This window comes from Kribbella sp. NPDC050241, assembly GCF_044459685.1.
In the GTDB taxonomy this organism is placed as follows: Bacteria; Actinomycetota; Actinomycetes; order Propionibacteriales; family Kribbellaceae; genus Kribbella.
Window position 1 is genome coordinate 672,934 of the sequence record NZ_JBITJE010000003.1, and the last position, 54,478, is coordinate 727,411.

At 68.7% G+C, this 54,478-nt stretch carries 60 protein-coding genes and 1 pseudogene (2 of these 61 running past the window's edge); 20 read left to right on the forward strand and 41 right to left on the reverse strand.

The window, feature by feature from the left end; all coding sequences use genetic code 11:
- Together lysS and ACIBG5_RS17905 are read right to left on the reverse strand one after the other, a co-directional pair.
- Positions 1-866, reverse strand: the 5' portion of a protein-coding gene (lysS, locus tag ACIBG5_RS17900; RefSeq protein WP_396392607.1) for a lysine--tRNA ligase. It extends 655 nt beyond the left edge of the window; the window shows 866 of its 1,521 coding nt (coding positions 1-866); its start codon is at positions 864-866; its stop codon lies off the left edge, out of view.
- Positions 867-875: 9 nt separating this feature from the next.
- Positions 876-2,087, reverse strand: a complete 1,212-nt coding sequence (locus ACIBG5_RS17905; protein ID WP_396392608.1) for an MFS transporter — start codon at positions 2,085-2,087, stop codon at positions 876-878.
- A 58-nt stretch (positions 2,088-2,145) separates the two neighbouring features.
- On the opposite strand from ACIBG5_RS17905, the gene ACIBG5_RS17910 reads away from it, so the two are divergent.
- From ACIBG5_RS17910 to ACIBG5_RS17925, 4 genes are all read left to right on the forward strand, one after another.
- A complete protein-coding gene (locus ACIBG5_RS17910; RefSeq protein ID WP_396392610.1) occupies positions 2,146-2,712 on the forward strand; it encodes an ArsR/SmtB family transcription factor in 567 nt (188 codons plus the stop codon).
- Positions 2,713-2,784: 72 nt separating this feature from the next.
- Positions 2,785-3,231 carry an NfeD family protein gene (locus ACIBG5_RS17915; protein ID WP_396392611.1) on the forward strand — a complete coding sequence of 149 codons (447 nt, stop codon included), beginning with the start codon at positions 2,785-2,787 and terminating at the stop codon, positions 3,229-3,231.
- Positions 3,219-4,106, forward strand: coding sequence for an SPFH domain-containing protein (locus ACIBG5_RS17920; RefSeq protein WP_396392612.1), 888 nt, complete (start codon positions 3,219-3,221; stop codon positions 4,104-4,106). The genes ACIBG5_RS17915 and ACIBG5_RS17920 overlap by 13 nt, the downstream gene beginning before the upstream one ends.
- 46 nt (positions 4,107-4,152) lie before the next feature.
- Positions 4,153-4,806 (forward strand): DedA family protein, encoded by a 654-nt coding sequence (locus ACIBG5_RS17925; protein ID WP_396392613.1) that lies wholly within the window; start codon positions 4,153-4,155, stop codon positions 4,804-4,806.
- Here the strand turns inward: ACIBG5_RS17925 and ACIBG5_RS17930 are convergent.
- The gene (locus ACIBG5_RS17930; RefSeq protein WP_396393001.1) at positions 4,792-6,084 is read right to left on the reverse strand and encodes a hypothetical protein; all 1,293 of its coding nucleotides are present in this window, start codon (positions 6,082-6,084) and stop codon (positions 4,792-4,794) included. The two genes, ACIBG5_RS17925 and ACIBG5_RS17930, sit on opposite strands and share 15 nt — an antisense overlap.
- 110 nt (positions 6,085-6,194) lie before the next feature.
- Positions 6,195-6,338 (reverse strand): hypothetical protein, encoded by a 144-nt coding sequence (locus ACIBG5_RS17935; RefSeq protein ID WP_396392614.1) that lies wholly within the window; start codon positions 6,336-6,338, stop codon positions 6,195-6,197.
- A gap of 192 nt (positions 6,339-6,530) precedes the next feature.
- Here ACIBG5_RS17935 and ACIBG5_RS17940 point away from each other — a divergent pair, with 192 nt between their 5' ends.
- The gene (locus ACIBG5_RS17940; protein ID WP_396392615.1) at positions 6,531-7,091 is read left to right on the forward strand and encodes a carboxymuconolactone decarboxylase family protein; all 561 of its coding nucleotides are present in this window, start codon (positions 6,531-6,533) and stop codon (positions 7,089-7,091) included.
- Here ACIBG5_RS17940 and ACIBG5_RS17945 read toward each other — a convergent pair.
- The 7 genes from ACIBG5_RS17945 to ACIBG5_RS17975 all read right to left on the reverse strand — a co-directional run bounded on the left by ACIBG5_RS17945 (position 7,079) and on the right by ACIBG5_RS17975 (position 14,055).
- On the reverse strand, positions 7,079-8,527 hold the full coding sequence (locus ACIBG5_RS17945) for a multicopper oxidase family protein (protein WP_396392616.1): 1,449 nt from the start codon (positions 8,525-8,527) through the stop codon (positions 7,079-7,081). The two genes, ACIBG5_RS17940 and ACIBG5_RS17945, sit on opposite strands and share 13 nt — an antisense overlap.
- On the reverse strand, positions 8,528-8,962 hold the full coding sequence (locus tag ACIBG5_RS17950; RefSeq protein WP_396392617.1) for a hypothetical protein: 435 nt from the start codon (positions 8,960-8,962) through the stop codon (positions 8,528-8,530).
- Between the two features lie 86 nt (positions 8,963-9,048).
- Positions 9,049-9,813, reverse strand: a complete 765-nt coding sequence (locus ACIBG5_RS17955; protein ID WP_396392618.1) for a type III pantothenate kinase — start codon at positions 9,811-9,813, stop codon at positions 9,049-9,051.
- The gene (gene nadC / locus ACIBG5_RS17960) at positions 9,813-10,667 is read right to left on the reverse strand and encodes a carboxylating nicotinate-nucleotide diphosphorylase (RefSeq protein ID WP_360449839.1); all 855 of its coding nucleotides are present in this window, start codon (positions 10,665-10,667) and stop codon (positions 9,813-9,815) included. The genes ACIBG5_RS17955 and nadC overlap by 1 nt, the downstream gene beginning before the upstream one ends.
- Complete coding sequence (locus ACIBG5_RS17965) at positions 10,660-12,327, reverse strand: L-aspartate oxidase (protein ID WP_396392619.1); 1,668 nt, start codon at positions 12,325-12,327, stop codon at positions 10,660-10,662. Before ACIBG5_RS17965 ends, nadC begins: the two co-directional genes overlap by 8 nt.
- Positions 12,328-12,349: 22 nt before the next feature.
- Positions 12,350-13,177 (reverse strand): pantoate--beta-alanine ligase, encoded by an 828-nt coding sequence (gene panC, locus ACIBG5_RS17970; RefSeq protein ID WP_360449845.1) that lies wholly within the window; start codon positions 13,175-13,177, stop codon positions 12,350-12,352.
- Entirely contained in the window at positions 13,174-14,055 is an 882-nt protein-coding gene (locus ACIBG5_RS17975) for a Rossmann-like and DUF2520 domain-containing protein (RefSeq protein WP_396392620.1), read from the reverse strand. Before ACIBG5_RS17975 ends, panC begins: the two co-directional genes overlap by 4 nt.
- Positions 14,056-14,134: 79 nt before the next feature.
- Here ACIBG5_RS17975 and ACIBG5_RS17980 point away from each other — a divergent pair, with 79 nt between their 5' ends.
- Entirely contained in the window at positions 14,135-14,692 is a 558-nt protein-coding gene (locus ACIBG5_RS17980) for a 2'-5' RNA ligase family protein (RefSeq protein ID WP_396392621.1), read from the forward strand.
- The gene (locus tag ACIBG5_RS17985; protein ID WP_396392622.1) at positions 14,689-15,576 is read left to right on the forward strand and encodes an SAM-dependent methyltransferase; all 888 of its coding nucleotides are present in this window, start codon (positions 14,689-14,691) and stop codon (positions 15,574-15,576) included. Before ACIBG5_RS17980 ends, ACIBG5_RS17985 begins: the two co-directional genes overlap by 4 nt.
- A gap of 11 nt (positions 15,577-15,587) precedes the next feature.
- Here the strand turns inward: ACIBG5_RS17985 and ACIBG5_RS17990 are convergent.
- Both ACIBG5_RS17990 and ACIBG5_RS17995 read right to left on the reverse strand, forming a co-directional pair.
- Positions 15,588-16,883 (reverse strand): annotated as a pseudogene (locus tag ACIBG5_RS17990) (PH domain-containing protein); the annotation flags it as partial.
- Positions 16,871-17,359: a PH domain-containing protein gene (locus tag ACIBG5_RS17995; protein WP_396392623.1), complete on the reverse strand. Its 489-nt coding sequence runs from the start codon at positions 17,357-17,359 to the stop codon at positions 16,871-16,873. The pseudogene ACIBG5_RS17990 and the gene ACIBG5_RS17995, both read right to left, overlap by 13 nt.
- Positions 17,360-17,385: 26 nt before the next feature.
- Between ACIBG5_RS17995 and ACIBG5_RS18000 the strand changes: the two genes are divergently transcribed.
- Positions 17,386-18,591: an NADH-quinone oxidoreductase subunit D gene (locus ACIBG5_RS18000; protein WP_396392624.1), complete on the forward strand. Its 1,206-nt coding sequence runs from the start codon at positions 17,386-17,388 to the stop codon at positions 18,589-18,591.
- On the opposite strand, the gene ACIBG5_RS18005 is transcribed toward ACIBG5_RS18000, so the two are convergent.
- On the reverse strand, positions 18,592-19,308 hold the full coding sequence (locus tag ACIBG5_RS18005; protein ID WP_396392625.1) for an NADPH-dependent F420 reductase: 717 nt from the start codon (positions 19,306-19,308) through the stop codon (positions 18,592-18,594).
- Between the two features lie 61 nt (positions 19,309-19,369).
- Here ACIBG5_RS18005 and ACIBG5_RS18010 point away from each other — a divergent pair, with 61 nt between their 5' ends.
- The gene (locus ACIBG5_RS18010) at positions 19,370-19,804 is read left to right on the forward strand and encodes an Rrf2 family transcriptional regulator (RefSeq protein WP_396392626.1); all 435 of its coding nucleotides are present in this window, start codon (positions 19,370-19,372) and stop codon (positions 19,802-19,804) included.
- On the opposite strand, the gene ACIBG5_RS18015 is transcribed toward ACIBG5_RS18010, so the two are convergent.
- From ACIBG5_RS18015 to dacB, 15 genes are all read right to left on the reverse strand, one after another.
- The gene (locus tag ACIBG5_RS18015) at positions 19,789-20,571 is read right to left on the reverse strand and encodes an inositol monophosphatase family protein (RefSeq protein ID WP_396392628.1); all 783 of its coding nucleotides are present in this window, start codon (positions 20,569-20,571) and stop codon (positions 19,789-19,791) included. The two genes, ACIBG5_RS18010 and ACIBG5_RS18015, sit on opposite strands and share 16 nt — an antisense overlap.
- Positions 20,572-20,631: 60 nt before the next feature.
- Positions 20,632-21,027 carry a hypothetical protein gene (locus ACIBG5_RS18020; RefSeq protein ID WP_396392629.1) on the reverse strand — a complete coding sequence of 132 codons (396 nt, stop codon included), beginning with the start codon at positions 21,025-21,027 and terminating at the stop codon, positions 20,632-20,634.
- A gap of 43 nt (positions 21,028-21,070) precedes the next feature.
- Positions 21,071-21,427, reverse strand: coding sequence for a hypothetical protein (locus tag ACIBG5_RS18025; RefSeq protein WP_396392630.1), 357 nt, complete (start codon positions 21,425-21,427; stop codon positions 21,071-21,073).
- A gap of 95 nt (positions 21,428-21,522) precedes the next feature.
- The gene (locus ACIBG5_RS18030; RefSeq protein ID WP_131512554.1) at positions 21,523-22,038 is read right to left on the reverse strand and encodes a DUF3180 domain-containing protein; all 516 of its coding nucleotides are present in this window, start codon (positions 22,036-22,038) and stop codon (positions 21,523-21,525) included.
- Positions 22,038-22,595 carry a 2-amino-4-hydroxy-6-hydroxymethyldihydropteridine diphosphokinase gene (gene folK / locus ACIBG5_RS18035; RefSeq protein ID WP_396392631.1) on the reverse strand — a complete coding sequence of 186 codons (558 nt, stop codon included), beginning with the start codon at positions 22,593-22,595 and terminating at the stop codon, positions 22,038-22,040. The genes ACIBG5_RS18030 and folK overlap by 1 nt, the downstream gene beginning before the upstream one ends.
- Positions 22,592-22,984: a dihydroneopterin aldolase gene (folB, locus tag ACIBG5_RS18040; protein ID WP_360449872.1), complete on the reverse strand. Its 393-nt coding sequence runs from the start codon at positions 22,982-22,984 to the stop codon at positions 22,592-22,594. The genes folK and folB overlap by 4 nt, the downstream gene beginning before the upstream one ends.
- Positions 22,981-23,466 carry a nuclear transport factor 2 family protein gene (locus tag ACIBG5_RS18045; RefSeq protein WP_360449875.1) on the reverse strand — a complete coding sequence of 162 codons (486 nt, stop codon included), beginning with the start codon at positions 23,464-23,466 and terminating at the stop codon, positions 22,981-22,983. The genes folB and ACIBG5_RS18045 overlap by 4 nt, the downstream gene beginning before the upstream one ends.
- Entirely contained in the window at positions 23,463-24,260 is a 798-nt protein-coding gene (gene folP / locus ACIBG5_RS18050; protein ID WP_396393002.1) for a dihydropteroate synthase, read from the reverse strand. The genes ACIBG5_RS18045 and folP overlap by 4 nt, the downstream gene beginning before the upstream one ends.
- 117 nt (positions 24,261-24,377) lie before the next feature.
- Positions 24,378-25,502 (reverse strand): S1 family peptidase, encoded by a 1,125-nt coding sequence (locus tag ACIBG5_RS18055; protein ID WP_396392632.1) that lies wholly within the window; start codon positions 25,500-25,502, stop codon positions 24,378-24,380.
- Between the two features lie 334 nt (positions 25,503-25,836).
- Entirely contained in the window at positions 25,837-26,409 is a 573-nt protein-coding gene (folE, locus tag ACIBG5_RS18060; protein ID WP_131359978.1) for a GTP cyclohydrolase I FolE, read from the reverse strand.
- A 226-nt stretch (positions 26,410-26,635) separates the two neighbouring features.
- Complete coding sequence (gene ftsH / locus ACIBG5_RS18065) at positions 26,636-28,672, reverse strand: ATP-dependent zinc metalloprotease FtsH (RefSeq protein ID WP_396392634.1); 2,037 nt, start codon at positions 28,670-28,672, stop codon at positions 26,636-26,638.
- A 172-nt stretch (positions 28,673-28,844) separates the two neighbouring features.
- Positions 28,845-29,396 (reverse strand): hypoxanthine phosphoribosyltransferase, encoded by a 552-nt coding sequence (gene hpt / locus ACIBG5_RS18070; RefSeq protein ID WP_360449883.1) that lies wholly within the window; start codon positions 29,394-29,396, stop codon positions 28,845-28,847.
- Between the two features lie 4 nt (positions 29,397-29,400).
- Complete coding sequence (gene tilS / locus ACIBG5_RS18075) at positions 29,401-30,342, reverse strand: tRNA lysidine(34) synthetase TilS (RefSeq protein WP_396393003.1); 942 nt, start codon at positions 30,340-30,342, stop codon at positions 29,401-29,403.
- A gap of 94 nt (positions 30,343-30,436) precedes the next feature.
- Positions 30,437-31,531, reverse strand: a complete 1,095-nt coding sequence (locus ACIBG5_RS18080; RefSeq protein ID WP_360449888.1) for a zinc-dependent metalloprotease — start codon at positions 31,529-31,531, stop codon at positions 30,437-30,439.
- A gap of 62 nt (positions 31,532-31,593) precedes the next feature.
- On the reverse strand, positions 31,594-32,955 hold the full coding sequence (dacB, locus tag ACIBG5_RS18085; RefSeq protein WP_396392636.1) for a D-alanyl-D-alanine carboxypeptidase/D-alanyl-D-alanine-endopeptidase: 1,362 nt from the start codon (positions 32,953-32,955) through the stop codon (positions 31,594-31,596).
- Between the two features lie 50 nt (positions 32,956-33,005).
- Between dacB and ACIBG5_RS18090 the strand changes: the two genes are divergently transcribed.
- A complete protein-coding gene (locus ACIBG5_RS18090; protein WP_360449893.1) occupies positions 33,006-33,494 on the forward strand; it encodes an inorganic diphosphatase in 489 nt (162 codons plus the stop codon).
- Between the two features lie 35 nt (positions 33,495-33,529).
- Here ACIBG5_RS18090 and ACIBG5_RS18095 read toward each other — a convergent pair whose 3' ends face one another.
- The gene (locus ACIBG5_RS18095) at positions 33,530-33,961 is read right to left on the reverse strand and encodes a MarR family winged helix-turn-helix transcriptional regulator (protein WP_396392638.1); all 432 of its coding nucleotides are present in this window, start codon (positions 33,959-33,961) and stop codon (positions 33,530-33,532) included.
- Between the two features lie 88 nt (positions 33,962-34,049).
- Here ACIBG5_RS18095 and ACIBG5_RS18100 point away from each other — a divergent pair, with 88 nt between their 5' ends.
- Together ACIBG5_RS18100 and ACIBG5_RS18105 are read left to right on the forward strand one after the other, a co-directional pair.
- Positions 34,050-35,015 carry a zinc-binding alcohol dehydrogenase family protein gene (locus ACIBG5_RS18100; protein ID WP_396392639.1) on the forward strand — a complete coding sequence of 322 codons (966 nt, stop codon included), beginning with the start codon at positions 34,050-34,052 and terminating at the stop codon, positions 35,013-35,015.
- Between the two features lie 87 nt (positions 35,016-35,102).
- The gene (locus ACIBG5_RS18105; RefSeq protein WP_396392640.1) at positions 35,103-35,375 is read left to right on the forward strand and encodes a hypothetical protein; all 273 of its coding nucleotides are present in this window, start codon (positions 35,103-35,105) and stop codon (positions 35,373-35,375) included.
- A 42-nt stretch (positions 35,376-35,417) separates the two neighbouring features.
- On the opposite strand, the gene ACIBG5_RS18110 is transcribed toward ACIBG5_RS18105, so the two are convergent.
- The 4 genes from ACIBG5_RS18110 to ACIBG5_RS18125 all read right to left on the reverse strand — a co-directional run bounded on the left by ACIBG5_RS18110 (position 35,418) and on the right by ACIBG5_RS18125 (position 40,549).
- Positions 35,418-36,824, reverse strand: coding sequence for an NlpC/P60 family protein (locus tag ACIBG5_RS18110; RefSeq protein WP_396392641.1), 1,407 nt, complete (start codon positions 36,822-36,824; stop codon positions 35,418-35,420).
- Positions 36,825-37,292: 468 nt separating this feature from the next.
- Positions 37,293-38,066: an endonuclease/exonuclease/phosphatase family protein gene (locus tag ACIBG5_RS18115; protein WP_396393004.1), complete on the reverse strand. Its 774-nt coding sequence runs from the start codon at positions 38,064-38,066 to the stop codon at positions 37,293-37,295.
- A 103-nt stretch (positions 38,067-38,169) separates the two neighbouring features.
- Positions 38,170-39,255: a WD40/YVTN/BNR-like repeat-containing protein gene (locus ACIBG5_RS18120; RefSeq protein ID WP_396392642.1), complete on the reverse strand. Its 1,086-nt coding sequence runs from the start codon at positions 39,253-39,255 to the stop codon at positions 38,170-38,172.
- 22 nt (positions 39,256-39,277) lie between these two features.
- A complete protein-coding gene (locus ACIBG5_RS18125) occupies positions 39,278-40,549 on the reverse strand; it encodes an RICIN domain-containing protein (protein WP_396392643.1) in 1,272 nt (423 codons plus the stop codon).
- A 164-nt stretch (positions 40,550-40,713) separates the two neighbouring features.
- Here ACIBG5_RS18125 and ACIBG5_RS18130 point away from each other — a divergent pair, with 164 nt between their 5' ends.
- Positions 40,714-41,598, forward strand: a complete 885-nt coding sequence (locus ACIBG5_RS18130; RefSeq protein ID WP_396392645.1) for a bile acid:sodium symporter family protein — start codon at positions 40,714-40,716, stop codon at positions 41,596-41,598.
- Here the strand turns inward: ACIBG5_RS18130 and ACIBG5_RS18135 are convergent.
- Positions 41,574-42,419, reverse strand: coding sequence for a helix-turn-helix transcriptional regulator (locus ACIBG5_RS18135; protein WP_396392646.1), 846 nt, complete (start codon positions 42,417-42,419; stop codon positions 41,574-41,576). The two genes, ACIBG5_RS18130 and ACIBG5_RS18135, sit on opposite strands and share 25 nt — an antisense overlap.
- A gap of 99 nt (positions 42,420-42,518) precedes the next feature.
- Between ACIBG5_RS18135 and ACIBG5_RS18140 the strand changes: the two genes are divergently transcribed.
- A complete protein-coding gene (locus ACIBG5_RS18140) occupies positions 42,519-43,262 on the forward strand; it encodes an SDR family oxidoreductase (protein ID WP_396392647.1) in 744 nt (247 codons plus the stop codon).
- Here the strand turns inward: ACIBG5_RS18140 and ACIBG5_RS18145 are convergent.
- Genes ACIBG5_RS18145 through ACIBG5_RS18155 form a run of 3 tightly spaced genes read right to left on the reverse strand, consistent with a single transcriptional unit; the run spans position 43,251 to position 45,827 of the window.
- On the reverse strand, positions 43,251-43,550 hold the full coding sequence (locus ACIBG5_RS18145; RefSeq protein ID WP_396392648.1) for an MTH1187 family thiamine-binding protein: 300 nt from the start codon (positions 43,548-43,550) through the stop codon (positions 43,251-43,253). The two genes, ACIBG5_RS18140 and ACIBG5_RS18145, sit on opposite strands and share 12 nt — an antisense overlap.
- 37 nt (positions 43,551-43,587) lie before the next feature.
- A complete protein-coding gene (locus ACIBG5_RS18150) occupies positions 43,588-45,168 on the reverse strand; it encodes an MDR family MFS transporter (RefSeq protein WP_396392650.1) in 1,581 nt (526 codons plus the stop codon).
- Positions 45,165-45,827 carry a TetR family transcriptional regulator gene (locus tag ACIBG5_RS18155; RefSeq protein ID WP_396392651.1) on the reverse strand — a complete coding sequence of 221 codons (663 nt, stop codon included), beginning with the start codon at positions 45,825-45,827 and terminating at the stop codon, positions 45,165-45,167. Before ACIBG5_RS18155 ends, ACIBG5_RS18150 begins: the two co-directional genes overlap by 4 nt.
- A 165-nt stretch (positions 45,828-45,992) precedes the next feature.
- On the opposite strand from ACIBG5_RS18155, the gene ACIBG5_RS18160 reads away from it, so the two are divergent.
- A complete protein-coding gene (locus ACIBG5_RS18160) occupies positions 45,993-46,538 on the forward strand; it encodes a hypothetical protein (protein ID WP_396392652.1) in 546 nt (181 codons plus the stop codon).
- Here ACIBG5_RS18160 and ACIBG5_RS18165 read toward each other — a convergent pair.
- Positions 46,528-46,989 (reverse strand): methyltransferase family protein, encoded by a 462-nt coding sequence (locus ACIBG5_RS18165; protein ID WP_396392653.1) that lies wholly within the window; start codon positions 46,987-46,989, stop codon positions 46,528-46,530. The genes ACIBG5_RS18160 and ACIBG5_RS18165 overlap by 11 nt on opposite strands.
- Complete coding sequence (locus ACIBG5_RS18170; RefSeq protein WP_396392654.1) at positions 46,982-47,452, reverse strand: MarR family winged helix-turn-helix transcriptional regulator; 471 nt, start codon at positions 47,450-47,452, stop codon at positions 46,982-46,984. Before ACIBG5_RS18170 ends, ACIBG5_RS18165 begins: the two co-directional genes overlap by 8 nt.
- A gap of 38 nt (positions 47,453-47,490) precedes the next feature.
- On the opposite strand from ACIBG5_RS18170, the gene ACIBG5_RS18175 reads away from it, so the two are divergent.
- The 4 genes from ACIBG5_RS18175 to ACIBG5_RS18190 all read left to right on the forward strand — a co-directional run bounded on the left by ACIBG5_RS18175 (position 47,491) and on the right by ACIBG5_RS18190 (position 52,375).
- On the forward strand, positions 47,491-48,735 hold the full coding sequence (locus ACIBG5_RS18175; protein ID WP_396392655.1) for a glycosyltransferase: 1,245 nt from the start codon (positions 47,491-47,493) through the stop codon (positions 48,733-48,735).
- Between the two features lie 66 nt (positions 48,736-48,801).
- The gene (locus ACIBG5_RS18180; RefSeq protein WP_396392656.1) at positions 48,802-51,291 is read left to right on the forward strand and encodes a GH116 family glycosyl-hydrolase; all 2,490 of its coding nucleotides are present in this window, start codon (positions 48,802-48,804) and stop codon (positions 51,289-51,291) included.
- Positions 51,292-51,321: 30 nt separating this feature from the next.
- Positions 51,322-51,873, forward strand: coding sequence for a TetR/AcrR family transcriptional regulator (locus ACIBG5_RS18185; RefSeq protein WP_396392657.1), 552 nt, complete (start codon positions 51,322-51,324; stop codon positions 51,871-51,873).
- Positions 51,874-51,883: 10 nt separating this feature from the next.
- On the forward strand, positions 51,884-52,375 hold the full coding sequence (locus ACIBG5_RS18190; protein WP_396392658.1) for a DUF2867 domain-containing protein: 492 nt from the start codon (positions 51,884-51,886) through the stop codon (positions 52,373-52,375).
- Here ACIBG5_RS18190 and ACIBG5_RS18195 read toward each other — a convergent pair whose 3' ends face one another.
- On the reverse strand, positions 52,376-52,930 hold the full coding sequence (locus ACIBG5_RS18195; RefSeq protein ID WP_396392659.1) for a TetR/AcrR family transcriptional regulator: 555 nt from the start codon (positions 52,928-52,930) through the stop codon (positions 52,376-52,378). It abuts the gene before it with no gap.
- Positions 52,931-53,048: 118 nt separating this feature from the next.
- On the opposite strand from ACIBG5_RS18195, the gene ACIBG5_RS18200 reads away from it, so the two are divergent.
- Positions 53,049-54,478, forward strand: the 5' portion of a protein-coding gene (locus ACIBG5_RS18200) for a bifunctional FO biosynthesis protein CofGH (protein WP_396393005.1). Its footprint extends 1,054 nt past the window's final position; 1,430 of the gene's 2,484 nt are visible here — the first part of the coding sequence; it begins with the start codon at positions 53,049-53,051; its stop codon lies beyond the right edge, outside the window.

Here is a 54,478-nt window from a genome sequence, read left to right on the forward strand (position 1 = left end):
CCGTACGCCTCATACGCCTCGATCATCGAGAATTCCGCCGCATGGGTGGAGTCGAGTCCCTCGTTGCGGAACGTCCGGCCGATCTCGAAGACCCGGTCGACGCCGCCGATCATCGCCCGCTTGAGATCCAGCTCGAGCGCGATCCGCAGCTTCATCTCCTGGTCGAACGCGTTCAGGTGGGTCGAGAACGGCCGCGCCGCGGCGCCGCCGTTGGTCAGCTGCAGCACCGGCGTCTCGACCTCGATGAAGTCGTGCGCGTCGAAGGTCGCCCGCAGTGACTTCAGTACGGCGGCCTTGTTCCGGACCATCTCGCGCGCCTCCGGGCGGACGATCAGGTCGACGTAGCGCAGCCGGACGCGGGCCTCCTCGTTCAGCGGCTTGTGCTCGTTCGGGAGCGGGCGCAGCGTCTTGGCGGCCATCTGCCAGCCGGTCGCCTGCACGGACAGCTCACCGCGACGGCTGGTGATCACCTCGCCCTGGACGGACAGCAGGTCGCCGATGTCGACGAGTTGCTTGAACCGGGCCAGCCCCTCGTCGCCGAGGTCGGCCACCGACAGCATCACCTGGAGCTCGGTCCCGTCGCCCTCGCGCAGCCGCACGAAGCACAGCTTGCCGGTGTTGCGGAGGAAGATGACCCGGCCGGCCACCGAGACCTGCTCGCCGGTCCGGGTGTCCGGCTCCAGCTCCTGTCCGTCGTACTTCGCCCGCAGGTCCTTCAGCAGGTGCGTCCGCGGCACCGAGATCGGGTACGGCTGCACTCCCTCCGCCAGCAGGCGGTCACGCTTCTCCCGGCGAACCCGCATCTGCTCGGGCAGGTCGTCCTGCCCGCTGTCGGGGTTCACCGGGTTCACGTGTGCGTCTGTCATGCCTAAAGGCTAGTGACTGACCGCCTCCACAACCGAATCCTTTGTTCGCACCAGCAGTACGGCGGCGATCGCAGCGGTCACCACGCCGGTGATCCCGCAGGCCACGAAGGTCATCCGGGTCCCGAGCGCCGCGCCGAGGAGACCACCCAGCGGAAGCGCGATCAGGCTGCAGCCCCGGACCGTGCCGCCCAGCGCCGCGACGACCCGCCCGCGGACGTGTTCGGCCGTCCGGGTGACGATGAGGGTGCTGCAGGCGGCGTTGAGCATGCCGCTGCCGGCTCCGACCGCCAGGCAGCCGATGGCCAGCGTGACCACGTCGTGCGACAGGCCCATGAGCACGCACGAACCGCCGATGGCGGCCATCCCGGCCAGCAAGGCCCGGGAGCGGGACGCAGCTGTCACCAAGCGGCCACTGCCCCAGGCCCCGAGGATCGCTCCGGCTCCCTGGGCGGCCATCAGCCAGCCATAGCCCGACGCGCCGAGTCCGACCTCGTCGGTGACCAGGAACACCTCGACGACGTTGACCGCCTCACCCGTGAGCACGAAGACCCACAGACACGTCACCAGGATCCGGAGCAGCGAGTCGCCGAACAGACTGCGCAGACCGGCCATCAGCGCGCCGGGCTCCCGGACAGCGCCCGGCTCGGGGCGGCGGCGGGTGGTGACCAGCCGGGCGACCAGGCCCAGGACGAGGAAGGTCAGGGCGTCGATCAGGAGGGCGCCGCGGTCGCCGGACCAGCCCACGAGCACGCCACCGGCGGCGGAGCCGGTCAGGGTGGCGACGCCGATCAGCGCCTGGCTGGTGCCGGTGGTCTTGCCGACCAGCTCGTCGCCGACGATGCGCGGGATGAGTGCACCCCAGGCAGGTCCGGCCACAGCTTGACCGACCTGCAACACGCAGACCAGCGCCAGAGTCTCGGCCAGGCCATGACTGAAGGCCAGACCGACACCGGCGGCCGCCTGAAGCAGCGACGCCCAGACCAGGACTGTGCGGGAGTCGTGGCCGTCCACGATCCGGCCGGCGAACGGGATCATCGCGACGGTCGGCACGGCGAACGCCAGCAGCAGGGCCGTGATCGCGCCGGGTCCGCCGTCGTGGGACACGCGCAGCATCAGCGCGACCAGTGCCACCGAGTCACCCGCGTAGGACAGCGCGCGGGCGGGCAGCACCAGCCGGATGTCGGGGAAGGACCAGATCGAAGTCTGAAGTGATTGCTTCATAGTTGTGAAGTTACTGCTTCATATTCCGGATCGTCAAGGGATTGGTTACGCTGACCTCGTGGCCAAGAAGAAACGCGTGGTGATCACCGATCCGCGGGCGATCCGCGCCCTGGCGCACCCGGCCCGGCAGCGGGTCATCGACGAGCTCTACAACGGCAGGGTGCTGACCGCGACCGAGTGTGCGGAGCTGGCTGGGCTGACCCCGTCGGCGATGAGCTACCACCTACGGGCCCTGGAACGCTGGGGCATCATCGAGCGCGCCGAGGAGTCCGGCGACGGGCGGGAACGGCCCTGGCGGGCGCTGGCCGGCAGCCTGATGATCTCGTCGCAGGCGTCCAACGCGGGCCGGCTGGCCAGCCAGACGATCATGCGGACGACGGCGGACCGGGTGCTCGAGCAGTTCCAGGAGATGGCCGACGACGACCCCTGGGACGACGTGAGTTCGCTGAGCCGGTCCCGGCTGTGGCTCACCCATGAGGAGGCCAGGCAGTTCGGGAAGGAGCTCGTCGACCTGGTCGACCGCTACAAGAAGGGCCGGAGCCTGACCAGCCATCCGGCCGGTACCCGGATGATCAGCACCCTGCTGGCCGTCGTACCGACCGGGAAGCCGCCACAAGATAGCTGAACCATTAGCTGCCTTCGCGCGTATCCAGGGGTACCTTCGAAAGAGAGGTCCTCTCCGCCGGCGGGTGGTCATATGGAGTCCTGGCTTTTGTGGTTGATCATCGCCGCTGTCCTCGGCACCGCCGAGTTGATGACGGCAACCCTCGATCTGCTGCTGCTCGCCGTCGCCGCGCTGGCCGCGGCCGGAGTCGCCGGTCTCGGCCTCGGGACCGGCCTGCAACTCCTCGCGTTCGCCGTCACGGCCGGCGCGATGATCACGCTGGTCCGGCCGGTCGCGCGACGGCACCTGAGATCGCACCCGCAGCTGCGGACCGGTGTCGCGGCGCTGATCGGGCGCGAGGCCGTGGTGCTGACCCCGTGCGGCCGCGATCCCGGCCGGGTCAAGATCGGCGGCGAGGAGTGGAGTGCCCGGTCGTACGACCCGGACCTGCTGATCCCCGCGGGGACCCGGGTCGATGTCTTCGCCATCGAGGGGGCCACCGCCCTCGTCCATCCTCAGGAGGATCCATGGCCGAACTGATCATCGGGCTGGTCGTCGCCATGCTCGCCGTCGTCCTGGTACTTCGGACCGTCCGGATCGTGCCGCAGGCGCGAGCCACGAACGTCGAGCGGCTCGGGCGCTACCTGCGCACTCTCGAGCCCGGGCTGAACATCGTCATCCCCTTCATCGACCGGCCCCGACAGCTGATCGACCTGCGCGAGCAGGTGATCTCGTTCGAGCCGCGCTCGGTGATCACCGAGGACAACCTGGTCGTCGACATCGACACGGTGCTGTACGTCCAGGTCACCGATCCCCGGGCGGCGGCGTACGAGATCGCCAACTTCGAGCAGGCGATCGAGCAGCTCACCGTCACCACACTGCGCAACGTGATCGGCAGCCTGGACCTGGAGAAGGTGCTGACCTCCCGCGAGCACATCAACTCCCAGCTCCGCGGCGTACTGGACGAGGCGTCGGGCAAGTGGGGCATCCGGGTGAACCGGGTCGAGCTGAAGGCGATCGACCCGCCGCCGTCGATCAAGGAGTCGATGGAGAAGCAGATGCGGGCGGACCGGGAGAAGCGGGCCGCGATCCTGACAGCCGAGGGCCAGCGGCAGTCCCGGATCCTGACCGCCGAGGGCGACCGGCAGGCCGCGATCCTGCGGGCCGAGGGTCAGGCGAAGGCGATCGACACGGTGTTCGAGGCGATCCACCGCAACGACCCGGACCCGAAGCTGCTGGCGTACCAGTACCTGCAGATGCTGCCCGAACTGGCCAAGGGCCCGGGCAACACGTTCTGGGTGATCCCGTCCGAGGTCACCTCCGCGCTACAGAACGTCACCAAGGCGTTCAACGGCTATCTCCCCGAAATTCCTCCCGACACCAACGGCCACAGCCCTGAGAATCCCCTGAAATAGTTGCCTCGTCCCGTAATCGGTTGACCCCGGATGTCACTATGGGTGTATGGGGGAACCGTTGCACGCGCTCGCGATCATGGTCCCGACCGGCGGGGTGGCGATCGTCGCGTACCTGGTGGTCGGCCTTGTCATCGGCGTCGAGAGCATGGGGGTTCCGTTACCCGGTGAGACGACGCTGATCGCGGCCGCGCTGCTGGCGTCGCAGGGCAACCTGCACCTCGAGTTCGTCATCGCCGCGGCGGCCACCGGCGCCATCGTCGGCGACTCGGTCGGGTACTACATCGGCCGGAAGGCGGGCCGGAGCCTGTTCGAGCGGCTCGGCCGCCGGTTCCACCACTTCTCCGAGGACCGCATCGTCAAGGCCGAGAAGTACTTCCACCGGTACGGCGTCTGGACGGTCTTCTTCGGCCGGTTCGTGGCTTTGCTGCGCATCTTCGCCGGCCCGATGGCGGGCATGCTGCGGATGCCGTACCCCAAGTTCCTGGCTGCCAACGCGGCCGGCGGGATCGCCTGGGCGACCACGATCGGCATCGTCGCGTACAACATCGGCGACAACGCGGACAAGATCTTCGGCCAGTTGTCGGTCTGGGCCCTGGTCGTGCTCGCACTCGCCGCGGTCGCGGCGTACACCTACTACCGGATCCGCCGCCGGCATCGGGAGACCGCCGCGGTGCGGGAGCCGGAGTCAGCGGACGTATAGCGCGAGGTGCTGCGTGATCGTCCCGCTCATCGACCGGCCGTACATCGTCGCGGCCGGCAGCACGAACCGGTAGACGAAGTTCCCCGCCGAGCCCGCCCGGAACGTCCATGACGTACGGCCGTTGCGGATCGGCGTCGCCTTGACGCCGACCCAGCGGCGCAGCACGCGGTTCCACACCTGCAGCGTCGCGGTCGAGCTCATGGCCGGCTTGATGATCGCGAACGCGGTGACGTTCGACCCGCGCTTCTTGACCGTCAGCCCGCCGGCGAACCCGGACGAGACGACCCGGACCACGTTGCGGACGTACGTCGGCCGGCTGGTCGACGTACTCGTGAGCAGACCGGGCTTGGTGTAGTTCGGGACCGTGACGGCGTACGGGCGGCTGCCACCGGTCGGAACCCCGATGTCGTAGTGCCCGCCGGCTGTCGTCCTACCGCGAGCCACCGGAGTCCAGTGGCCACCGGGAATCACCTGGGTGAGTACGACGATCGGCACCCCGGCCGGCGTGGCCCGCCGCTGGGTGCACGGCGTCTCCGGCTCGCACGCCACCTGTTGCAGGATGACCCGGCCGCGGGCGCGGATCGGCAGGCTGAACTGGGCCAGCCCTGGCATCGCCGCGCTGATCGAGCTGGTCAGGCCGAGCACCTGCCCACCGAGCCGGGTGCTCCACTCGTTCTGCGTCCGGACCTGGAACACGTACGGCGGTTTGATGCTGTTGATGACGTGGCGCGTCGACGTCGTCGCCGGGCCGACCGGTCGCAACTGCTCGCCGGGCTCGCCGACCATCGGCACGTACGTCTGGGTGCGCGGTCCCTTCACGTCGAGCGGGTCGTTCGGGGTGAAGTCCTGCGGCACCACGGGCACCGTCCACTGCATCAGCGCGCCCGATCGGCCCGCCGGTGCCGCCGTCGCCGCGCTGGGACCGACCGGCCCGTCGGTGTCGAAGACGGGCGAGCGCGCGAGTTTGCTGGTCACACCGCCCTGCGAAGTCCCGATGGCGACCGCCACCCGGTAGTTCCCGTCCGGTGGGAAGGCCGAGGTCGGGATGTCCCAGCTGTTCGCGTCGCCGGCGCCGACGTACTTCACGTACGACGGACTCTCGCTGAGCACACCCTCGATGGTGATCCGGTTCGGGGCGTTGTCGTCCTTCCAGCTGACCTGGACCGCGGTCCGGCCGTCACCGGACCAGCCGACCGCCACGTCGGTGGGAACCGGATCCGAGGAGCAGGCGGTCAGCACGGCTGTGCCACACACCACCGCCAGCGCCGCGGCGAGCATCCGCCGCACTCCGACCACCTCGTCTCAGCTGCCTCACAACCGACCGCTGAACCATACCCAGATCAGCCCACCGAGTCCGTAGGGTCGTTGCCGGATCGGTATGCCGGCGGTCAGGGCGTGGCAGTGCCGTGGCCGGCGAGTGCGTGCTTGCGGAAGGCCCGGCGGGACAGCATCGGGACGAAGGACCGGACCGGCCACGGGGTGTGACTGACGATCTCGGCCACCACCTCCGGGTCGCCCTCGTACTGCATCATCCCCAGCACCAGCGGGAGGTCCGGCTTCCGGAGTCCTTGACACCTTCCTCGCCGAGCTGCAGCCACTCCTCCTCGTGGCCTCACGCCGTTGCCACTGAGGCATTGCTGCGGCAAGTCGGGCAATAGCCGCGACCTCGTTGCCGGATCGGTACGCCGGACCTACCGTGAAGGAGCGACAAGGGGGGAACGAGCATGGCGTTCATCGACACACCGTCCAACCGCGACTTCTTCGAGAGCAACCGGGCTCCGGCGGGTCACATACCGAACTTCGTCACCACGTTCGCGGCCCGGCCGGCCGTGTACGACGCGTGGAAACAGCTCAACGGCGCGATCAAGGAATCCATGGACCTGCGCCGCTACGAGTTGGCGACGCTGGCCGCCGCGACCGCGCTGAAGTCGAGCTACTGCAGCCTCGCGCACGGTCAGGTGCTGGCCGACAAGTTCTACACGTCCGAGGAGGTCGCGGCGCTGGTCGACGAGCCGCCCGCCGACCCGGTCGACCGTGCCGTGATGGCCTTCGCGCGCAAGGTCGCGCTGTCCGCGGACAGCATCACCCAGGCGGACGTGGACGAACTGAAGGCCGTCGGACTGACCGACACCGACGTTCTCGACGTCGTCCTCGCCGCGGCTGCCCGAGCCTTCTTCTCCAAGACCCTCGCAGCGACCGGCACCCCGCCCGACGCCGCCTTCAACACCCTTCCCGAGACCCTCCGCAAGGCCCTGACCGTCGGAGGGCCGATTCACTCGGGCTGATTGCCCGGGGAACCGCCGAGGTGGAAGTTGCTGGTGACGCCGGCGTACATGAGGTGGGTCACCAGGCCCTGCGCGGCGTGCGGCAGGTTGTGGCAGTGGTCCATCCAGATGCCCGGGTTGTCGGCGACGAACGCGACCTCGTAGGTCTCGTCGTCCTCGACGTTCAGTGAGTCCGTCCACCACGGGCTGCCGGTCGCGGCCGTGCCGTTGCGACTGAGTACGACGACGTGGTGGCCGTGCAGGTGCATCGGGTGGACCTGCCCGGACGTGTTCTTGATCGTCATCCGGACCACGTCGCCCTCGGTCACCACGAACATCGGCACATCCGGGAACTGCTGCCCGTTGATCGTCCACCACAGCCCCGGCTTCCCGTCGAAGAACCCGGGCCGCCGGCCGATGTTGTAGTGGAAATTCCGGTCGGCCTTCGCCGGATCGAACCCGAGCCTCTTCGGCGAGCCGTAACTCAACAGGTCGACCCGGTCACGCGGCTCGGTGCCGGTCGGCGCGTTGCCGTCGCCGATCACCAGCGTGGTCGGACCACCACCCAGGCCGATCCGCACGGCTGATCCCTGCGCCATCGTCACTTGCAGATCGATCCGGCCACCCGCGGTGACGAGCACAGTCTTGTTGCTCACTTCGGTCGGCGCGTTCACGTCGGTCCCGTCGACCGCCATCACCCGGTACGGCGCTCCGTCGACCCAGGCAGCCATCGGCCCGTTGTCGGTGTTGATGAGACGCACCCGGACCGTCGATCCCGGTGCCGCCACGCGGCGCTCGCCGTACCCGCCGTTGACGGTCCGGATCTTGTCGTACGTATGCACGGCGGCGATCACATCGGTCGTGCTCGGTTGCACGATCAGTACGCCGTACAGGCCCTTCTTCACCTGCTCGTGGGAGACCTGGTGCGAGTGGTACCAGTACGTGCCGGCGTCCTTCGCGACGAAGCGATAGACGAACGACTGGCCGGGGGCGACCGCGTCCTGGGTGACGCCGGCGACGCCGTCCTCGGCGGCCGGTACGTCGACTCCGTGCCAGTGCAGGGTGATCCCCTCGGGCACGGACTCGTTGTGCAGGGTCACCTGGATCAGATCGCCTTGTTTTGCGACGATCTGCGGTCCGGGAGACGTGTGGTTCAACGTGTACCCGTCCACCGGGCCGCGCCCGGGGATCTCGAACTTCTCCTTCCGGGCGGTCAGATCCACCGCCACGTCAGGCGCCCCGTCGGCCGGACCTTTGAGCGTGCTGACGTCCTGCCCGTGATGGGCGTGGACCACGGGGCCGCCGCCATAGTCGGCGTACCCCATGGTCATCGGGGAGAGGTCGTTCGGGACCAGGCTCCGCTGCCAGAAGAAGGCCAGCGGTGCCAGCACGGCCAGGGTCGCGGCGACAGCGACCAGCAGCCGGCGCCGCTCGGCCAGCTTTGTTGCCAAAGGCATCTAGACGGCGGTTGTCGGCTCGGCGGCCGGCGCCGGTGCGGGGGCGGCTCGCCGGGCCGCAATACCGGCGACGGCGAGCAGCGCGAACGCGTTCAGAGCATGCAGTGTCCCGATCACGGGCGCCACGCCGAACGACAGGAACGCGAGCACGATCTGCAGCGCGACCAGGCCGACCACGTAGAGCGCCCACCTGACTCCACCCTGGACCTTGGCGAAGAACGACACGATCAGCAGCAACAGCGCGATGATCGGGATGAACAGCATCCCGAACTGGCCGTGCAGCATGTGCCCGGCGTTGCCCTCGTAGTTCTTGTCGATGACCAAGCCGTCGTCCATGTCCTTGATCGCTGTGAACCAGCCGAGTGCGACGAACATCGCCTGCAGCACCACACCGATCGCAACGAGACCGGCGAGTACCCGATAAACGGACCTCATAGCTCTCCCCCAACCCCGGATTTCCCCTGAGCACATGGTGATCCCGGTCACCACAAGGGCACAAGGGCTCTGGCCCGATCGGGCAACTATTGGTTGTTGCGGGCAAACGCGTGCTGCAGGCCGTGCAGGGTGAGCAACGGTTCGTGACGAACCTGGGTGATCAGTTCGCCGGCGAGTAGGGGGGCGAGGGCACCGGTCAGCACCACCGGGGTCGACGAATCAAGCGACTGCTCGGCACGGATCCGTCCCACCAAACCGTCGACCAGTGCCGCGAAGCCGTGAATCGCCCCCGACTGAAGGGCCTCGACGGTGTTCTTCGCGACGACTGCGCGTGGTCGGACGAGTTCAACTCGGCGCAACTGGGCGGCGGCCTGGCCGAGCGCGTCGGTCGCGGTTTCGATGCCTGGGGCAATCACTCCGCCGATGAACGCGCCGGCCGGGTTGACCACGTCGATGGTGGTCGCCGTACCGACGTCGACGACCAGGCAGGGCGCGCCGTACTGGTTGACCGCGGCAAGCGCGTTCGCGATCCGGTCGGTGCCGACCTCGCGCGGGTTGTCCACCAGCACCGGCAATCCGGTCTTCACACCCGGCTCGACCACCACGCCCGGCACGTGCGGGTAGTAGCGCGCGACCACATCGCGGAGCTCGTGCAGCACATGCGGTACGGCGGAACACACAGCGATGCCGGACACGGGAGACTCTCCGGTCAGCAGTCCCTGCAGCAGGACCGCCCACTCGTCGGCCGTACGCCGGGGATCGGTGCCGACCCACCAGTGCCGCTTGACCGTGCCGTCGAGCACCAGGCCGACCAGCGTCCTGGTGTTTTCGACGGCGACGGCGAGGAGCATCAGGATTCCCGCAGGTCCAGCCCGATGTCGAGCACCGGCGCCGAGTGGGTGAGGGCGCCGACCGCGAAGTAGTCGACCCCGGTCTCGGCCACGGCCCGGGCCTGATCCAGCGTCAGTCCGCCGGAGGCCTCCAGCCGGGCCCGGCCGGCCACCTTCTCGACCGCCTCACGCAGCTGGGGGACCTCCATGTTGTCGAGCAGGATCAGCTCGGCACCGGACTCGACCGCGATCAGCGCGTCGTCGACCGAGTCCACCTCGACCTCGACCGCGAGGTCCGGGTAGGCCTTGCGGACCAGACGGAACGCCTCCGCCACCCCGCCGGCCGCGACCACGTGGTTGTCCTTGATCAGCGCCGCGTCGGACAGGCCCATCCGGTGGTTCTTGCCGCCACCGCAGCGAACGGCGTACTTCTCCAGCGACCGCAGCAACGGCATGGTCTTGCGGGTGTCGCGGATGACCACACCGGTGCCCTCGACCGCGTCGACCCACCGGCGGGTGAGGGTCGCGACGCCAGACAGATGGCACAGCAGGTTGAGCGTCGTCCGCTCGGCGGTCAGCAGCTGGCGCGTCTTGCCGCGGATCGTCATCAGTACGTCGCCCTTGCGCACCGACGCACCGTCACGGACCGAGTACTCGAGCTCGACCTCGTCCGGAGCGGCGACCTGCCGGATCACCAGCTCGGCGACCTCCAGCCCGGCCACCACGCCATCGGTACGCGCGACGAGTTCGGCCACCGAGATCTGGTCCGGGTCGACGGTCGCGACCGTGGTGACGTCGGCGCCACCAGCCAGGTCTTCCTCGATGGTGGCCCGCACCAGGTCACCGACCCACTGCCGGTCGACGGCTTCATCCATGGTGAGCATTCTCCTTGGTGTCATGCGGGACGAACGTCGTACGTGGTCTCGCGGTCTCTCCCTCGGGCGGGAGGGTCAGGTCCAGACTGCCCGACCAGTTCCGGTCGTCGCGATCCGGGTGGTCCTCACGCCAGTGAGAGCCGCGGCTCTCCTCGCGCACGGTGGCCGCGGCGATCAGTGCGGACGCCACCGTGACCAGGTTGGTCGCCTCCCATCCCGGCGTACCCGGCTCGCCGGCCGGCTGCTCGATCAGCTTGGCGAGGGTCGCACCGGCCTCCGACAATCCGCGTGCACTGCGGATGACACCGGCACCGACGGTCATCACCCGCTGCACCTCGTCGACTAGGTCCGCGTCGACCAGACCGGGGACACGGCTGTCGGCGACCGGCTCACGCAGCGGCGGGAGGCCGTCGGCGAGGTGGGCAGCGATCCGCCGAGCGAAGACAAGCCCTTCGAGCAGGGAGTTCGAGGCCAGCCGGTTGGCGCCGTGGACACCGGTGCATGCGACCTCACCGCAGGCGTACAGCCCCGGCATCGACGTCTGGCCGTCCAGGTCGGTCCAGACACCACCGGACGAGTAATGGCAGGCCGGCGCGACCGGGATCAGCTCACGCACCGGGTCGATGCCGTGCGAGCGGCAGGACGCCAGGATGGTCGGGAAGCGGACCCGCCACTTCTCGTCGCCGAAGTGGCGTGCGTCCAGGTAGACATGATCCTTGCCGGTGGCAAACATCTGCCGCATGATCGCCTTCGCTACGATGTCGCGCGGGGCGAGGTCGGCCAGCTCGTGCTGACCCTGCATGAACCGATGGCCCTCGTGATCGACCAGGAACGCACCCTCGCCGCGGACCGCCTCGGACACCAGCGGCTGCTGGCCTTTCGCGCTCTTGCCCAGCCACAGCACGGTCGGGTGGAACTGCACGAACTCGAGATCACGCACCTTGGCGCCGGCCCGCAACGCCAGCGCCATGCCGTCGCCCGTGGACACGCTCGGGTTGGTCGTGGCGGCGTACAACTGGCCGATACCGCCCGACGCCAGGATCACGACTCGGCTCCGGATCGCGCCGACGCCGTCCAGTTGGCCCTCACCCATGACGTGCAGGGTGACTCCGGCAACGCCACCGTCCGCAGCGGTCAGCAAGTCGATGACGAGGGCGTGCTCGATCAGCCGGATGTCGTCGGCCCGCTTCACCGCGGCGACCAGCGCCCGCTCGATCTCCGCGCCGGTCGCGTCTCCGCCGGCGTGCGCGATGCGGTTGCGATGATGCCCGCCCTCCCGCGTCAGCGACAGGTCTCCGTCGGCCAGGGTGTCGAACCGCGCACCCAGCTCGATCAGGTCTCGCACCGCGTCCGGTCCCTCGGTCACCAGCGCCCGTACGGCGTCCGGATCGCACAGTCCGGCGCCCGCGACCAGGGTGTCCTGCAGATGATCCTCGGGCGAATCCTCCGGGCTGAGCGCGGCAGCGATACCGCCCTGGGCCCACTGGGTCGAGCCGGAGGCGACGACATCCTTGGTCACCACCAGGACAGTGCCGAGCTCACGGGCTTTCAGTGCGGCGGTCAGTCCGGCGATGCCGGAACCGATCACCACCACGTCGACGGTGTCTGTCCAACCGGGTTCGGGCGCAGACAACCGTTGCGGGACAGCAGGAGCGGTCATCCAGCGACCGTATCAATCGTTTTCACCTGAGCGTGATGGAAATGTTGTCAATGAGACGGGTCAGACCGACGCGGGCGGCGATCAGCATGCGGGCCTCGCCGGGGCCGATCACCGGGCCGAGATCCGGTGCGCGCAAGGCGAGATAATCGATCTTCACCGACGGCACCGCCTCCAGTTCGGCCTGGGCGGCGGCCATCACGGCGTCCGGACCGTTCATTCCGGCCTTCGCGCCCGCGGTCAGCGCGCGGTACAGGACCAGCGCTTCGTCACGCTCGGTCTCGTCCAGGTAGCGGTTGCGTGAGGACAAGGCGAGACCGTCGGGCTCGCGCACGGTCGGCACCGGCACGATGTCGACGTCCCAGTCGAGGTCGCACACCATCTCGCGGATCAGCGTGAGCTGCTGGTAGTCCTTCTCGCCGAACAGTGCCAGGTCGGGCGCCGTCAGGTGCAGCATCTTCGCCACCACTGTCAGTACGCCGGCGAAGTGGCCCGGCCGGACCATGCCCTCGAGTTCGTCGGCCAGCGGGCCGGGATGCACGGTGATGGACGGCTCGTTCGGATACAGCTCGTCGCGGGACGGATTGAAGACCAGGTCGACGCCTTCGTTCTTGGCGACCGCCAGATCGCTGGCCAGCGTGCGCGGATAGCGGTCGAAGTCCTCAGCCGGCCCGAACTGCAACGGGTTCACGAAGATCGTCAGCACCACACTGCCCTCGGGCCCGACCCGCTCGCGTGCCTCGGCCAGGAGCGCCGCGTGCCCCTCGTGCAGGGCGCCCATCGTCATCACCACCGCCCGGGGCCGGACCGCCGCTGCCGCCCGCAGTTCGGCCTTCGTCTGGGTAAGTCTCATCGCGGTGCCTCCCCTGTCCCATACCGCTCCAGCACCTCATCCGGGTTGCCAGCCCGGTGCCCCTTCAGCACCTCGTAGAACGCTTCCGCCGTCTCCGGGGACAACCGTCCGTCCGCTGCCGCCAGGTCCACCGTCGCCCTGGCCAGTTCGGCGTACGTGCCTGCCGTCCGGTCCGGGAGTACGGCCAGATGAGCTGCCACCGTGTCGACATCGCCCCGGGCAATCGGCCCGGTGAGCGCATGATGACCGGATCGCAGCGTGTTGTCGAGGGTTGCGGTCACCAATGGCCGAAGCGTTGCTGCCGGATCCGCGACGCCTGCTTCCCGCAGTACGGCGAGGGCCTGGGTAAGCAACGTTGTCAGGTGGTTCGCGCCATGCACGAGACCCGCGTGATACAGAGCACGGTTCTCCTCCGCCACCCACTGCACCTGCGCACCGAGCAGCTTCACCAACCGCTCGACCATCGGCCGGGCCGCGTCCGGAGCGGTCGCCGTGAACAGCACGTCGTCCAGGCTGACCGGGTCGTCCCCGGTGAACGTCATCGGCGGATGGAGCGAGACCGGAGTCGCCGGCAGACCCTGCAGTGGCGTGAGCCCGTGCGTGCCGGACAGATGGACGACGTACTGATCGCTGGTCAAGGGCAGTCCGGCGGCGACCTCACGGATCAGGTCGTCGGGTACGGCGACCAGGACCACGTCGGCGCGTTCGCTGACCTCACCGGGAGTCAGCACCGGTACATGCGGGAGGAACCGGGCGGCGCGTTCGCGTGACGCGCGCGACCGTGCGGTGACGCCGACCAGGGGATGTCCGGCGGCCGCCAAGGCTGCTCCCACGGCGGTCCCGGCCCGGCCGGCTCCGATCAAGCCGATCCGTTCCATCTTCACTCTTTTCGTTCCAGTCCCGCGGCGGGGTACCAGACGATCCACTGGCCAGCCTAAGTGATGAGAGCATGGCGTGGTGAGCGATGACTGGGCCACGCGGCGCGGATTGACGGCGATTCTGATCACAGTTCCCGAGTTGGCGGCGTACACGGACCGCTGGCGTTCGGTGTCCCGCTCGAGGCTTCGGCCGCAGGTCTCGCTGACCAAGCTCATCCCACCGCACGTCAGTGTGCTGGTGCCGTGGGTCGCCGAGCCCGCAGACGCCGATGTGGAGCGGTTGAGCTCTGTGCTGGCGAAAGTCGAGCCCTTCGAGCTGAGCTTCCCGACGGCGGGACAGTTCCCGAACGGTACGGCGTGGCTGCGGCCGGAGCCGTTCGACACTGTGCGTTCCCTGGTGCTGACGGTCTACGAGGCGTTTCCCGAGTGCCCGCCGTACGGCGGTGAGTTCCTGGACCCGCATCCGCACCTCACCATCGCGTCGTCCACCGAGGGCGGCCCGACTGTCGTTGCCGAAGCCCAGGCCGCGCTCGCCGAGGAGGCGGCGCCTGTCGTGCAGCTCACCGAGGTCGGACTGTGGCGGGAGGGCGCGGACAGCGTCTGGCGCCAGTTCGGTGCGGTCCCACTGGGTGCATGACGACATTCCGGGAAGGCTGGCACACGGCGCTCTATGGACCGGACGGGTTCTACCGGCGTGAACGGCCGGCTGCGCACTTCCGCACGTCAGTGCACGCGTCAGCGCTCTTCGGACAGGCCATCGCACGGCTCGCTCGCGAGGTCGGCGCCGACGAGGTCGTCGACATCGGTGCGGGCTCCGGCGAACTGGGCAAGGTCCTCCGCACCGAAGGGCTCTCCGTCCTGAACATCGAACTGGACGACGAACTGCCGGCGTCCCTGAGCGGCCTGGTCATCGCCAACGAATGGCTGGACAACATCCCCTGCGACGTCGCCGAGCTCGACGAGGACGGCGTACCGCGGTACCTGCTGGCCGACCTCTCCCTCGGCAATGTTGTCGACGGCAACGATCTCGCCTGGCTGCACACCTGGTGGCCCCTCCACGAAGCAGGCGACCGCGCCGAGATCGGCACCACTCGCGACCAAGCCTGGGCAGACATCCTGCACCGCCTCACCGACGGCGCATTCGCCGTGGCGATCGACTACGGCCATCTCCGCGCCAGCCGTCCGCCGTACGGCACCGTGACCGGCTTCCGCGACGGCCGCGAGTGCGACCCGTTGCTGGACGGCTCCTGCGACGTGACAGCCCATGTGGCCCTGGACTCGCTCGGAGGCTCCCTGCTGCTCCAGAGAGACGCTCTGAGAGCCCTCGGAGTGAGTGCGACCCGTCCGAGCCTGGAGCTGGCTCAGACGGACCCGCTGCGCTACCTGTCCGAGCTGTCGTCGGCCGGCGAGGCCGCTGAGCTGCTGGACCCGTCCGGGCTCGGTGGCTTCGGCTGGGTCTGGACGGCGAACGGCGACGACACCGTACGGCGCGCTTCGCGGGCCCTGTCCGCCTGGTTCTGAAGCAGCGATGCCGCCTCGGACTGGTCGCGGTGGAGGGCTACGGCGTCGGTTGGGCCGAGGGGTGTGTCTACGTGAACGTTGGCGAGGCCCAGGCGGCGCTGGAGCGGGCCCTGTTGCAAGCGCACGGACTGGGTCTTGTGGTGCAGCACGATTGACGTACGGCGGCTGACCCAGCCGCGGACCGTGACGAGCACCTGATCGTCGGCGCCGTACGCGAGGTAGCGCCAGCCGATGGGGCGCAGCCACTTGGCACGTTCCGGGGCGCGCTGCATGTCGATGCGAGACAAGTCGAAGCCGGGCAGGACCCGTGCGAGTACGCCGGCCACCTCGACCCGCTCGCCGACCGGCAGCAGCTGCGCGCCCTCGCGGTCGTTGTCGCCCTCGTCCTTGTTGCCCGCCACACCGGCGATGTCCAGCTCCACGCGAGACCAGCCCAGCAGACGCCAGATGAGCGGCTCGGTGATCAGCAGGCCCTGCACCCGGCCGGGCGGCACGGTCTGCCGCTGGACGTCGAACAGGCCGCGCTTGGTGCGCAGACCGTGGTCGCTCTCCGAGAGGGTGAAGCCGTGGTTACCGACGACCTGCTTCCAGATCGGCTGCACCACACCGAGTAGGAGCGGCACAGCGGCGAACAGACCGATGTGGAAGTTCAGCACGGTCGCTGCGGCGATCAACCAGACCAGACCACCCGCGCTGGCAAGGACTGTGGACGACAGCAGGGTCGCACCGAGCAGACGGCCGGTGGGGACCACCAGCAACGGCTCCAACTCGACCCGGGCGGTCTGCTGTTCGGCGACCTGCTGACCCTTGGCCCTGACCAGCAGTGTGGTGCGCAGCCTGCCGGCCTCCTCGTACGCGAAGTAGCTGAGCTTGCCGTCGCTCTTGCCGCCGCCCGCGACGTCCATCCGCAGCTCGGCCATCCCGAAGAGGCGGGCGACGAACGGCTGCGCCACATCGATCGCCTGGATCCGGTCGAACCGGATGATCCGGGTACGCCGGAACAGGAACCCGCTGTCGACCCGGATCGCATCGTCGGTCAGCTGCCACTTGGTGAACCACCAGGACAGTGCGCCCAGCAGGATGCCGCCGACCAGCACCGCGGCCAGTCCGATACCTGCGATGGTCAGATTGCTCCGCAGACCCTCGTTGTTGACCAGCGCGAACGCCGCGACGACGAAGTACCCCCAGCCCTTCACGAACGGCGTGAGGGGGTGGAGGCGGGCGCCGGTCTGCTCAGTCACCGGCGGTCGTAATCCCGCTGTCTGCTGCCCGGGCGGGCCGGGCGTCGGCTCGGTCACAGGCCCCACGCCTGGGCCTGGCCGAGCGCGGAGAGGCGGTCACGGAGCCGACCGGCCTCGTCCGGATGCAGGCCGGGGATCTTGGCGTCCGTCGCCGGCGTGGCCGTGTGCAGCTCCACCGTGGCGATCCCGTACGCCCGCTCCAGCGGTCCCGCGGCCACGTCCACGAACTGCATCCGGCCGTACGGGACCACCACCAGCTCGCGGAACATGATCCCGTGGCTGACCAGCAGTTCGTCCTCACGCTCGGCGTACTTCCAGGACCGCTGGTTGCGCCCGATCAGGACCCACGCCCAGACGAACCCGGCCGCCGCCACCAGCAGTGCGAGGACGCCGTACAGCCAGCCCACGGTCATCCCGAGCACGATCAGCAGCACGACTCCGGCCACGCCTGCGGTGATCCCCGCGTTGAGTCGGCGGACCGCGGCCAGCTTCGGCGAGACCGGCGTCCAGCTGACATCCGAGGGTGCGAAGAGGTCATCCACGTACCCAGCCTGTCACGATAGAGGGCATGAGTACCGAACGAGTCGTGGGAATCGGCGCTGGAGCGGCTGGATTCGACCCTGCGTACGAGCGGGGTGGGACCGGGAGCGGCTCGGAGCTGGCGACCACCGACATGGTGCTCAACATCGGGCCGCAGCACCCCGCGACGCACGGCGTACTGCGGCTGCGGCTGACTCTGGACGGCGAGCGGATCGTCGGCTGCGAGCCGATCATCGGCTACATGCACCGCGGCGCGGAGAAGCTGTTCGAGGTGCGCGACTACCGGCAGATCATCGTGCTGGCGAACCGGCACGACTGGCTGTCCGCGTTCGCCAACGAACTCGGCGTCGTATTCGCGGTGGAGCGGATGATGGGCCTCGAGGTGCCGGTCCGCGCGGTCTGGCTGCGCACCCTGCTGGCCGAGCTGAACCGGATCCTGAACCACCTGATGTTCCTCGGCTCGTACCCGCTCGAGCTCGGCGCGATCACCCCGGTCTTCTACGCGTTCCGCGAGCGGGAGACGCTGCAGGCGGTGATGGAGGAGCTGTCCGGCGGCCGGATGCACTACATGTTCAACCGCGTCGGCGGCCTGAAGGAGGACCTCCCGTACGGCTGGCTCGGCCGCGCGTCGGCCGCCTCGGTCGCGGTCCGCAAACGGCTGCCCGACATCGAGGACATCATCCTCGGCAACGAGATCTTCCGCGCCCGCACCGTCGGCGTCGGCAAGCTCGCGCCGGAGCTGATCGCGCAGTACGGCGTCTCCGGCCCGATCGCCCGCGCGTCCGGCGTCGACGCCGACCTCCGCCGCGACGAGCCGTACCTCGGGTACGACGAACTCCTGCAGGACGGCGTACTCCGGGTCGTCACCCGGCCGGAGGGCGACTGCTTCGCGCGGTTCTCGGTCCTGCTGGAGCAGGTGAAGGTGTCGCTGGACCTGGTCGACGCGTGCATCGACAAGCTGTCGTCTCTGCCGGCCGGCCCGGTCAACGTGCGGCTGCCGAAGATCCTGAAGGTGCCGGAGGGCCAGACGTACGCCTGGACCGAGAGCCCGCTCGGCATCAACGGCTACTACCTGGTGTCCCGCGGCGACAAGACACCGTGGCGGCTCAAGCTGCGCTCGGCCAGCTTCAACAACATCTCCGCCCTGCCCGCGCTGCTCCCGGGCACCGTGATCCCGGACATGATCGCCATCCTCGGCAGCATGTTCTTCGTGGTCGGCGACATCGACAAGTAGTCAGAAGGCGCGGTCCGCGACCGGCGGCCGGTGGGCGTCGGCGATCAGCATGCGCAACTCGTCCAGAGGTAGTGGCTTGCCGGGGTCGGCGTTCCCTCCGGCGCGCTGCTGCGGCGTACTCGCCTGATTCAGGTACGGCGTCACGTACGCCGGCGTCTCCGTCTCGAACCGCCAGCTCTCGGTCAATGGACCGACATCCAGTACGTCGAATCCCAGCGCCTGGATCAGCGCGGTGGCCGAGGCCTTGGCGTCGGCAGCGTTCCCGGCGATCGGCAACGCGCTGCGATCGGGCGCCCCACTCGGCCGCGCCAGCGTCACGATGTTCGCAGCGCTGATGTTGTTGAAGGCCTTCACTGTGTGTGACTCGGGCAGGTGCTCCTGCAGCAACGCGGCCGTGGTCACCGCCTCGCTGTCCAGTCGCGCGATCCGCCCGTCGCGGTGCGGGTAGTAGTTCATCGTGTCGATCACGACCTTCCCGGCCAGCGGTTCGGCCGGGAGCTCGGCGTACCGGCCGAGTGGGATCGTGACGACCACCCAGTCCCCCGCCCCGGACGCCTCGGCGACGGTCCCCGCGCGGACGCCGAGCTCCTCGGCCTTGTCCCGCAGGCTCTCCGGCCCGCGCGAGTTGGCCAGCACCACCTCGATGCCCGCGGCAACCGCCAGCTTCGCCAGCGCCGTCCCGATGTTGCCGCTCCCGATGATCCCGAGTGTCGCCATGGTTGCTCCTCATCGCTTAATATGTACTTCTCAAACATACATATTAGGCGAAGGAGTGGCGATGGCGGATCTGCGGTTCAGCACCGCGATGCAGGCACTGCTGCTGCTCGCCGACGCCGCCCGCAAGGGCACCCCGCTCGTCAGCTCGGCGCAGCTGGCCGACTGCTTGCGGACCAACCCGAGCTTCGTCCGGTCTCTGCTGATCCCGCTCTTCCAGGCCGGCCTGATCGAGACGGTGCGCGGCCGCAACGGCGGCGTACAGCTGGCCAAGGACGCCGCCCGGATCACGCTGCTGGACGTGCACCAGGCGAGTGTGTGCGGGAAGCCGATGTGGTTGTCGCGACCGGACGAGCGCAGCGAGAACCCGGCCGCGATTCGAGTCCAGGCGTACTTCGACCGGCTGAACGACGAGGCCGCCGTCGCGGTGGCCGGCGTACTGCGCCGTCAGACCCTGGCCGGCGCGCTCGAGGCATGCCTGGATCAGCCGACGGACTGAGCGATCAGCTCGAGCAGCGGGTCGGCGAGGGCTGCGGAGACGGCGAAGGTGCCGCGGGATTCGGGGGCGTGGTGCGAGCCGTCGAGGTCGAGTACGACGACGCCGGCCTCGCGGCAGATGGCGGCTCCGGCCATGGTGTCCCAGGGTTTGTTGGAGAACATGATCGTCGCGTCGAAGTGGCCGGCCGCGGTCCAGGTCAGCGCGGTGGCCGCCGTACCGATCATCCGGATCCGCTGGGCTCGCGGGTACAGGAGCTGCGTCAGGGCGAGCCGCTCGGCGTTCACCCGGTCGGCGTCCGGCCCGACCGCATAGTCGCCCACGGCAACCAACGCGTCACTCAGATCCGCGCACTCGCTGCCCCGGATGGGCTTTCCGTTGCAGGTCGCACCGTGGCCCTCGGCCGCGGCGTACCTGGTCCCGAGCGCGGGATGGTCGATCACGCCCGCCACCGCCCGTCCCTCGTGGATCAGCCCGAGCGAGATCCCCCACAGCGGTACGCCGTGGATGAAGTTCACCGTCCCGTCGATCGGATCGAGCACCCACCGGGTCCCGTCCGTCGCGCCACCCTCTTCCTCGCCGAGTACGCCGATCTCCGGCGTCTCCCGCTCGAGGAACGCACGCACCTCCCGCTCCACCGCGAAGTCCACCTCGGACGCCATGTCCCGATCACCCTTGGACGTGAGCACCCCAGGCGCGCGGGAGTCGGTCACCGCCCGCCCACGATCAACAGCAGCTTCGGCAACCTTCAGCAGTTCAGCGAGATCCACACCCCAGAACCTACGCGGGATGACCGGCTCCCGGCTCCTCCCGGTCCACCACCCGGTCGGTCAGGCGATCCCCGGCGCCCTCCGCCGGCGCCGCCAGGCCGCCGCGGCGGCGACCGCACCGATCGCCAGCGCCCCAGCACCCGCCGCCTGCCCGATCTTGATCGGGCAACCCGACGCGCACTGCGGGATCGGATAGGGCTGCCCGGGATTCAGCTCGTGCGTCGCGTTGGCGGCGACGTACGCCTCCGTGGCCGGGAACGGCCAGCCCTCCGCATTCAACAGCCGGTACCAGTCCTCGTCCTCCCACGCCTTCCGCCGGCACGTCACATTCACCGACGCCGACTCGAACGGCGGCGGGCCCAACTGCCCGATCGGCAGATGATCCTCGTTGAAGACCGTGACGTGCCCGTTCGGGTCGTTCATCGTCACCGCCGGATAGTTCGCATCCAGCCCCATAGCCATCCCTCCCCACACCGAAGTATGAGCCGGGAGGTCTGTCTCAGGAAGCGGCCAGGCCCCGGAGTTTGAGGTCGACGACGGTGGGGGCGTCGGCCTGGGAGTGTTTGTCGCCGGCGGCAACGACCGTGGCGACCTCCTGGTCGATCTTGTCCAGGCGCTGGTCGATCTTGTCGAGCCGGCGCTGCATCAGGTCGACGAACTCGGCGTTCTCGACCACTCGCGCGCTGGTGATCCGGGAGTACTCCTGCGCCACCTGGGCGCGTTCGTCGGAATGGGCCAGCCGCTCGACCAGCAACTGATGGCGGAACAGCACCGAGGCGGCGATCGCGATCACGACGGCGCCCGCGGCGGCAGCCCGGAGAATCCAGGCATTCTGGGAGAAGAGCGCGATACTCACGCCCAGGCAGACAAAGATCAGCAGACCGTTGGCAACGGTGAGAACAGTGGTCCTGGTTCGACGGCGGCTACCCCTTGACCCCATGGACCGACATGTTAGGGGGTCTCGTCCGGGTCCTCGGGAATACGACACGCGCGTTCGAGCAACAATCCGGCCGTGACGACCAGCACTGAGACCACCGCCGCGGCACCGGCCATGATCACCCGATTGCGCGGCCCCGAAGCACTCACCGCGTCGAGGAAGCTTAACGCGAACCCTGCGTAAACCCCGGTGCACAACGCGCCGACGAAAGCGCTCGCCTTCGCGAGCAGCAGCAGGAACACCGCCCGAGACGGCTCGATCCGTTCGCGCCGGACCTGGATCCGCTGGTGGGTGTTGCGGGCCGCCATGAACAGCAGCGCGGCCAGGAACGTCCAGGCGATCAGAGTCAGCCAGGAGACCGCGGGCGCGACCCCGCCGCTGGACTCGATCGCCTTGACCATGGTCACCCCGATCGCCGCCCCGAGGACGGCGATCGCGATCAGCAACCGGCGTGAGGTCGGCCGGACCGAGCCCGGGCGCGGCGGCTCTTTGCCGGGCGCCTGGTTGGGCTCTGGACCGCCGGATGCCACTACTGGAGCTCGATGTCGAGCTTGGTCACGCCCTCGGTGCCGACCTTCGCGAGCAGTTCGGCGACCGAGCCGCGCCCGGGCAGCACCGCGTCCCGCTCGATGTCGAGCCACGGCGCCAGGACGAACGCCCGCTCGTGCGCCCGCGGGTGCGGGAGGGTCAGCTCCTCGGACTCGATCTCCTTGGTGCCGTAGGTGATCAGGTCGACGTCCAGCGTCCGCGGTGCACCCGGCACACTGCGCTCCCGGCCGAACGCCTGCTCGATCGCGTGCGCGCGGTCGAGCAACAGGTCCACGGCGAGGGTGCTGTCGGCGAGCAGGACGACGTTGAGGTACGGGCCGGACTCGCCGGGCCCGCCGATCGGCTGGGTCTCGTAGATCGGGGAGACCTCGACCACCACGACGTCCGGGGTGTCCCGCAGCGCATCGACCGCGCCCTGCAGGTTCGCCTCACGGTCGCCGAGATTGCTCCCGAGCGACAGGATCACCTGGCGGATCGGCTTGAGGCCACCGCTCAGGGTGTCCGCGTCGATGACGTGGGGACTTGGGGTCTCAGTCACGAGGATTCTCCGGCTCTGCGCTGCACGGTCAGGACAACGTCGTCGAACGGCACCGTGATCGGCGCCGAGGGTTTGTGGATGGTCACCGCGGTCGCTGTCACCCGCCGGTCGGCGAGGCACAGATCCGCGATGCGCTGGGCGAGGGTCTCGATCAGGTCCACCGGATCGGTCTCGATCGCGTGGTGCACCCGCTCGGCCACCACCCCGTAGTTCACGGTGTCGGCCAGGTCGTCGGAAGCCGCGGCAGGCCGGGTGTCCAGCTCCAGCCGGACGTCCACGACGAACTCCTGCCCGTCGGCCCGCTCGTGCTCGAACACCCCGTGGCGCCCGAAACCGCGGATGCCACGGATCTCGATCACGTCAGGCAAGGACGACGCGGGACCGCTCATTCCGCCTCCTCCTGTCGGCCCCCAGACGACGACAGTACCGGTGAGGCATGGTGGATCCACAACCGCCAGCCGGAGGAAGTTTTGCGAAAGACGTTCGTGGCCAGCGCCTTACCGCCCGCGAACCCTTCCTCCGGGGCGCCCTCACCGGACGACAGGACATTCTCCGTACACGTGACGTAGGCCACGTCTTCGTCCACCCGGACCTGGACATCGGTCAGAAAGAACTGGATGTATGGCGTATTGGCGAAGATCATCGCCCAGGCGCGCATCATCTCGGCGTACCCCGAGATCGCCGCGTTGCCGGGATGGATGCAGACCGGATCGGGATCCGGCAGCCAGACCGCCGCCATCAGATCCAGGTCGCCGGCCTCGAACGCGTTGTAGAACGCGGTGTTCGCGTTCAGCACGACGTCCTCCACCGTCGCACCGCGCGCACCGTCTCCTCCTGCGCTCCGGCGCGGACCGCCCGGTCCGTCCGTCATACCGTTCCCCATCTCTTCGCCACCCGGACCGCGTCCGCGCTCGGCGCCACCGCGTGGGCCCGGACACACCAGGCTCCCGCGGCGGCAGCCAGGGCGGACACAGCCGCGCTCGCATCGTCTCGTCGTACGGCCGGTCTGGGTTCACCGGTCTGCTCGTCGGCGAGCAGCCTACCGAGGAACGCCTTCCGGGACGCACCGATGAGCAACGGCCGGCCCAGTACGCCGAATTCCCGTAATCGGCGAAGAACTTCCCAGTTGTGGTCCGCGTTCTTCGCGAACCCGAGACCGGGATCCAGTGCGACCCTGCCCAGATCCACGCCGGCGGACCGGATCGCGTCGACGCGTTGACCGAGCTCCGCAATCACCTCGGCGACCACATCGTCGTACTCGGCCCTGTTCTGCATGTCGATGGAGTGCCCTCGCCAGTGCATGCAGACATACGGCGTACGACGCTCCGCCACCAGGGGAAGCATCTCCGGGTCGGCCTGGCCGCCGGACACGTCGTTGATCATCACCGCGCCGGCGTCGAGGGCGAGGGCGGCGACGCCGGCCCGCATGGTGTCGACCGAGATCAGCGCACCGTCGGCCGCGAGCGCCTCGATCACCGGCAGCACCCGGCGGAGCTCCTCCTCGGGCGCGGGCCGCTCGGCGCCCGGCCGGGTCGACTCGCCGCCGACGTCGAGCAGGTCGGCGCCGTCGGCCAGCAACTCCCGGCCGTGCTTGATCGCCGCGGCCGGCTCGAACCACTCGCCGCCGTCGGAAAAGGAGTCCGGGGTCACGTTGACAACACCCATCACGAGACATCGGTCCAGGATCGGCAGCCCGTCGACGTGCACCCGCAAACCGTCACTCACCAGACCACCGTAGTGGCCGTCACCCCCAGCCGCGGAACCAGCCGGGCATCAGCCGCCTCAGCTCAGCACGAGGCGCGACTGGGTCGTCTCCAGGGCCTCGCCGATCGGCTGCGAGTACGACTCGTTGGTCTGACCGGTCTTCTCCAGGCACTGGCCGTTGATCAGGGCCGCACCGCTGGTGATGCCCTGCGCGTAGTTGCCGGTCATGTTGGCCCCGCCGGAGTCGCCGGCCTCGACGCACGCGGTGTGCTGGAACAGACCCTTGACGATCCTGTTGCTGCCGTAGTTGACCGTCACGTTGCGGGCGACGATCCGGCCGCAGGTCCAGCCGGTGCTCTTGCCCGACTTGCACAGCGTGGATCCGACGGTCGCGTTGGCGATCCCCTTGACCGAGATGTTGCCGGCTCCCCAGCCCTCGACGTACCCCTGCTGGTCCCAGCCCTCGATCACGCCGACGCTGCCGAAGTCGTTGCCTGGGAAGCTCGACGTGCGGGTGTTGCCGAGCACGTACCCGTTCCGGGAGAACGACGGCTTGCCGGCGGTGCAGTGGCCCGCGGTGAGGAAGATCCGGGTGCCCTTGGTGGTGCGGGCGTTGAAGCCGAGGGAGCAGACGTACCCGGTGTTCTTGTCCACCTGGAGGCCGCCGCGCAGGCCGAAGTCGTCCGCGGTGGTGGTCACCCGGCCGGGTGCGGACCGGATCGTCACGCGGTCGCCGTTCGCCTTGGCGCGGTCAACGAAGCGCTGGGTGATCAGGTCGCGCGCGCCTCGGGGGACGGTGACGACCACGGTGCCCGAGAGGGGATCGACGTACCAGGACCGGACCTTGCCGGCGCCGGAGCCGCCGGCCAGCCGGTTCAGCTCGGACTGGACCGCGTTGAGCTGGTCAGCGGTGAAGCGGACCAGCCGCGGGATCGCACCCGCCGCGCGGACCAGGTCAGCGGTGGCGAGATCGGACACGGCGACGACCAGCTCACCGGCCTCGTCGTAGTAGCTGCCGACTGCCCGCGACCCGAGCTCGGTCTCGACGGCGTCGGCGACCAGCGGAGACTTGGCCGTCAACTCTGCGGGCTTCACCCCCGACGGCTCCGAGTCCGCGGTGGCCCAGTTCGCCGCGACCAGCCCGGCGGCCGTCAGTACGACGGCACCGGCGAGTGCGGCGCCGACCCGGAAACGCCCCGACATCCTTGTCCTCCTCACGCCGGCATCCGGTCCTCGTCGACCGAACGCCACTACGGAAAGTAAACGTTCAGCGACAGAATGTCCACAGATATCGGCTTCCAATCTCCAACGAAACACCGCCCGCCGAAGCTACGGCCGCCCGTGAGCGGCGTGCATATGGACAGGAGGTGTCCGGCCAACAGGTAGTGCAGCTGAGCGCATGCTGCGTTCTGTGTACGGCGTACCGCAGGTGCACTACCTGTCGGTCTGTACACCACCGTTCGACGCGCACCGCAGTCCCGGCCATGACCTCGGCGCGGCAACCGGTGGGAGGCGGCGTAGGAGCCAGTGGAGTGGGTCAGCCGACGATCAGGCTCATGGCCTCGGCTCGGGTGACCGGGTTGCGGAGTTGGCCGCGGACGGCCGACGTGATGGTCTTGGCGCCCGGTTTGCGGACGCCGCGCATGGTCATGCAGAGGTGCTCGCACTCGATCACCACGATCACGCCCCGCGGCTCGAGCAGTTCGACCAGCGAGTCGGCGACCTGCGTGGTCAGCCGCTCCTGGACCTGCGGGCGCTTGGCGTAGACATCGACCAGACGGGCCAGCTTGGACAGCCCGGTGATCCGGCCGTCGCGGCTCGGGATGTAGCCGACGTGGGCCACTCCGGTGAACGGGACCAGGTGGTGCTCACACAGGCTCCAGACCTCGATGCCCTTCACCAGGACCATCTCGTCGTGGCCGATGTCGAACGTCGTCGTGAGCACGTCCTCGGCCCGCTGACCCAGTCCGCCGGTGATCTCGGCGTACGAGCGCGCCACCCGGGCCGGGGTATCCAGCAGGCCTTCGCGGTCCGGGTCCTCGCCGATCGCGATCAGCAACTCCCGGACGGCCCGCTCGGCCCGTGCGTGGTCGAACTTCGGTGACGTCATTCAGCCACCTTAGGGTGTGTCTGATGGTCCCGCGCCGTAGCGAGCAGGTGCTCGGTGCGGTGCATCGGCGTGCTGGAGTGAAGGCCTCGATGTGGTTCCATCGTGGCCTTTGCTCCAGTGCGGCGAGGTGCCGTGCCGAGTGCCGCGCAGTAGGCGGGGGACCATCAGACACGCCCTGAACAGCGACAGAGCCGCCACCCGGGTGGGTGGCGGCTCTGCTGAAACTTCAGTCCTTCGGCGACGGTGGGGTCGGGCCGCTGCCGTAGCTCGGCGGCTTGACGGCCTCGTCCGGTCCGACCGCACCGCCCGGCAGGACGTCGGACAGCGAGCCGTTCTGCTCGCCGCGGGTCGGCACCGGCATCACCGGCGGCTGGTCCGACGGCACCCGGGTGGACGAACCCGTCCAGGCCGGCCGCCGCTCGCGCTTCTGCACCGGCGCGAAGACCCGGGCGATCTCGTGCTTGTCGAGCGTCTCCTTCTCCAGCAGCTCCTCGACCAGGTGGTCCAGCACCGCGCGGTTCTCGACCAGGATGTCGAACGCCTCCTGGTGTGCGTTCAGGATCAGCTTGCCGACCTCCTCGTCGACCGCCGCGGCGATCTCCTCGGAGTAGTTGCGCTGGCTGCCCAGGTCCCGGCCCAGGAACGGCTCGCCGCTGTCCTGGCCGAACTTGATCGCGCCGAGCCGCTCGGTCATGCCGTACTGCGTGACCATCGCGCGAGCCAGTGCGGTCGCCTTCTCGATGTCGTTGCTGGCACCGGTGGTCGGGTCGTGGAAGACCATCTCCTCGGCCGCACGGCCACCGAGCATGTAAGCCAGCTTGTCCAGCATCTCGGACCGGGTGGTCGAGTACTTGTCCTCGTCCGGCATCACCATCGTGTAGCCGAGCGCCCGGCCACGCGGCAGGATCGTCACCTTCTGCACCGGGTCGGAGTGCGGCAGCGAGGCGGCGACCAGGGCGTGTCCGCCCTCGTGGTACGCCGTCAGCACTTTCTCCTTGTCCGACATCAGCCGGCTGCGGCGCTGCGGACCGGCGATGACGCGGTCGATCGCCTCGTCCAGACCACGGTTGTCGATCACCTGCTGGTTGTTCCGGGCGGTGAGCAGGGCGGCCTCGTTCAGAACGTTGGCCAGGTCCGCACCGGTGAAGCCCGGCGTACGGCGGGCGACCGCCGTCAGGTCCACATCCGGCGCCATCGGCTTGCCACGTGCGTGCACCCTCAGGATCTGCTCGCGACCCGGCAGGTCCGGCGCGTCGACGGCGATCTGCCGGTCGAAGCGGCCCGGCCGCAGCAGCGCCGGGTCGAGCACGTCGGGCCGGTTGGTGGCCGCGATCAGGATCACACCGCCGCGGACGTCGAAGCCGTCCATCTCGACCAGCAACTGGTTCAGCGTCTGCTCGCGCTCGTCGTGACCACCGCCGAGGCCCGCACCACGGTGCCGGCCGACGGCGTCGATCTCGTCGATGAACACGATCGCCGGGGCGTTCGTCTTGGCCTGCTCGAACAGGTCGCGGACCCGGGAGGCGCCGACACCGACGAACATCTCGACGAAGTCCGAACCGGAGATCGAGTAGAACGGCACGCCGGCCTCACCGGCGACCGCACGGGCCAGCAGGGTCTTACCGGTACCGGGCTGGCCGTAGAGCAGCACGCCCTTCGGGATCTTCGCCCCGACCGCCTGGAACTTCCCTGGTTCTTGGAGGAACTCCTTGATCTCGCCGAGTTCCTCGATCGCCTCGTCGCAACCGGCCACGTCCGCGAACGTCGTCTTCGGGGTGTCCTTGGTGATCAGCTTGGCCTTCGACTTCGCGAAGCTCATCACCCGCGAGCCGCCGCCCTGCATCGAGTTCATCAAGAAGATGAACACGACCGCGATCAGCAGGAACGGGATCAGCGTGGAGAACACCTGGCCGATGAAGCTCGGCTTCGGGTTCTCGACGTCGTACCGCTCGATCTTGCCGTCCTGGAACAGGCTCTGCAGGTCGTTGCCGAGGGTGTTGGCCTGGCCGTCGACCCAGTGCGCCCGGACCTTGGTCCCGTCGGTCTTCTCGACCCGGATCTCCTGGTCGGGGTCGATCAGAGTCACCGACTTGATCGACTTGTCGGAGGAGGACTTGGCCTGCTGGATCAGCTGGACCACCTGGCCGGTGGGCTCGGTCTTGTACCCGGTCGAGCCGGTCAGGAGCTGTCCGATCACCAGTACGCCCAAGAAGGCGACGACGATCCAGAACAGGGGTCCGCGGAAGATACGCTTCACGTCCATGATCGAGGCCTACGCCCCGTCCCTCCTAGCTCGGCAGGCCCGGGTATGCGGGCTTGAGACGGTAACACCAGTCCAAGTGTCTCGTGTCGCACAAGACAACACATAACGAGGGTCACCAAGACGGCGTGACCCCGTTGTACAGGCTGTCACCAAGTCTGCCCCGAAGGATGGATCAGGAGTAGACGTGCGGGGCAAGCGTCGCCACGCAACGCAGGTTCCGGTACTTCTCCGCGTAGTCCAGGCCATAACCGACCACGAACTCGTCCGGGAGCTCCAGTCCGACGTACTTGACCGGGACCCGCATCTTGGCCGCGTCCGGCTTCACGAACGCCGTGCACAGCTCCAGCGAGGCGGGTTTCCGTGACTCCAGGTTACTGACCAGCCAGCTCAGCGTCAGCCCGGTGTCGATGATGTCCTCGACGATCAGCACGTGCCGGTTGGTGATGTCGGTGTCCAGGTCCTTCTGGATCCGGACCACCCCGGACGACTTGGTGCCCGAGCCGTACGACGAGATGGCCATCCAGTCCATCTCCACGTGCCGGCTGAACGACCGGGCCAGGTCGGCCATCACCATCACCGCGCCCCGCAGGACGCCGACCATCAGCAGGTCCTTGCCCTCGTAGTCCTGCTCGATCCGCGCCGCGAGCTCGCGCAGCTTCGCCAGGATCTGGTCCTCGGTGTAGTGGACCTTACTCAGGTCCTTCTCGATGTCCGCAGCATCCACGCGGTCAGCCTGTCACACCTTCGCCCAACACGATGAATCCGCCCCTGCGGACCGCCCGGACCCCTTGTGGCAGATCGATCCACCGCTGTCCGCGCCACGCGGTCACGAGTGCGTCGACGGCAGCGATGTGCGCCGCGGTGAGGTCCGTGGCCCGGCAGCCCGCTTCCAGGGCCGCCTGACGCAACGCCCTGGTACGAATCGCCGCCGGCTCGTCCTCGAGCATCCCGAGGTCGCACACCACCTCGTCGTCGGTACGCCGGAGTGCGGTCTCCGCAAGGTCCGCCGCGAGCACGTCCAACGCATCCGCGTCCGCCCGGAGCAACCCCGCCGTACGGGCGAGCGCTTCGACCACACCAGGCCCCAGCGCCTCCTCCAGGACTGGCAGGACCTCGTGCCGCACGCGGACTCGGGTGTACTGCGGATCGTCGTTGTGCGGGTCGTGCCACGGCCGGAGCCCCGACGCGATGCACGCGGCAGCCGTGGTGGCTCGAGGAACCTCCAGGAACGGCCTTCTGAGCAGTCCGGCGACCGGAGCCATGCCCGCGAGCGACCGAGCGCCCGAGCCGCGACCCAGCCCCAAGAGAACAGTCTCGGCCTGGTCGTCCCGCGTGTGAGCCAGCAGTACGACGTCCGCCCCGGATTCGTCAGCCGCGTCACGAAGAGCGTCGTACCGGGCCGTCCGGGCAGCGGCCTCTGGACCGCCGTCGGCGCCGACCTCTACCGGACGCACGTGGACCGGGTCGAGCCCGAGGGTCCGGCACTGTGTGGCGGCGGTCTCCGCGACGTGGGCGGAGTCGGCCTGGAGCCCGTGGTCGACGATGACCGCACCAGCACGGACCTCCAGCTTCGGGGCCTCGAAGGCGGTCGCAGCCGCGAGGGCCAGCGAGTCCGTACCGCCGGAGCAGGCGACCAGAACGGTCGTGCCCTTGGGCAGCTCGGCCAACATGGTTCGCACTGCCTCCCGGGTGCGTGCGACGGCGGGGTGCAGCTTCCCTCTCCGGCGCTCGACCAGGTCGTCGGCAGCCGATCCGCCCGGTGGCTCAGCCGTGGAGCCGGCTGACCCAGGCATCCGGATTCGCGATCTCGTGCTTGGTCGGCAGCGTGTTCGGCCCGGTCCAGACCCGGTTGAACCCGTCCATCCCGACCTGCTCGACCACGCGGCGTACGAACGCGGCGCCGTCCTTGTACTGCCGCAGCTTGGCGTCCAGGCCGAGCAGCCGCTTCAGCAACTGGTCCACCGGGTTGCCGCTCTGCCGGCGCGACGTGAACTTGGAGCGGATGGCGTCCACGGTCGGGATCACCGACGGCCCGACGCCGTCCATCACGAAGTCGGCGTGGCCTTCGAGCAGGGACATGACCGCGGTCAGCCGGTCCAGCACCGCACGCTGCTCCGGCGACTGCATCAGGTCGACCAGGCTCAGCTCGGCCTCACCGCGGACCGATCGGCCCAGCCGCTGCACCGCCTCGCGGAACATCGCGGCGTACGCCGACGCGTCCAGCTCGGCCTGGTCGAGGAACAACGCGATCTCCGACCGCAGGTGGTCCCGCAGCCACGGGACCGCGGTGAACTGCACCCGGTGCGTCTCCTCGTGCAGGCACACCCACAACCTGAAGTCCCGCGGTACGACGCCCAGCTCGGACTCCACGTGCATGACGTTCGGCGCGACCAGCAGCAACCGGCCGGTCAGACCCGGCCGGTCCGGATCCGGCTCGGACGGGTAGAACGGGTCGAACTGCCCGAGCACGCGGGACGAGAGAAAGGCCAGCAGCGCACCGGCCTCGATCGCGGTCACCCGCGAGCCGACCGCGGAGGACAACCCGCCGGTCCGCTCGGCCTTCTCGCGCAGCTTGTCGGCCAGCGGCTGCAGCACGGTCCGGAAGCCGTCCGCGTTCGCCTGCACCCAGCCGGGCCGGTCCACGATCACCACCGGCGCGGTTGCTGAGGTGGCTTCCAGCTTGGTGAACTCCCGGACGTGGTGCTCGGAGTCGGCCGCGAACTGCCGCAGCTCGGCCACCACCTGATCCGCCTCCGCGCGGCTGACCGCCGGTCCGGGCCGCAGCAGCTTGCGAGCCACTCCCGTTGCCAGCTGCCAGTCGACCATCTCGGCCGCGGTCTCACCTTCCGCCGTACTCATGTTTCTGACCCTAGTCGCATGTCCCAACATGCGTCTGCTGATCGGTCCGGGTCAGACCGCCCTCAGACGGCACAGCCGCAGTTGGCCAGCGCAGCAGCTGCCCGGTCGAGCGCAGCCCGCGCATCGAGGGTCTTGGGCACCGCAACACTGTCGGTGGCCACCGCGAACACGAGCAGAGTGCCGGTGCGGTCGCGGACCAGACCGGCCAGGCTGTGGACTCCGGTCAGCGTGCCGGTCTTCGCACGGACCAGTCCGGTCCCGCCGGCAGTGCCGGCTCCGGTGAAGCGCTCCTCGAGGCTTCCGGTGAATCCTGCGACCGGCAGCCCAGTCAGCAGGTGCCGCAGCTCCGGGTGCTCGGTGGAGACCGCGGCCCGGATCGCACCGGCCAGCAGGTCCAGCGGCACATGGTTGCCCCGAGACAGCCCGCTACCGTCGAGGATCCGGGCCTCGCTGACATCCAGACCGAGCTTGGTCAGCGTCGCCCGTACGCCCTTGACGCCACCGGCGTACGAGCCGCCGTTCTTGGTGGCCAGTCCGACCTGCCGCAGCAGCACCTCGGCTCCGTCGTTGTCGCTGTGCAGGTTCACGTACTCGACGATCTGGCCGACCGTCGGCGACTGCACCTGTGCGACGGTCTCGGCCGCAGCGGGAGCGACGGCCGCCTTGAGGGTCGGCGCCACCTTGATGCCGGCCGCCCGCAACTGCGCGGCGAACGCAGTGGCCGCGGCCTGCGACGGGGAGTCGGCCCGCTTCGCTATCCCCGGGGACAGACGGCCCTCGTTCACCCACAGCGCGGACGTCCGGGCGGCGATGCCTTCGGTGGTGTAGTTCGGTTCCCAGTTCGCGTTGGCCGCAAGCCCGGTGAACAGTGAGGCGTCGTACCCGAGGGTGACGCTCCGGATGCCTTGCGCCTTGAGTGCCTTCGCCGTGCCGGCCGCCAGGTCCTGCAGGGAAGCGCGGACCGGGAAGTCGGTCGGGTCACTGGACCGCTTGGTGGCAAGCAGTGGGTCACCGCCGCCGACCAGGATCAGGGAGCTACCGGCTCCACTGACGACCTTCGTGCTGAACCTGTGGTCCGGTCCGAGGGTCTCCAGCGCGGATACCGTCGTCAGCAGCTTCATCGTCGACGCCGGGACGTACGGCGTCGCCGTGCCCGCCGAGTACACCGCCTTGCCGCGGGAGGCGTCGTACACGTAGATCCCACGGTGCTTGCCCAGCGCCGGGTCCTTGAGGATCGGTGCCAGCACCTTCTGGACGCCGGCGGCGGTCGGTGCGACGCCCTCGACCTTGGCTGGTGCCAGCACGGCCGGCGCCTGCTGTGCTGACTGGACAGATCCGGGTACGGCGTCCGCTCCGCCCGCCAGGCTCACGCAGAGCGCTGTGGCGAGCAGCGTGACGAACACCGCACGGGGAGGACGGGGCACCGGGCTGCTCCTGTCAATTGGTCGGTCCGAACCGTGACAGTATCTGCCGTATGGAGTTCGACGTCTTCATCGAGATCCCCAAGGGCACGCGCAACAAGTACGAGCTGGACCACAAGACGGGCCGGCTCCGGCTGGACCGGACCCTCTTCACGGCCACCCAGTATCCGGCCGACTACGGGTTCATCGAGGAGACCCTCGGCCAGGACGGCGACCCGCTGGACGCGCTGGTACTGCTGCCCGAGCCGACCTTCCCCGGCTGCCTGATCAAGGCGCGCGCGATCGGCATGTTCCGGATGACCGATGAGAAGGGCCCGGACGACAAGGTCCTCTGCGTCCCGGCCGGCGACCCGCGCCAGGAGCACCTGCGCGACATCCACCACGTGCCCGAGTTCGACCGGCTGGAGATCCAGCACTTCTTCGAGGTCTACAAGGACCTCGAGCCCGGCAAGTCCGTCGAAGGCGCCACCTGGGCCGGCCGGGCCGACGCCGAGGCCGAGATCACCGCTTCCTTCCAGCGCCTGAAGACCGAAGCCCACTGACCCGTCCCGCCGGCCCGGATTCCCGGCGCCGCGGTTTAGTCGGCGGTGAGCCGACGGAGCAGCCCGAGCAGGGTCTTCCGCTCGTTCGCACTGAGTGGCTCCAGCAACTCCGTCTCGGCGGCCGCGATCAGCTCGTCCATCGCGAGCAGTTGCTTGTCCCCCGCGGGCGTGATCGCCACGATCTTCCGGCGCCGGTCCGCGGGGTCCACCCGGCGTTCTACGTACTCGAGCTCTTCCAGCTCGTCGAGCAGCGTGACGAGATCGCTGCGGTCGAACCCGATCCGGTCGGCCAGCGTCGCCTGAGCACCCTCGCCGTCGTCGGCCAGGCTCGCGAGCACGTGGTAGTGCAACGTCCGTACGCCGGCCTCCGTCATGTGCTGCCGGACCAGACGCTGCGCCTGCTGGCTCGACCGGCCGAGCGCCCACAGCACCCGGTCGGCCAGACGATGGGTCGGCGACTTCTTCACCCGAACAACTCTATTGGCAGCGGCCCTGTCCGGCGTTATCGTGGGATCCTCCCATTATTTACGACTCCCACGATTTGGAGACAAACCCATGCGCGCAGTGCGCTACCACGAGTACGGCGGCCCCGAGGTCCTGCGGCTCGAGGAGGTCGCCGTACCTGAGCCCGCCGCCGGTCAGGTCCTGGTCGAGGTCGAGGCCATCGGCTCCAACGCCATCGACGCCGTTCTCCGCCGCGGCAACACTCCTTGGGACCGGCCGCTGCCCGCCCGGCTCACCGGTGATGTCGTCGGCCGCATCACCGCGCTCGGTCCGGACGCCTCCTCCGGCCTGGCTGTCGGCGATCGCGTGGCAGGCCTGTCCGAGGACGCGTTCGCCGAGTACGTCGTCCTCGACACGGACTTCATCGCACCGATCCCCGACCACGCCGACGCGGGCGAAGCCACGATGATGTCGATGACGGCGCCGCTCGCCCTGCGCCTGCTGGAAGCCGGCCGCATCCCGGTCGGTGGCACCGTACTGATCCAGTCCGCGGCCGGAACCATCGGCCACCTCGCCGTCCAGTTGGCCCGATCGTTCGGCCCGGCGACGATCATCGGTACGGCGTCGTCCGCGGCGCGCCTGGACTTCATCCGCTCGCTCGGCGCCGAGGCCGTCGACCTGACCGACCCCGAGTGGCCGGCGCAGGTCCGCAAGTTCGCACCCGACGGCGTGAACACCGCCCTCGACGCCGTCGGCGGAACGGTCTTCGACCAGAGCCTCGAGCTGATCAAACCGCTCGGCACGATGATCACGTACGGCGGAATCAGCGGTGCCCTCCCGTCGATTCCCGCCAGCAGCCTGTTCGGCCTCCGGTCGGTCACCGGCGTCTCGGTGATGGGCTGGCGCCTGGCCAACCCGGACGGTGCCCGCGCCGACATCGCCGAGGTCACCCGTCGCTGGCAGTCCGGCGACCTGCGCCCAGTCGTCCACGCCACCCTTCCCCTGGCCGAGGTCGTCGACCTGCACCGAACCCTCGAGGCCCGCACCAACCTCGGCCGCATCATCGCGACCCCCTGAACCGCGCCCGCGAGACGATCCAGCCGGCCGGTCTGGCACTACCGCCGCGACGTCAGCGGCGCCTACCAGCCGATCAGCGAGTACGACGTGAACGCGGCACGATCCGCGGTCGACTCGAAGTTGTTCGGCCCGTCGCTGCTCGCCAAGCACGGCGTACCGGCACTCGAACCGTGCGGCGCACTCGCGTCACTCGCTTCGGCACCCGCCGTCGGCGCGGCCGCGGACACCTTGGCCGCGACGGCCGCCCGCCTCCCGGCCGGCCGGACCAAGGACATCGCGGACGCGATCATCGCCCTGCTGCGCAACGGATTCATCACTGGCACCGTCCTGCATGCCGATCGCGGACACCGGCTGGTCTAGAGGTCGGCGTCCCCGGCAACCATCGTTGCCGGGGACAACTGGTCAGGGGCGGCCGAAGAAGTCCGGCGGCTCCCAGTAGTAGACGCTGTCGATCTGCACCGGCTTGCCGGTCCGCGGTGCGTGGATCATCCGCCCGTCGCCGAGGTACATCGCGACATGGTGGATGGTGCCGGGGTCGCTCGGGTTGACCGACCAGAAGATCAGGTCGCCGGGCCGCAACTCGTCCTCGTCGATGTGCCGGACCTGCTCGTACTGCGCGACGCTGTAATGCGGCAACTGGACGCCGGCCCGCTCCCAGGCACCCATCATCAGTCCGGAGCAGTCCCACCGCGACGGCCCGGTCCCGCCCCACAGGTACATGTCGCCGAGCTGCGAGAGCGCGAAGTCGATCGCGGCCTGCGCACCCTTGCGGGGGCTGCCGGGGTTGTCGGGCCGGCTCGGCCGGTCCGGCTTGTGCTTCGGCGGGTTCTTCTTGCCGTGGTTCTTCTTCGCCTCTTCCCGCTCCTCGCGTTCCTCCCGCGCCTTCTCGGCCGCTTCCCGGGCCCGCTCGGCCGCTTCCCGGGCCCGCTCGGCGGCCTCCCGGGCGGCGATCTTGCGGCGCAGTTCGGCGGCCTTCTTCGCGGCGAGAGCGGCGGCTCGCTGGCGCGCAAGCTCTTCGAGTCCCCGCTGCCGCTGGGCGGCCACCTGGATCGACGTGTTCTGCAGGACGGCGAGCTGGGCGATCGCCTGCTTGCGCTGGACGCCCACCGCGGTCACCGCCGAGGCCTGCGCAGCCTCCGCGGCCTCGGCCGCCTTCTTCGCCGCGGCGGCCTCGTCGGTCGCCTTCTTCACCTTGGCGACGGCCTGGTCAGCCTGGACCTTGAACAGATTCGTCACGACCTGACTCGCCGTGTACCGCAGATACGACGCCTGCATCGCGGTCGACACCGAGCGCGCCGCGCCGGCCGAGTCGAGCAGCTCCTGCGGGCCTTCGGCGGTGAACAGCGGCGCGATCTTCGCCACGTCGCCACCGCCCTGGTACGACGCCGCGGCGAACCGGCCGATCTGCTGTCGTTGGGTCGTCAGGGTCTTCTGGGCTTTGGCCGCACGAGCCGCCGCGGCGGCCGCCTCGGTCTTGGCCAGCTGCAGCTTGTAGACGGCACCGTTGTAGGCCTCGTCCGCAATCCCGGACGCGACGCCCAATTGCTCGAGCCGCGCGCTGGCTGCGGCGAGCTGCTGCTCGATCCCGGCCACCTGGCCGGCCTTCGCGACGGCGGCCTGCTTGGCCTTCTCGACCGCGGCTTGGGATGGAATCACCGGCGGCTTCGGCTTGGCGGCCTGGGCCTGGATCGGGTTGACAGCCACGGAGCCGGCCAGACAGATCGCGAGCACTCCGGAGAGCAGCGCCCTGCCGGTCTTCCCAGTGCCCGCGACCCGTCCGCCGGACCTGGCCCGCGAGGGGGTCCGCATCAGGTCGTTCCTTCCGACAGTCACGAACCCCTTCCCCAGGGTTCGTGAACTTTTGGTCCTTCTGGACCTCATACGTGACACTAATTGCCTGTAGCCCCATTGGGAACAGCTTTCACACAAGTAACTTTGTTTCACCTGCGTGTCGACTTGACAAACTACAAGCTTGTAATTTCGCACAGCCGGTAGCCGAACCGCCGCCGAGAGCACGAAAACGGCGCCCATCCGGCCGAAACCGAAGAGCGCCGTCACCGCCGACCCATCCCCCGCCCCGAATCCGGGCGGCGCCGTACCCGCGCCTCCCCGGTGGCTGTGAACACCTTCCGGTGGCTGTGCACAGCGCAGGACCTGTGCCAGGCACCCGGTTCCTGTTCACGCCCACGCGATCGGCGGCGGGCGGGAGAGCGGCGGGGTGGGACAGGGCAGGGATGGGACAGGGGGGTTGGTGCAGGGGGATTGGTGCGGGGCGGGTTAGTGGAGGGTGTAGGAGGCTAGGACCGGGAGGTGGTCGGAGGCTGGGGTGACCGGGACCGACGCCTTCGTGGGCACCAGCTGCGGACTGTGTAGCTGGAAGTCGATCCGCTTGGTCGGGCTGCCGGCCTCGATCGTGTAGCCCGGGCCGACTCCGACCTCGGTCCAGGTGTCGTTCAGTACGGCGGTCAGCGTCTTGATCTCCGGCTTTTCCGGTGTCGCGTTCAGGTCGCCGACCAGCAGCGTCGGCTTCTTCGACGTACCGAGCAGCTCGACCACCTTCTGCGCCTGCTCCAGCCGCTCGGCGTTGTTGTTGCTGGTCAGATGCGTGTTCGCGAACCGCAGTTCGGCGCCGCGGACCTTGACCGTCGCGACCGCCAGCCCGCGCTGCTCACCGGTCGGGTAGAGCGGCAGCAGGGTGTTGGCGAAGTCCTTGATCGGGTACTTCGACAGGATCGCCGTACCGTACTGGCGGCGCGGCTCGCCCGGGTTCACCGGCGGCAGGTCGAGGTTGGCGGCGTACCCGTAGTGCATCTTCAGCCGCGTCGCGAACCAGGCCGGCTGGTCGACCCAGTTGCTCCGCACGTCCCAGTGCCGGTCGACCTCCTGCAGCCCGATCACGTCGGCGTCGGACTGCTCGATCAGCTTGGCGATCCGCTCGAGGTCGAGGACGCCGTCGATGCCGGCGCCGTGGTGGATGTTGTACGTCATCACGGTCACAGGCCGCGCCGGCCGCCCGGCGTCGGGCCGAGCCGCGGCAACGGTAGGTATCACGATCAAGAGTCCCACCAAGATGGTCAGCAATTTACGCATACGGTCATCGTTCCGGAAAACCGGCGACATCCGCTCGACGAGCGAGTGTCGCCGGTCTGAACCGTCAGTGCACGAGGCGGGCGACGGCGCCCTTCGCGCCGGAGGCCCAGCAGCCGGCCTGGGAGCCGTGACCGCCGCACTCGACGCTGTCGAAGCTGCCGTCGTAGAACTGCTTCCAGCTGCGCCCGCCGTCGAAGCTCACGTCGCTGCCGGACGGACCCACCGCGATGACGGTAGCGGGCGACCAGGGCACGAAGTGGGATCCGCTCCGGTAACCCTTCGGCGCCTTGTCCGCGGGCACCAGCTTCCAGGTGCGTCCACCGTCGTACGTGACGGATGCGGCCTTCACCGCCTCGGTCGGCTTCTCGAAGTCACCGCCGACCGCGACTCCGAACAGCGGACCGCGGAACGCGAGGCTGAAGATGCCCGCCGCCGCGCCACTGGCCATCGGCGAGTCCGAGACCTTCCAGTGCCGGCCGCCGTCGAAGGTCCGGAACACCCGCGGCCGATCACCGCCACCGGTCGCGAACCAGGCCGTCCGGCCGTGTCCGGCAACCAGGCAGGTCCCGCTGGCCGCGAACGCGAACTCACCGGGCAACGCGGCCGGCATCCCCTCGTTCGCCTGGACCTTCCACGACTTGCCGCCGTCCGACGTCGCCGCGATCCGGAACTTGCCGTCGACCGGATCGCTCAACGCCAAGCCGTGCCGGTCGTCGTTGAAGGCGAAGCAGTCGTAGAAAGCGTTCGCATCGGTGTTGCGGAAGGTCTCGGTCCAGGTCTTGCCACCGTCCGCGGTCCGGTACACCCGCGAGTCCTCGCCGGTCCCGATCGACAGCACCACCGCGCGCTTCGCGTCGAACGCCTCCACGTCGCGGAACTGCAGCGCCTCCGCACCGGGCGGGCTGACGTTCTGCCAGTGCCGCCCGCCGTCGACGGTCCGCAGCACCGTCCCTTCAGACCCGCCCACCCAGGCGACATCCTTGCTGACCGCGGCCAGCCCGCGGAACTGCGCCGTACTCCCGGTCGGCGTCGCCTTCCACTGGTACGACGGCGAGTGGTGCGACGAACCGGTGCTCGCCTGAGCCGGCACGAGCTGAGACATCAACAGCAGACCTCCTGCCGCAACAGCGGCCACACGCAGGATTCTCATGCGCGGCAACCTAGTCGATGGGTCAGACCATCGTCAGCAGGAAGGACTGTGCCGTACCTCCGTTGCAGGTGAGTTGGACGAGTTGGGTGCTGTCGGCGGTCGAGCCGTTGGGGACGGTCAGGCACTTGCTGCTGTGGCGGCTGACCAGGTGGAAGTAGCCGCTGCCTTCGGAGACGGCCTGCCACTGCTGGTTGTCGCCGTTGCTGTAGGTCCACAACTGGAGCCCGGCGTTGTCGGCGGCGGACACCCCGGTCACGTCGATCACCTTGCTCGCGTCGTTGCGGTTGTTCACCCGGGTGAAGCCGCTCGACGTGGGCTGGAACTGGAACTGCTGTGCCTGCGTGGCGTTGCAGCTGTACTGCTGGATCACCGTGCCGTTGGCGACGCCGGCGGCCCGAGCGTCGACGCATTTGCCGTTGGCCTGGTTCGAGACCTTGTACCAGGCGGTCGGCGACGGCTGGTCCACCGGCGGCGTCGTACCGGCGCCGGCCAGCCACTTCAGCGCGTCCATCATGAACTGGTTCTGCGCGGGGCTGTCGAAGGTCGACGAGAGCCGGGTGTTGGTCTCGTAGTTCATCGCGTTGTGGCCGAAGTTGGCGTAGATCATCTTGTAGTTCTTGTTCGTCCAGATGATCGGGTAGTAGCCGCTGTACCAGGTCTGCGCCGGGTCGGTGCCGACCGGGAAGCTGGACGGGTCGATCGAGGCCAGGATCTGGATGTTCGGGTTGTTCCGCAGGTCGTTCTGCCAGCTGTACCACTCGCTCACCGAGGACTGGAACGTCGCGCCCGTGTTCACCAGCGACGGGTGCGAACGGTTCTCTGCCCTCAGCGTGACGGCGGTCGGGCCCCAGGTGTTCGACTGGAACCGGCCGGTCCCGAGCAGCGTGTTGTTGAACCACGGCCAGCCGCCACTCGCGTCGTTGTACGCCGACACGTGAAAGCCGAAGAACGCGCCACCGTTGTCCATGTACCGCTGGAACCCGGTCCGCTGCGCGTCAGTGTGCGGCGTGTCGTCCAGGAACATCACCACCTGGTACTGCGAGGCACTCAGGTTGTTCAACTGGTCCCAGTTGCTGGTCGCGGTGTAGTTGAACCCGTTCTGCGTCCCGAACTGCGGGAAGCGCTGGTTCGCCTCCTTCTCGAAGTCGATGTGCGCGGCGTCCCAGGTGCCGCTGTAGAAAGCGAGCACGTTGAAGTTCGCTTGAACTTGAGCGGTTGCGGTGGTCGTCAGACCACTGAGCAGCAAGGCGATGGCGAGCAGGAACGCGGGCAGGCGAAAGCGATCGGAAAGCATGGGGGCGGTCCTTTCCGGCGGGCGGCTTGCATGAAATTTCAGAACTTAAATTAACTCACGACGTAAGTCCGGTAAAGGCTCCGCCGCTTCCGTAACCAACGACCTCTTGCCGCCCGCCCGGCACCGCTGTCACCCTGAGCCACCGGCCCCGGAAGGAGCGCTCGATGAACGACTCCGTGCTCACCTCGGTCCTGCTGCCGATCGCGCTCGCGCTCATCATGCTCGGCCTCGGCCTGACCCTGACCGTCGCCGACTTCGCCCGGGTCCTGCGGATGCCCAAGGCCGTCCTGATCGCACTCGGCACCCAGGTGATCCTGCTCCCGCTGATCTGCTTCGGACTGGTGAAGCTGTTCGACCTCGAACCCGCCCTCGCCGCCGGCATGATGCTGCTGGCCGCCTCCCCCGGCGGCACCACCGCGAACCTCTTCAGCCACCTGGCCGGCGGCGACGTCGCCCTCAACGTCTCCCTGACCGCGGTGAACTCGGTCCTCGCCGTGGTCACGCTGCCGATCGTGGTCAACCTGTCGCTCGACCACTTCCTCGGCGAAGGCCAGATCGGGCTGCAGCCCGCGAAGATGCTGCAGGTGTTCGCGATCGTGCTCGTCCCGGTCGCCATCGGCATGCTGCTGCGGAACCGGTGGCCCAGGTTCGCGGAGCGGATGACCCGGCCGGTGAAGCTGGGTTCGATCCTCGTGCTGGCGCTGGTGATCTTCGCGGCGATCTACACCGAGCGCGCGAACGTCCTCGACTACATCGCGGCGGTCGGCGTGGTGGCCCTGCTGCTGAACGTCCTCAGCCTCGGGCTCGGGTACGTCGTACCGAAACTTGCCCGGCTGGGTGAGCCGCAGTCGATCGCCTGCTCGATGGAGATCGGCATCCACAACGCCACCCTCGCCCTCACCATCGCGCTCAGTCCGGCCCTGCTCGACAACAGCCAGATGTCCATCCCGGTGGCGGTCTACGGCATCGTCATGTTCTTCCCGACCGCCGCGTTCGCCTACTACCTCGGCCGGCGGCGGACGGTTCAGTGGGCCGGGTCGAGCGCCTGACTTCCGAGCACCGCCAGCAGTTCGAGCCTGTCCGCGCTCTCGCTCCCCGGGGTGGCGGTGAAGACCACCAGGGTCTGCTGCTGGTCCCGGTTGTCGATCACCTCGCAGTACAGGTCGAGTTCGCCGACGACCGGGTGCTGGAAGCGCTTGGTCCGGCTGTGCGCGATGCCGATCTCGTGCGCGTTCCAGAGCTCGTCGAACTCCGGACTCAGCTTTCGGAGTGCGCGGACCATCGAGGCCGCGTACGACTTGGGGCCGTCCGCAGTGGCGACCGAGCGCAGCCACGAGACCAGCATGCGGCTGTGGGTGGACAGCTCGGGTTCGCGGTACAGATAGCGCGAGTCCGGGTCGGCGAACCAGCGGTAGAACTCGCTCCGCGCCATACCTTCGTAGTTGGTCTGCTCGCCGGCGAACGCGACATGCGCCGGCGTCTGCGCGAGCGTCTCGCCACACCGGTTGACCAGCATCGCGGGCGTGTCCTGCAGCCGGTCGAGGATCCGCAGCATCCCTGGGTCGACGTGACAGGTCCGCGTCGTCCGAGGCGGCGTACCGTGCCCGGCGAGCACGTACAGGTGGTCCCGCTCCTCCAGCGTCAGCCGCAGCGCGCGGGCGATCGAACCCAGCATCTCGGCCGACGGCTGCGGACCCCGGCCACCTTCGAGCCGGCTGTAGTAGTCGGCCGACATCGAGGCCAGCGCGGCGACCTCCTCGCGGCGGAGTCCCGGCGTACGACGGCGTCGGCCGCGGGGCATCCCGACATCCTCGGGTTGCAGGGCCTCGCGGCGCTTACGCAGGAAATCGGACAGGTCGGCGTACTCCATGCCTCCAGTGTCCCGGACCAGCCGCCGTTATCCACTGCTTGCCGAGCAGAGGCTGAGCCGAGCCTGGTTGCCGTCGGCATCAGCTCCCAGCCTGGAGACATGAGAACCACAGGCAACACCATCTTCATGACCGGCGGTACGTCGGGCATCGGCCTCGGGCTGGCCCGGAAGTTCCGCGACCTCGGCAACACCGTGATCATCAGCGGCCGCCGCCAGGACCTGCTGGACCGGATCGCCGCGGAGGACGGCATCGAGAGCATCACCCTCGACGTCGCCGACCCCGACTCGATCGCCGCGGCCTTCGAGACCGTCACCGGTCAGCACCCGGACCTCAACGTCGTCGTCACGATGGCCGGCATCATGCGGATCGAGGATCTGCACGATCCCGCCCACCTCGCGACGAGCGAGGAGACGATCGGCATCAATCTCCTCGGCACGATCCGGACCATCACCGCGTTCACGCCGTACCTGCTGAAGCAGCCCGACGCCGCGATCGTCACGGTCTCGTCCGGGCTGGCGTTCGTCCCGCTGGTGCACACGCCGACGTACAGCGCGACCAAGGCGGCCGTGCACAGCTACACGCAGAGCCTGCGGATCCAGCTCGCGGACACCGGTCTCCAGGTGATCGAACTGGTCCCGCCGGCCGTCCAGAGCCACCTGATGGGCCACGAACCGGACCCGGAATGGATGCCGCTGGACGAATACCTCGACGAGTCGGTCAGCCTGTTCCAGACCCAGCCGAACGCCGACGAGATCCTGGTCGACCGGGTCCGCTTCCTCCGCGACGCCGAGCGCGAGAACCGGTACGACGACGTCATCCGGATCCTGAACTCAGTCGGCTAGCTCCTGCTCGATCCGCTCCACCTTCGCGGTGAGCTGGCCGGTGTACCCGGCCCGGATGTCCGCCTTCAGCACCAGGCTCACCCGAGGCGAAACGGCGGCGACCACGTCGACGGCCTGCTTGACCACGGCCATCACCTCGTCCCACTCGCCTTCGATGTTGGTGAACATCGCGTTGGTCTCGTTCGGCAGGCCGGAGGCGCGAACCACGCGGATGGCTTCGGCCACCGCCTGGCTCACGCCTCCGGTCTCGTCACCGCCGGAAGGGCTGATGCTGAATGCAACGATCATGCGACCAGCGTCCCACGCTCGCTTGCCAGCACCGTCCTCAGACCTCGTCCTGGACTGCTTCCTCTGTGGCGCGGCGCTCGGCACCCGAGGTGGTCAGCAACGGCTTCTCCTTGATGAACACGACCGCGATCAGCGCCAGCACCGCGAACGGCACCGACATCATGAACAGGTCGGCGGTCGCCGCGCCGTACGCGTTCTCCACCACGGTCCGAACCTGCTCCGGCAGCTCCGCGATGTTCGGCACCGCGTTGCTGCCGCCTGACGACGCGCCGCCCGGGTTCAGCGTCTCGGTGACCTTGTTGGCCAGGATCGCGCCGAGCACGCTGACCCCGATCGTGCCGCCCATGCTGCGGAAGAAGCTGACCGCCGAGGTGGCCGCTCCCAGCTCCTTGGCCGGTACGTCGTTCTGCGCGGCAAGCACCAGGTTCTGCATCACCAGACCGATGCCGACACCGAGTACGAGCATGAAGCCCCACAGCATGTACTTCGACGTGTGCGCGTCGATCGTGCCGAACAGCGCCAGCCCGATCGGCAGCAGCACGCTGCCGGTCACCAGGTAGATCTTCCACTTGCCGTACTTCGTGATCAGGCCACCCGCGATCGTGGACGCGACCATCATGCCCAGGATCAGCGGCAGGCTCATCAGCCCGGCCTTGGTCGGCGAGTAACCCTGCGCGATCTGGAAGTACTGCGCCAGGAACACCGACCCGCCGAACATCGCGACACCGACCAGCATGCTGGCGACGATCGACAGGGTCACCGTACGGTTGCGGAACAGATCCATCGGGATGATCGGCTCCGGGTGCTTGCGCTCGACCATCACAGCCGTCACCAGCAGCGCCAGGGCCACCGCGACCAGCACGAAACTCCAGGCCGACGCCCACTCGAACTTGTTGCCGGCGAACGACGACCAGACCAGCAGCGTGCTCACTCCGGCGGTGATCAGGAACGCACCCCACCAGTCGATCCGCACGTCCCGGCGTACCGTCGGCAGTTTCAGCGTGCGCTGCAGCAGCACGATCGCGGCGAGCACGAACGGCACGCCGATCAGGAAGCAGGCCCGCCAGCCCAGCGGTGAGTCGACCAGGAAGCCGCCGAGCAACGGTCCGCCGACGGTCGCCGAGGCGAAGATCGCGCCGAAGATGCCGGAGTACCGGCCGAGCTCACGCGGCGGGATGATCGCCGCCATCACGATCTGCACCAGGGCGGTCAGGCCACCGGCGCCGAGCCCCTGCAGGACCCGGCTGCCCAGCAGTACCTCGATGTTCGGGGCGAAGCCGGCCACCAGCGAGCCGACCACGAAGAAGCACAGCGAGAGCTGGACCAGCAGCTTGTTGTTGTAGAGGTCGGCGAGCTTGCCCCACAACGGCACGGTGGCCGTCATCGTGAGCAACTCGAGGGTGACGACCCAGGTGTACGACGATTGGCTGGCGCCGAGGTCGTGGATGATCCGCGGCAACGCGGTCGAGACCACGGTGCCGGCCAGGATCGCCACGAACATGCCCATCATCAGGCCCGAGATGGCCTGGATGGTCTGCCTCGGGGTCAACGTTGTAGTGATGTTCTCGGTGACCTCACCCGGCGCCGAATCGGGGGTGGGCGAAGAGGTCGTCGTCATGAAGGACCTTCCTGTTCTTCGGGCATGGTGTGGTTGGTCTTGGTTTCGTCGGGCACGGTCGGGTCGAAGCCGGGGTCGAGGCCCTCGGCGAGCACGTGGAATCCCTCGGCGACGAGGTCGCGGACCGACCGGTCCGGTGCGCTCTTGTGCAGCTCCATCGCGACCCGGCAGGCAGCGCCGGCGGCGCTGACGATGAGCGCCGCACGGACCGATCCAGCCGGCTCACCCATCCGCTCGGCCAGCGCGGTGGTCAGCAGACGCTCATCCTCGAAGCTGGACATCATCAGCTGGTACACCAGGCTCGGCGACGACATGATCAGCTCGCCCCGCCGCGACAACTCGCCCTCGCGCTCGAGATCACGCAGTACGTCGTCGACGACGAACCACATCGTGGACAGCGGGGACTCCGTGGCCGGCGCGGTCCGCATCCGGTCCAGCGCCCGCTCGAGATGCTCGGGATTGCGCCCGAGGATCGCGTGCTCTTTGTGCGGGAAGTAGTTGAAGAAGGTGCGCACCGACACGTCCGCGGCCTCGGCGATCTCCTCGACCGTGACGTTGTCCGGGCCCTTGTCCAGGGCGAGCCGCAACGCGGCTTCGGCCAGCGCCGCCCGCGTCTCCCGCTTCTTCCGTTCCCGCAAACCACCTTCTGCGTGCCTCACCGGACCAGACTAGAAACAAACTTGCACTCACTGCAAACTATTAACCCTGAAATCTTGCAGTCCTGCAGAAAGTTGCTGAACGGGCAGCCATGACCCCGTCGGACTGATAAAATAACTAGGCAGCCTCCGGTAGCGGACCCTTCCGCCGTTCGGAGGCTTTCGTATATGCAGACACTCCTGTACCGCGCCGCCATCCACGGCTTCCGCGGCACCGCCGTCCTCCCGATGAACGTGCTCCGCGACCTCCACCCGGACCTCTACGAACGCGAAGCCCGCAAGTACGCTTACCGCCCTGCGGCGATGGACAACCCGGTGCCGCCACTCGGCTGCCGCTGGGCCGACGTCGTCTTCCTCTCGCCGGTCCACCCCGCGCCGATCTTCGACGCCCTGCGCGAGTCCGGTCGGGTCGGGCCGGGCGGCCTTTCCTACTGGACCGTCGACGCCGAGCTGCTCGACCCGAGTCGCACCTGCATCCTGATGAAGCGCCACGACCCGGAGTTCCGTCCGCAGCCCGCCGAGGACTATCTCCCCTACAGCCCCGCGACCGTCGCCACTCTCTCCACCCCCTCGGACAAGGCGCTCCACCGCCTCCGCAACCTGAACGCCACCGAGCCGCTGCTCCCCTGGGCGGACATCCCGCACGTCCTCCACCGCGGTCCCGTCCCGCTCACCGTCTTCCGCGACAAGGACGGCAACAGCATCAGCGCCTGAACCGCGGCACCCACGCCGGCACGCTCCGGCGGTACGCGTCGTACTGCGCGCCGTACCGCTGGAGCAGCACGGGCTCCTCGTACCACCGCACGAACGCCGCCATCACCGCCCACGCGAGTACGCCGTACGTCAGCACCCGCAGGTCGAGGAACAGCAGCGCCTGCCCGAGGATCGCGGTCACCACGCCGACGTACATCGGGTTGCGTACGAAGCGGTAGTCACCGCCGACCACCAACTCCTCCGTCGGAGCGACCGGCGCCGGCGTCCCCCGCCCTTCCAGTACGAACCGCACAAACGCCCGCAGTACGACGAACGCCCCAGCAGCCACCACGACAAAGCCCGGCCAGAACCGAGGCGCAGCCCACCCACTCACGGCCCACGGAATCAGTCCACCCACCACACACGGCGCGGCGAAGAAGAACGCCGTACTGCCGAGCGCGGCCTTAAGCACGGTCGAATCTCGCGATCACGCGGTCGGACAGCTCGCAGAAGGTCTCGAGCTCGTCCGGGCTGAGGTCGGCGAACCAGTCGGCGACAGCGGCGAAGTCACCCGCATCGCGCTCACGCCAGTAGTCCGCACTGTGATTCGTTGCTGATAGCAACTTGCGACGACGGTCCGCGGGATCCGGCTCGACCTGCAGCAGCTCCTTGCGCTGCAGGGCCGCGACGATCTGCGCGACGTTCTGGTGCGTGCTCCCCAGAGCGGCCGCCGCCTCGGCCAGCGACGGCTTCCCCATCGCCTGGACCGCTGTGATCAGGGCCGCCTGCTGGGTCGTGAGCCCGTCCTCCCGGAGACGCACATCCATCTCGTTGCGCAGCTTCTGCGCAAGCATCAGCGTCGTCCGGAACGCGCGGACCGACGGCGCCAACTCCGACTCTGCTCCGAGCCCGAACATCTTGCTCCGTGACGACATAGGCAATATATTACCTATCACTGTCGAAGGGGGCAACCGTGATCTGTCTACTGCCGCACTGCGCCTACCTGTCCGAGACCTCCCGGATGCTCGAGCTGCACCGCGCCCTCACCGAGCTCGGCCTCCAGATCCGGGTCGCCACCCACGGTGGACCGCACGAGCGCCTGCTGGCCGACGCCGGCATCGAGTACGACGTCCTCGGCCCAGGACTGTCACCCACCCGCGCGGCCGCGTTCGTCGGTTCGGCCGTCGGGCTCGGCGATCCCCGGCAGAGCATGTACGCCGATGACGAGATCCGGACGTACGTCGCGGCCGAGGCCGAGTACTTCCGATCGCACGGGATCACCCTTGCCGTCACGGGATTCACCCTGACCGCCTTGCTGTCGTCGCGACTGGCCGGCGTACAGGTGATCACTGAGCATGCCGGCAGCTTCGTGCCGCCGGTGTTCGAGCATCGGCTACTGCCGGCGCCGACCCGGCCGGTGGATCCACGGCTGAAGCATGCACCGGATTGGCTTGCCCGACTGCTCATCAACCGAACCCCGAACCGCTTCCCGGGTTACTGCAGCGGCTTCAACCGGGTCGCCGAAGAGCTCGGCGTGGAAGGCATTCCCAGCCTGGCCGCGCTCCTCCTCGGTGACCTCTCGCTGGTCCCGGAGATCCCTGAAGTTCTTGGGATCTCCGCCGCGGAGGTGGCCGCCTGGAAACCCAGCAAGGGCTACCGGCCCGGCTCGCAACTGCGGACCGTCGGCCCACTCTTCGCCCAGCTGAACCTCCCGATCCCACCCGAGGTCCAGAAGTTCCTCGACCGCCCCGGCCCGACGATCTACCTCGCGATGACGTCAACCCCGCCCGAGCAGGTCCGGCAGGCGGTCGCCGACCTCAGCCGGCTCGACGCCCGCATCCTCGTCGCCGGCACCATCCACACCCTCGCAGACCTGTCCACAGACCAGATCCAGGTAGCCGGCGTCCTCCCCAGCCACCTCGTCATGCCGCAGGTCGATCTCGCCGTCACCACCGGCGGCCAAGGCAGCGTCCAGACCGCCATGGCCAGCGGTACGCCGCTCCTGGGCATCCCACTGCACATCGAACAAGACCTCAACGTCGCGCTGGCCGAACGTCTCGGCGCCGCACGCCGCGCCCGCTCCACCACCCTCGCCGATCTCGCCACCCAGATGCTCGCCAACCCCACCCACCGCGAAGCCGCCGAACGAATCCAGAAGCTCTACGCAGCCGTCGACGGCCCCTCGGAAGCAGCCACGACCATCGCCCAACAGCTGTAAGTGGTCCACCCCGACCCGCCGGAGATCGATTTCCCTGACGGGTCGGTGCGATTAGTGTCGGTGGACATGACGACCACGGACTGGCCACTCCTCCGCACCTACTCCGGCCGTCGGCTCCGCCGGATCGCCCTGCCGCTCGGCGGAATCGGCACCGGGACGGTCAGTCTCGGCGGCCGCGGCAATCTCCGCGACTGGGAGATCGTGAACCGCCCGGCGAAGGGCTTCCACCCGGGTACGGCGTTCTTCGCGATCCGCACCGAGTCACCTGACGGCACCGTGACGACCCGTGCCGCCGAAGGCCCGCTGGACCTGAGCGAGTACGAGGGCGCCCACGGCAGCGCCGCCCAGAGCCACGGCCTCCCCCGCTTCCGCGAAGCCACCTTCGGTACGGCGTACCCGTTCGGGCGGCTCCAACTCCGCGATGACGACGTACCGGTCGAGGTGGACCTCGAGGCGTTCAACCCGTTCGTCCCCACCGACGTCGAGGCCAGCTCGTGGCCGGTCGCCGTACTGCGCTTCGTGGTGACGAACCCGGGCGATCAGCCGTTGACGGTCTCGCTCGCGGCGTCGCTACAGAACTTCATCGGCCGCGACGGCAGCACCGATGTTGCCGCAGACAACTACAACACTACGGCGACCGGCGGGAGCGGGCCGTCCGGCGTTCGCGTGGACGGCGTGCTCCTGCGCAGCCGCGGTGTCGATCCGGCTGCGGAGCAGTACGGCTCCATCGCCTTCGGGGTGGTGGACGGCCAGGACGTGAGTCGCCGGACCGGCTGGGCGGACCGGACGTGGGGCGACAGCCTGCTCGACTTCTGGGACGACTTCAGTGCGGACGGCCGGCTCGACGAACGCACCAGCGAGTCCGCGACACCGATCGCCTCGGTGGCCGACCGCCGTACGGTCGAGGCCGGCGCGACCGAGCGCTTCACGTTCCTGCTCGGCTGGCACTTCCCGAACCGGCGCGCGTGGGAGAAGCCGGACATCGTCGGCAACCACTACACGACGCTGGTCGACGACGCCTGGACAGCGATCTGCCGGTTCGCGCCGCAGCTCGGCGGGTTGGAGCGTCGTACGGTCGCGTTCGTCGAGGACTTCCTCGCCGGCGACCTGCCGGACCAGGTCAAGGAAGCGGCGCTGTTCAACCTGAGCACGCTGCGGACGCAGACCGTGTTCCGGACGCCGGACGGGCGGTTCTTCGGCTGGGAAGGGTGCTCCGACCACGAGGGCAGTTGTTTCGGCAGTTGCACGCATGTCTGGAACTACGAGCAGGCGACGCCGTTCCTGTTCGGTGAGATCGCACGCTCGCTGCGCGAGGTCGAGTTCGGCCATGCGACCAACGATCAAGGACTGATGAGCTTCCGGGTCGGGTTGCCGTTGGCAACGAGTGCCCAGGACTGGCAGGTCGCCGCCGCCGACGGGCAGCTCGGGTCCCTGGTGAAGCTGTATCGCGACTGGCGACTCAGCGGTGACGACGAGATGCTGCGCTCCTTGTGGCCGGCTGCTCGACGGGCGCTCGAGTTCTGCTGGATTCCCGGCGGCTGGGATGCCGATCGCGACGGCGTGATGGAGGGCTGCCAGCACAACACGATGGACGTCGAGTACTACGGACCCAACCCGCAGATGCAGTCGTGGTACCTGGCTGCCCTGCGTGCCTGTGAGGAGATGGCCCGGTCCCTCGGCAGCGCGGATCTCGCGGATCTCGCGGATCTCGCGGACGAGTGCCGGCGGATGTTCGAGTACGGCAGCGCCTGGATGGACGAGCACCTCTTCAACGGCGAGTACTACCGGCACGAGATCCGCCCGCCGGCCTCCGCGGACGAGGTCGCACCGGGCCTGCGCGAGCGGATGGGCGCGGCCGACCCCACGAACCCTGTGCTGCAACTCGGCGACGGATGTCTCGTCGACCAACTGGTGGGTCAGCATCTCGCCCGGCTGACCCAACTCGGCTCGCTGCACGACACGGACCGCGTGGTGACGACGTTGCGCAGCATCCTGAAGCACAACGGCCGGTCCGGGTTCTTCGGGCACTTCAATCACATGCGCAGCTACGTGCTGGGCGACGAGTCCGCCGTACTGATGTGCAGCTACCCGCGTGGCAACCGTCCCGAGCGCCCGTTCCCGTACTTCTCCGAGGTGATGACCGGATTCGAGCACATCCTCGCCGTCGGCCTGATCTCGGAGGGTCTGGTCGACGAAGGGCTGAAGGTGATCGCCGACATCCGGGCCCGGTACGACGGCGAGCGGCGAAACCCCTTCGACGAAGCGGAGTGTGGTCACCACTACGCGCGGGCGATGGCGAGCTGGGGTGCAGTGATCGCGCTGACCGGGTTCGACTACGACGGGCGGACCGGGGTGATGCGGTTCGCGCCACAGGTCGCGGGATCCCGGCACTTCTGGTCCACCGGTGACGCCTTCGGCACCGTGGACCTGGCCGAGGGCACCCTCCACGTCCGCGAAGGCAGCCTGCGGCTCACCTCGATCGAGCTCCCGGATCGTGCGCCGATCGACGTACCAGGCGGCCTGGGAACCGCCGGGGACGTGGTGAAGTTGGGCTGACCATACCAAACGGTATGGTATGGTCTTCAAATGGTGACGCGGACGGAGTGGCTGGAGGCCGGGTTCGAACTGCTGGCGGACGAGGGTGCGCCGGCCGTGACGATCGAGCGGCTCACCGGCAAGCTCGGCGTCACCAAGGGCTCGTACTACCACCACTTCAAAGGCGCCGCGGGGTACCGGACGGCGTTGCTGGAGTACTTCGAGGCGCGGTTCACCACCCGGCTCATCGACACCATCGAGGGTGAGCCGGCCGCGGAACCGTTGGCGAAGTTGCAGCACCTCCTGCGGCTCGTGGTGTCCGACGCGGACAACGCGAGTCTGGAGATCGCTGCCCGGGCCTGGGCACTACAGGACCCCGAAGTACGGGCCGCGCAGGAGCGGGTGGACCGGGCACGGACGGAGTACCTCAAGGAACTCTGCCGCGGATTGAAGACGGACGTGGACGCGGACCGCTTCGCGGAACTCCTCTACCTGATCTTCATCGGCGCCGAACAGGTGCTGCCGCCGATCGCCACGAACGACCTGCGCGACATCTACGCGTTGACCTTGCGGCTCGCCACCGGCGAGACCTTGCTCGACTAGAGGAGCTGCCATGCCTACCCGCACGGACCTGCCGGAGCTGGACGATCTGCTGCCCACCGTCGACGAGATCGACGTGAAGACCATCCGCGGCGCGGTGTCACTCCGCGAGTTCATCGCGGGCGCACTGGGCTACAGCCCCTTGTGGGTCAAGGGATTGTTCGCGGCCCGCACGGCCGTGGCTCTCGCACTCCGACTGGAGACCGTCGCCCCGCCGACACGCCGACTGCGACCGGAGACGGTGAGCTTCACCCCGGGCGAGCTGGACCTCTTCTTCACTGTGGAGCGTGGCGAGGAGGATCACTACCTGCTGCTGAAGATCTCCGACAACCATCTGATCGGCTACCTGGCCTTCATCACCGACAACGCCAAGCCCGAGAGCGAGTTCAAAGCGGTCACATTGGTGAAGTACGTGCGGCCGGCGGGCCGGTTCTACTACAACCTCATCCGGCCGTTCCACCACATCATGATGCTCAGCATGTGCCAGGCCGCCGTGCGCCAGTAGCTACCGCAGCACCTCGAGTAGTGCGGCGAAGTCTGCGCGATCGACATCCCGGGCACCGATGAGGGCCTGCATCAGCAGGCCGTCCAGCGCGGCAACCAGCAGTCGGGCCTTCTGGGGGTCGGCCGTGAAGGCGCGTGCGATCTCGGTCAGCGGTTCGAGCCAGGCTCCCGCCGCGGACCTGAGCTCCGGCCGGCGGGCGGCGTACAGGTAGAGCTCGTACAGGGCGAGTGTCCGGCCCCGGCGCCGGATGAGGCTGTCCTCGATCAACCGGGATAGCTCGTCCGCCGGCCGCGCGCCCAGTTCGCTCCCCCGCCCGTGCAACTCGACGGCGAGATCGTCCGCGGCCCAGCTCAGTGCGGCGATCAGCAGATCATCCAGGGTCGCGAAGTGATAGGTGATCGACGCGACCGACACATCGGCCGCCGAAGCCACCGCACGATGGCTCACACCTGCGACCCCGTCGCGCTCGATCACGCCGATGGTGGCCCGGAGCAACTCGCTCCGGCGCTGCTCACCACGCATCCGGCGGCCGTCGACACCCCGCCTGACCTGCACGAACATCAAACTATCAGGACGTCTGTACGGATTGTTTTTGGTCCCCGGAATCGTGCGATTCGGCGGTCTTCGGCGCCTAGGCTCGGGTGACGTGACAACCAATGAACTCAGTACGGCGATGCGCCGCGCACTGAAGCGCGCGGACGACGGCAAGACCCTCGACCCGGCCGAAGCCGAAGTGCTGCTGGCGGCCTCGGGTGATGCGCTGACCGCCTTGATGGCGACGGCGGCGCGGGTCCGCGACCAGGGACTGGCGGATGCCGACCGTTCCGGGATCATCACGTACTCGAAGAAGGTCTTCATCCCGCTCACCCGGCTGTGCCGCGACCGGTGTCACTACTGCACGTTCGCGACCACGCCGGGGCGGGTGCACTCGCCGTACCTGTCACCGGACGAGGTGCTCGAGATCGCGCGACAGGGTGCGGCACTCGGGTGCAAGGAGGCGTTGTTCACTCTCGGCGATGCTCCGGAGGAGCGCTGGGACGCCGCCCGGACCTGGCTGGAGGAGGCCGGGTACGACAGCACGCTCGACTACGTGCGGGCGATGGCGATCCGGGTGCTGGAGGAGACCGGGCTGCTGCCGCACCTCAACCCCGGGGTGATGAAGTGGCAGGACCTGCAGCGGCTGAAGCCGGTCGCGCCGAGTATGGGCATGATGCTCGAGACCACGTCGCGGCGGCTGTTCGAGGAGAAGGGTCAGCCGCATTTCGGCTCGCCGGACAAGGACCCGGCGATCCGGCTGCGGGTGCTGGAGGACGCCGGCCGGTCCAACGTGCCGTTCACCACCGGTCTGCTGATCGGTATCGGCGAGACGCTCGAGGAGCGGGCCGACTCGATCTTCGCGCTGCGCAAGATCGCGCGGCAGTACAACGGGATCCAGGAAGTCATCATCCAGGGCTTCCGGGTGAAGCCCGACACGGCGATGCGCAACGACGACGACGTACCGCTGGACGAATGGCTGGCCGCGATCGCGGTGACGCGGGTCGTGCTCGGGCCGCGAGTGCGCGTACAGGCCCCGCCGAACCTGGTCGACCTGGCCGAGTGCCGGGCGCTACTCGACGCGGGCGTCGACGACTTCGGCGGCGTCTCGCCGCTGACGCCGGACCATGTGAACCCGGAGCGGCCGTGGCCGCAGATCGACGACCTGGCGAAGGTCACCGCGGACGCCGGCTTCACCTTGCGGGAGCGGCTGACCACGCACCCGGAGTACCTGCGGGAGCCTTGGCTCGATCCGCGCCTGATCTCGCATGTCGAGGCGCTGGTCGATCCGGCGACCGGGCTGGCCAATGAGTCCGCGATGCCGGTCGGCCTGCCCTGGCAGGAACCCGATGGTGGCTGGGACAGCGTCGGCCGGACCGATCTGCACACCGCGATCGACACCGAGGGCCGTCGTACCGAGACTCGTTCGGACTTCGACGCGGCGTACGGCGACTGGGACGTGCTGCGCGAGCAGGTCGCGGGGCGATCCGCACCAGAACGCATCGAAGGTGACGTCAAGGAGGCACTGGCCGCCGCCGAACGCGACCCGGCCGGACTGTCCGACGCCCA

Coding starts and splice junctions, on each gene's coding strand:
- ACIBG5_RS17905 (WP_396392608.1), bottom strand. CDS start 2,087: ATGAAGCAATCACTTCAGACTTCGATCTGGTCCTTCCCCGACATCCGG.
- ACIBG5_RS17915 (WP_396392611.1), top strand. CDS start 2,785: ATGGAGTCCTGGCTTTTGTGGTTGATCATCGCCGCTGTCCTCGGCACC.
- ACIBG5_RS17920 (WP_396392612.1), top strand. CDS start 3,219: ATGGCCGAACTGATCATCGGGCTGGTCGTCGCCATGCTCGCCGTCGTC.
- ACIBG5_RS17925 (WP_396392613.1), top strand. CDS start 4,153: ATGGGGGAACCGTTGCACGCGCTCGCGATCATGGTCCCGACCGGCGGG.
- ACIBG5_RS17930 (WP_396393001.1), bottom strand. CDS start 6,084: ATGCTCGCCGCGGCGCTGGCGGTGGTGTGTGGCACAGCCGTGCTGACC.
- ACIBG5_RS17935 (WP_396392614.1), bottom strand. CDS start 6,338: ATGATGCAGTACGAGGGCGACCCGGAGGTGGTGGCCGAGATCGTCAGT.
- ACIBG5_RS17940 (WP_396392615.1), top strand. CDS start 6,531: ATGGCGTTCATCGACACACCGTCCAACCGCGACTTCTTCGAGAGCAAC.
- ACIBG5_RS17945 (WP_396392616.1), bottom strand. CDS start 8,527: ATGCCTTTGGCAACAAAGCTGGCCGAGCGGCGCCGGCTGCTGGTCGCT.
- ACIBG5_RS17950 (WP_396392617.1), bottom strand. CDS start 8,962: ATGAGGTCCGTTTATCGGGTACTCGCCGGTCTCGTTGCGATCGGTGTG.
- ACIBG5_RS17955 (WP_396392618.1), bottom strand. CDS start 9,813: ATGCTCCTCGCCGTCGCCGTCGAAAACACCAGGACGCTGGTCGGCCTG.
- nadC (WP_360449839.1), bottom strand. CDS start 10,667: ATGGATGAAGCCGTCGACCGGCAGTGGGTCGGTGACCTGGTGCGGGCC.
- ACIBG5_RS17965 (WP_396392619.1), bottom strand. CDS start 12,327: ATGACCGCTCCTGCTGTCCCGCAACGGTTGTCTGCGCCCGAACCCGGT.
- panC (WP_360449845.1), bottom strand. CDS start 13,177: ATGAGACTTACCCAGACGAAGGCCGAACTGCGGGCGGCAGCGGCGGTC.
- ACIBG5_RS17975 (WP_396392620.1), bottom strand. CDS start 14,055: ATGGAACGGATCGGCTTGATCGGAGCCGGCCGGGCCGGGACCGCCGTG.
- ACIBG5_RS17985 (WP_396392622.1), top strand. CDS start 14,689: ATGACGACATTCCGGGAAGGCTGGCACACGGCGCTCTATGGACCGGAC.
- ACIBG5_RS18000 (WP_396392624.1), top strand. CDS start 17,386: ATGAGTACCGAACGAGTCGTGGGAATCGGCGCTGGAGCGGCTGGATTC.
- ACIBG5_RS18005 (WP_396392625.1), bottom strand. CDS start 19,308: ATGGCGACACTCGGGATCATCGGGAGCGGCAACATCGGGACGGCGCTG.
- ACIBG5_RS18010 (WP_396392626.1), top strand. CDS start 19,370: ATGGCGGATCTGCGGTTCAGCACCGCGATGCAGGCACTGCTGCTGCTC.
- ACIBG5_RS18020 (WP_396392629.1), bottom strand. CDS start 21,027: ATGGGGCTGGATGCGAACTATCCGGCGGTGACGATGAACGACCCGAAC.
- folB (WP_360449872.1), bottom strand. CDS start 22,984: ATGAGCGGTCCCGCGTCGTCCTTGCCTGACGTGATCGAGATCCGTGGC.
- ACIBG5_RS18045 (WP_360449875.1), bottom strand. CDS start 23,466: ATGACGGACGGACCGGGCGGTCCGCGCCGGAGCGCAGGAGGAGACGGT.
- folP (WP_396393002.1), bottom strand. CDS start 24,260: ATGGGTGTTGTCAACGTGACCCCGGACTCCTTTTCCGACGGCGGCGAG.
- ACIBG5_RS18055 (WP_396392632.1), bottom strand. CDS start 25,502: ATGTCGGGGCGTTTCCGGGTCGGCGCCGCACTCGCCGGTGCCGTCGTA.
- folE (WP_131359978.1), bottom strand. CDS start 26,409: ATGACGTCACCGAAGTTCGACCACGCACGGGCCGAGCGGGCCGTCCGG.
- ftsH (WP_396392634.1), bottom strand. CDS start 28,672: ATGGACGTGAAGCGTATCTTCCGCGGACCCCTGTTCTGGATCGTCGTC.
- tilS (WP_396393003.1), bottom strand. CDS start 30,342: ATGTTGGCCGAGCTGCCCAAGGGCACGACCGTTCTGGTCGCCTGCTCC.
- ACIBG5_RS18080 (WP_360449888.1), bottom strand. CDS start 31,531: ATGAGTACGGCGGAAGGTGAGACCGCGGCCGAGATGGTCGACTGGCAG.
- ACIBG5_RS18090 (WP_360449893.1), top strand. CDS start 33,006: ATGGAGTTCGACGTCTTCATCGAGATCCCCAAGGGCACGCGCAACAAG.
- ACIBG5_RS18100 (WP_396392639.1), top strand. CDS start 34,050: ATGCGCGCAGTGCGCTACCACGAGTACGGCGGCCCCGAGGTCCTGCGG.
- ACIBG5_RS18110 (WP_396392641.1), bottom strand. CDS start 36,824: ATGCGGACCCCCTCGCGGGCCAGGTCCGGCGGACGGGTCGCGGGCACT.
- ACIBG5_RS18120 (WP_396392642.1), bottom strand. CDS start 39,255: ATGAGAATCCTGCGTGTGGCCGCTGTTGCGGCAGGAGGTCTGCTGTTG.
- ACIBG5_RS18125 (WP_396392643.1), bottom strand. CDS start 40,549: ATGCTTTCCGATCGCTTTCGCCTGCCCGCGTTCCTGCTCGCCATCGCC.
- ACIBG5_RS18130 (WP_396392645.1), top strand. CDS start 40,714: ATGAACGACTCCGTGCTCACCTCGGTCCTGCTGCCGATCGCGCTCGCG.
- ACIBG5_RS18135 (WP_396392646.1), bottom strand. CDS start 42,419: ATGGAGTACGCCGACCTGTCCGATTTCCTGCGTAAGCGCCGCGAGGCC.
- ACIBG5_RS18140 (WP_396392647.1), top strand. CDS start 42,519: ATGAGAACCACAGGCAACACCATCTTCATGACCGGCGGTACGTCGGGC.
- ACIBG5_RS18145 (WP_396392648.1), bottom strand. CDS start 43,550: ATGATCGTTGCATTCAGCATCAGCCCTTCCGGCGGTGACGAGACCGGA.
- ACIBG5_RS18150 (WP_396392650.1), bottom strand. CDS start 45,168: ATGACGACGACCTCTTCGCCCACCCCCGATTCGGCGCCGGGTGAGGTC.
- ACIBG5_RS18160 (WP_396392652.1), top strand. CDS start 45,993: ATGCAGACACTCCTGTACCGCGCCGCCATCCACGGCTTCCGCGGCACC.
- ACIBG5_RS18170 (WP_396392654.1), bottom strand. CDS start 47,452: ATGTCGTCACGGAGCAAGATGTTCGGGCTCGGAGCAGAGTCGGAGTTG.
- ACIBG5_RS18180 (WP_396392656.1), top strand. CDS start 48,802: ATGACGACCACGGACTGGCCACTCCTCCGCACCTACTCCGGCCGTCGG.
- ACIBG5_RS18185 (WP_396392657.1), top strand. CDS start 51,322: ATGGTGACGCGGACGGAGTGGCTGGAGGCCGGGTTCGAACTGCTGGCG.
- ACIBG5_RS18190 (WP_396392658.1), top strand. CDS start 51,884: ATGCCTACCCGCACGGACCTGCCGGAGCTGGACGATCTGCTGCCCACC.